Raw genomic sequence first — 52,785 nt, forward strand, 5'->3', positions numbered from 1 at the left:
TGATTGTAGAATCTTTAGGAAGCATTACCTTTAATTTTATCTAGCCATTCTTTAAGTGTTTTCTCAAAACCTTTAGGAAGCCATTTGACGAAGGTTAAAACCCTAACTCTTTTGCTAGGAATTTTCCTGTATGGCTTCCTGTTTTTTTGTAGCGTTTTGCGATTCTTTCTGGTGTGCCACTATCCACGACTAAACCTCCATTGTTTCCACCCTCTGGTCCAATATCTACGATAAAATCTGCATTTTTTATCATATCTAAATTATGCTCAATAACAATCACACTATTACCTAAATCTGTGAGATGATGTAATACGCGCACAAGTCTATCCACATCGGCAAAATGTAAGCCGGTGGTTGGCTCATCTAAGATATAGAGCGTTTTGCCTGTATCTTTGCGACTTAACTCTTTTGCTAGCTTGATTCTTTGCGCCTCTCCACCACTTAACGTAATAGCATTTTGTCCTAATGTGATGTAGCCTAACCCTACATCTTGTAAAGTTTTTAGCTTTTGATAAATTTTTGGAATCTTAGAGAAAAACTCACATGCTTCATCAACACTAAGTGTTAGCACTTCCGCGATATTTTTTCCTTTATAGGCAATCTCTAGCGTTTGTGTGTTATAACGTGTGCCATTGCAAGCATCGCATTTTACTAGAATATCTGGTAAGAAGTGCATTTCAATTTTAATCTCACCTTCCCCCATACATTTTTCACAACGTCCGCCTTTGACATTAAAACTAAAGCGACTGATTCCATAATTGCGAATTTGTGCTTCTTTGGTTTGCGCAAAGAGGTTTCTAATCTCGTCCATTGCTCCTGTATAGGTCGCTGGATTAGAACGCGGAGTTCGTCCTATTGGGCTTTGGTCAAGATAAATGACTTTATCAAGTTTTTCTAATCCTAAAATCTCTACACCATCAACCTTTTTTACCTTTTTGCTATTGTTTAAAAGTTCTTGAGCGACTGGGAGTAGAGTTTGCAGAATCAAAGAGCTTTTTCCACTACCGCTAACGCCTGTGATACAGACAAAATTACCCAAAGGAAGTTGCACATTTAGATTATGGATATTGTTGATATTTACATTGCAAATCTCAATCCATTCAATTTGCGCTCTTCGCATAAAGTATTCAATCTTTTTTTCACCATTTAAATATTGTGCGGTTTGGGTGTTGCTTTTTAGCAGTTGTGTAAGATTTCCGCTAAAAACAACTTCTCCTCCAAACTTCCCAGCACCCGGTCCAATATCTACGATAAAATCCGCGTGTTCAATGGTTTCTTTATCGTGTTCTACAACAATCACGGAATTTCCCTTTTGCTGCAAACTTCTTAGGGTTTTAATCAGCTTAAGTGTGTCGCGCTCGTGCAATCCGATACTAGGTTCATCTAGCACATACATTACACCTGTTAGCCCGCTACCAATCTGGCTTGCGATTCTAATGCGTTGGGATTCTCCCCCGCTAATGCTTCTTGCATCACGCCCTAAGCTTAAATATCCTAAACCCACATCATAAAGGAAGTATAGACGTTCGCAAATTTCTTTTAAAATGGGTTCTGCGATTCTTGTTTCTTGTGTGTTTAGGTGGGTGAAGTTGTTGGGATTTGCAAAAAATCCATAGCATTCTTCAATGGGCAAATCTAATAAAACCCCAATATTTTTATTAGAAACTTTAACAGCTAGACTTTGAGGAAGTAAGCGGTGTCCCTTGCATTCTTCACAAGTTTTTTCACTCATATAATCACTTAAATCTTTGTTATCTTTAAACATATCATGGGCAATAGAGATTACTCCAGCCCAAGCGCGTTTGAGTTTAGTATTTTTCCAATTTAGTTCAACTTCATTATTGCTTCCATAAAGGATTAATTTTTGTTTGTGCTCTTCTAAATCTTCAAAAGTTGCTTTTGGGTTGATTGCATTAGCGAGACAAAAAGCGCGAAAAAGCTCATTGTAGTAGCTTTTGTTAAAACCATAAATAATTTTGATTCCACCCTCGCTTAAGGGCAAGTTTTTATCAATAATTTTTTTGGTGTCAATTGTATAACGAATCCCTAAACCATCGCATTTTGGACAAGCTCCCTTTGGAGAGTTAAAAGAAAAACTAAGTGGCTCTAGCGGAGTGAAAGAAACTTTGCAATCAAAGCAAGCTAAATGCTCGCTATAATGCACTAAAGTCGGTTTTTCTTTCTCTCCATTTAGAATCTCAATTTCTACTTCCCCATAGGATTCTTTTAAGGCTTTTTCAATGGCTTGCGCGATTCTGTCTTTGTTATCTTCTTTGACAACAACGCGGTCAATCACGACTTTTATAGTGTGTTTTTTTGTTTTTGCAAGATTGACTTCTTCGTCTAAGCGCACAAGCACACCATTAATCTGTGCTCTTACATAACCTTTTTGGCGCAAAGATTCTAGCTTGTCTTGAAAGCTTCCTTTTTTCTCGCGGATTATTGGGGATAGGATTAAAATTTTGGAATCTTCTTTGATTTTTAACACTTCTGCAATAATATCGCTTGCGTGCATTTTAGAAATAGGCTTGCCACACAAATGGCAGTGCTGCACACCAATACGCGCAAAAAGCAAGCGAAAATAATCGTAAATTTCTGTGATTGTGCCAACTGTGGAGCGGGGATTCTTACTTGTTGTTTTTTGGTCAATCGCAATAGCCGGTGTTAAACCCTCAATCTTATCCACATCGGGTTTGCCGATTTTATCTAAAAATTGTCTTGCATAGCTTGAAAGCGATTCTATATATCTGCGTTGCCCTTCTGCATAAAGTGTATCAAAAGCAAGCGTGCTTTTGCCACTTCCGCTAAGCCCTGTCAAAACAACAAGTTTATTTTTAGGAATGCTTAGATTGATATTTTTGAGATTATTTTCTTTGGCATTTGTGATGATGATATGGTCAAGTGGAGAATCCAAAACAAGTCCTTTAGGTAAAATAAATCGTTAATTATAACAAAATAATTCTAGTAATACCTTGTTAATTAAAAGTTAGTAAAACTTGCGTTATAATTATTTAAATTTACTTTGGAGGAGATTTTATGTTACTTTTCACACCGGGTCCTACACCTGTCCCAGAATTTGTCCGCACGGCAATGAGTGAGCCCACAATTCACCACCGCACTCCAGAATTTGAAGAAATTTTTGCAAAAACACGTGCTTTGCTAAAAGAAGTCATAGGGCTTCCTGAAGTGCTAATGCTTGCTAGTTCTGGTAGCGGTGCTATGGAAGCTTGTGTAACTTCTCTATGTGCAAAAAAAGTTTTAACTATTAATAGCGGAAAGTTTGGAGAACGTTTTGGAAAGATTGCTAAGGCATTTAAGATTCCTAATGTTGAGATTAAGAATCCTTGGGATATACCGGCAAGTTTAGAACAAGTGATGGACGCACTTAAAGCAAATCCTGATATTGATGCTTTTTGTATTCAAGCGTGTGAGAGTGCTGGGGGGTTAAGACATTCTTATGAAGTGATTGCAAAAGCTATAAAAGAATATAATTCTGAAATTATGGTGATTGTAGATGCAATCACTGCAATGGGAGTAGAAAAACTTGATGTAAGATATGTTGATGCGCTTATTGGGGGTTCTCAAAAGGCATTTATGTTGCCACCTGGACTTAGTATTATTGGTCTTAGTCAAAAGGCAATAGAAAAGATTCAAGAACGCGATGTGGGCTTTTATTTTAATCTCAAAACAGAACTTAAAAATCAAGTGAAAAATACAACTGCTTGGACTGCGCCAACTACGATTATTATTGGACTTTGTGCATTTTTGGAAAAAGCAAAAGAGATTGGCTATGATACAATTTATCGCCAAACAAAGGCGCGTTCTTTAGCAAGCGATGCAGCAATGGAGGGGATTGGGCTAAAAATTTATCCAACAATTCCTGCTTTAAGTATGACTTGTGTGTGTCATAATGAGAGCGATAAGATTAGAAAAGTGTTAAAGGAATCTTTTAATGTCAATGTTGCTGGCGGGCAAGATGATTTAAAAGGAAAAATTTTTAGAATTAACCATATGGGAATGATTGATATTAGTGAGATTTCTTGGGTTGTGAATGCAGTAGAGTTAAGTTTGGATACGCTTGGAATCCATAAGTTTAATGGGCTAGCAAATCAAATTTTTATGGAACAATATTTTAAAATTTTAGAGCAGTGAGTTATGAAGATTTTAGTAACGGGAACAGCAGGGTTTATTGGGTCATTTCTCGCAAAACGATTATTAGAGCGTGGAGATGAAGTTGTTGGGCTTGATTGCATTAATGATTATTATGATGTGCGCATTAAATATGGACGTTTGCAAAATGCTGGAATCGCACAAAATGCAGTCGCTTATAATACATTAGTGCAAAGTGATAAAAGTCCAAATTATCGTTTTGTGCAGTTAAATTTGGAAGATAGAGAGAATCTTTTTAAGCTGTTTGAAAATGAAAAATTTGATAAAGTTTGTAACCTTGCTGCGCAAGCGGGTGTGCGTTATTCTCTTGTGAATCCTTATGCGTATGTGGAGAGCAATATCGTAGGATTTGTTAATATTTTAGAGGCGTGTAGGCATTATAATATTAAACATTTAGCTTATGCTTCTAGCTCATCAGTGTATGGATTAAATGAAAATATGCCTTTTAGCACAAGTGATAATGTAGATCACCCTATTAGCCTTTATGCTGCGAGTAAAAAAAGCAATGAGCTTATGGCGCATACATATTCTTATCTTTTTGGATTGCCAACAACAGGTTTGCGATTCTTTACTGTTTATGGTCCTTGGGGGCGTCCGGATATGGCGTTGTTTTTATTCACAAAAGCGATTTTAGAAGGCAAGCCTATTGATGTGTTTAATCATGGAGAAATGTTGAGAGATTTTACCTATGTCGATGATATTGTAGAAGGTGTTGTGCGCGTGATTGATAATAATGCAGAATCTAATCCACAATGGAGTGGTAAAGCACCTGACCCGCATAGCTCAAAAGCTCCGTATAAAATTTATAATATTGGCAATAACAACCCTGTGCGCTTAATGGATTTTATCGAAGCTATTGAAAAAGAGCTTGGCATAAAAGCGCAAAAAAATATGTTCCCTTTGCAACCCGGTGATGTTCCAGCGACTTATGCAAATGTTGATGACCTTATGCGCGAGTTAGATTATAAGCCAAATACAAGCATACAAGAGGGAATTAAAAATTTTGTTGCTTGGTATAAAGAGTTTTTTAAGGTGTAAAAAAGATTCCAACGCATAAAGCGTATGGAATCGTATTTGTTATTTTAAAAATTCTTCTAAAAGTGTGTGGTGTAGCACAGGTGCAAATTCTAAGATTTGGTAAGTGGCTGCATTATTTTTTGCATAAGGGTCATTTTTAAAAAAAGTCTCTGCAGATTCTTTAGAATCAAATTTTCCGATAATGATTCCGCCTACTTTTGGATTCTGTGGTCCGCTTGCTAGCAAATGTCCATTTGTGTAGCCTTTGCTTAAAAATGCGCGGTGTTCTGGCAAGATTTTTTCAATCTCGTTTAATGGTTTTGTATATGTTACTAACACGACAAATAAATTTTGCATAGTTTATCCTTTCTTGTATCTCTTTCTTACATTCCCTTTTTTGCTTCTTCTAAGCGTTCTTTTTCGGAGATGTTTTGCGCGAGATTGTCCCAGCGTAGTTTTGCTCCACCTAAAATATGAAAATGTAAATATGGAATCTCTTGTCCGCCATCAATGCCTACATTACTAATAAGACGATAGCCACTTTTGTCAAGCCCTAAAAGTCTAGCAACTTCTTGAATAAAATTTGTAAGCCCTACCATTTCTTGGGGGTTTAACTCTTGAAAATCTTTTGCAAATTTTTTAGGAATCACTAAAATATGGATAGGAGCTTTTGGTGCTATGTCGTGAAATGCTAAAAAATCATCATTTTCTAACACTTTATTGCAAGGAATCTCGCCTTTAATAATCTTCTCAAATACGCTCATTTTCTAACCTTTCTATTTGTTAAATTTATGGAATTTTACCGAAATATTAAGCAAAGTAAAAATATTTTTTTATACAATCTCATCATTACTTTATAAAAGCAGGAAGACAATGGAATCTATATTTTCTAAGATTGACAATGCGCAAAATACGACAGAATTAGAAGAAATCCGCATTTTAGTAATGGGAAAAAAAGGCAGTTTGACTGCGAAATTTGCAGAACTTAAAAATTGCGATGGAGAGGATAAAAAAAAGGCACTTGCAAAAGAATTAAATCTCTTAAAAATGCGCTTTGAAAAGGCTTTAGCAGATAAAAAAGAAGTGTTGAGTTTAAAAGAATTAGAAGCAAAATTAAATGCAGAAAAAATTGATGTTTCTCTTTTTAGCTCAAGTAATCTTAGAGGTGCAAACCACCCTATAATGCTGATGTTAGATAGGATTGTAGAGTATTTTATAGGAATGAATTTCTCGCTAAAAATGGGACCTTTGGTAGAAGATGATTTTCATAATTTCGAAGCATTAAATCTGCCAAAATATCATCCTGCAAGAGATATGCAAGATACTTTTTATTTTAAAGACGGAAAGCTATTGCGCACACACACTTCGCCTGTGCAAATCCGCACAATGGAATCCGAGCAACCCCCTATTCGCATGATTTGTCCGGGAAATGTGTTTAGATGTGATTATGATTTGACGCATACGCCGATGTTTCACCAAGTGGAAGGTTTAGTTGTCGAAAAAGGTAAAGATTCTGTGAGTTTTGCACATCTTAAGTTTATTTTAGAGGATTTTTTGAAATTTATGTTTGGAGATGTAAAGGTGCGATTCCGTTCTAGCTTTTTTCCTTTTACAGAGCCAAGTGCAGAAGTGGATATGAGTTGTATTTTTTGTAAAGGTTTGGGTTGCCGTGTATGCTCACACACTGGTTGGTTAGAAGTGCTTGGGTGTGGTGTTGTCGATGAAAATGTTTTTAAAGCAGTAGGTTATGAGAATGTTAGCGGCTATGCTTTTGGGCTTGGAGTAGAGCGTTTTGCAATGCTTACATATAGTGTGCCAGATTTAAGGGCATTTTTTGAGAGTGATTTAAGAATTTTGGAGCAATTTAAATGATTTTTACACGTAGTATTTTAAGCTATATTTTACCGCTAGAAAATATTACTAGCGAAATGATGTGTAACACTTTAAATAAAATTGGGCTAGAGGTGGAATCTTTTTGTAAGGTGGTTGCGCCAAAGAAAGTGGTTGTAGGAAAGATTTTAGAATGTCAAAAACATCCTAATGCAACAAAGCTAAATGTTACACAAGTGGCAATTGGAGGTGTAGAAGGTGCGTATGAGACGCGTCAAATTGTGTGTGGTGCTCCAAATGCAAGGGAAGGGATTTATGTAGCTGTTGCGTTAGAAGGAGCGAAGTTACCAGAGATTACTATTAAAAAAGCAGTATTAAGAGGGGTTGAGAGCTGTGGAATGCTTTGTTCTTCAACAGAGCTTGGATTCCCAAAAATCAATGATGGTATTATGGAGCTTGATGCTAGCATTGGCGAGCTAGTTATTGGTAAAGAGTTAAGTGAATATCAACTTTTTAATGATGAGATTTATGAGATTTCTATCACGCCAAATCGTGGAGATTGTATGAGTTTAATGGGGGTTGCTAGGGATTTGAGTGTTGCATTTGAACTAGAGCTTAAGCCATTAAATCCTCCAAAAGTTTCAGATAATGCACCCGGAATTGGGCGTGTGTTGCAGATTATGACAAGTAATAAGTATGATTCTTCTTTGTTATTTCAAGCAATGGAAACAAAACCTAGTGTATTGCCATTGTGTGTGAATGTTTTACTCGCACATAATGGAATCTTAGAAAACTCTTGGCTAAAAGATGCGCTTAGTTTTAGCACACTTTTTAGCGGAGTGATTTTAAATGCTTATCCACAAAGTTTTTGTCAGCTAGATGGACAAAAGATTGTTTTAACGCTTAAAAAAGATGAGAGCGGGCTTGAGAGTATTTATTATGAAAATAAAAAATTATCTATTATTGGTGTGAATCTTTGCACTTATGAGAGTAAAGAATCTTTTGGAAAAGAAAAAGAATTTATCGCGTTAGAGGCAAGTTATATTGCCCCAGAGATTATTGCACAAAAAGTAATGGAAGCAAAGGCAAAAGTGGATACAAAAGTCTTTCAACGCACTTCAAGAGGAAGTTCTCCTGATTTAAAAGTGGGATTATCGGTGCTTTGTGGGCTACTTTTGGGCGAAGAAGGGGTTTTATATACAGATGCACAAGAGCTTATTGGAATACAACCAAAGAATCCTGTTACTATTGATTTATCATTAATGGGAAGTATTATTGGAGTGAAGCTAGAAAAATTACAAGTTGTTAATATTTTAAAAGGGCTTGGCTTTAGAGTAGAAATTTCAAGTGATGAAAATTTTATTATTGCAGAACCGCCATTATTCCGTCATGATATTACAGGATTGCAAGATGTAGCAGAAGAGATTATCCGTTTTTATGGAATTGATAATGTGCCAAGTGAGCCATTGCATTTTGTGCAGCACAATCAAGGGGATAGTGCTTTAAACACATATCGTTTAAGACGTAATTTGGCACAAAAAGCTATTGGGGTTGGCTTTAATGAAACGGTGCATTTTGTTTTTGAAAATAGAGAGAAGTTGCAAGGTTATGGATTTGAAGTCTTAGAAGATGCATTAGATTTGTTGAATCCTATTACGCAAGATTTAAACACACTGCGCAGCACGCTTTTGCTTGGGCTTTTAAGAGCGTTAGAGCGGAATTTTAATAATGGATTTAGTGCTGTGAGTTTGTTTGAAATGGGTGCTGTGTATAACAAAAAGCGTGAGCAAGGCACAAATATGGCGTTTGTTCAAAGCGGTTTGCTAAGTGAGGAACGCTATCCTAACGCAAAAGGGATTGAGGGAAGTTTCTTTGGTTTTTGTGATAGGATTGCACGTATTATAGGGGAGTTTGATTTACAAGCATTTCAAAGTGCAATTCAGTTATTCCATAGTGGGCAATGCGCAAAGGTTATCCAAAATGGTAAAGAAGTTGGGATTATTGCGACATTGCACCCAAAGGTTGCAGAAGAATTTGGACTAGGCACAACATATCTTTGTGAGCTAAATATGGAAGCTTTACAAAAAAGGATTCCGCAAGTGAAGATGTATTCTAAATTCCAAAAAGCGCAAAGAGATTTAAGTGTGGTTTTAGATGAGAATATCCCTTATTACAAAGTTAGAGCTTGTATAGAATCTTTAAAACTGCCAAATATCGTAGGATTCTATCCATTAGATATTTATAAGGATTCCACTTTACAAGATAAGATTAGTTTAACAATGCGTTTTGCATTGCAATCAGATACTAAGACGCTTGAAGAAAAAGATATTAATGCGACAATGGAAGTTGTTTTAGAAGAGCTTAAAAAGACTTTCGGAGTAGAGCTACGATGAAATTAGAAGTTAGCAAGGCTCAAGCATTTAAACTTGATACAAGTAAAATTGCCGCAGATAAGTCAATCTCGCATCGTTGTGCAATGTTTGCATTGCTAAGTCATCAACCAAGTTTTGTGCGGAATTATTTAGAAGGTGAAGATACATTAGATACTTTAGAGATTGCTAAAAAACTAGGTTTGCAAGTCAAAAAACAAGATAACGGATTGCTTTTGACTCCGCCAGAGTGCATAAAAGAGCCAAATACAATTTTGTATTGTGGTAATGCAGGAACTGCAATTCGTTTATATCTAGGGCTTTTAAGTGCGCAGAATGGAATCTTTGTGCTAAGTGGCGATATGTATTTAAATAAACGTCCTATGAAACGTGTCGTAGATCCTTTAAGGAGTATAGGGGCAGAGATTTTAGGCAGAGAAGAAGGGAATTTTGCCCCTTTAGTTGTGGTAGGAAATCCGAAGTTAAAATCTTTTTGCTATACAAGTAAGATTGCAAGTGCGCAAGTCAAATCTGCAATGCTTTTAAGTGCATTATTTGCTGATAATAAAAGTGTGTATAAAGAGCCAGAGCTAAGCCGTGATCATAGTGAAAAAATATTGCTTGGCATGGGAGCGCAGATAGAATCTAATGTGCAAGAAAATGGTGCAGTAGAGATTGTGATTCAGCCTTTAAAGAGAAAATTAAAACCTTTGAATTTAGAGATTCCAGCTGACCCTTCAAGTGCCTTTTTCTTTGCTTTAGCGATTGCAATTACTCCAAATGCAAGTGGAATCTTGCGGAATGTATTGCTCAATAAAACGCGCATTGAAGCTTTTAGAATCCTAGAGAAAATGGGCGTAAATATTACATATAAAGAAACTTCTAAAACTTATGAAAGTATCGGAGATATTATAATTTCTGCTCCAAAGGAATTGCAAGCGGTAGAAGTTAGCGAAAAAATGTCGTGGTTAATTGATGAGATTCCAGCATTGGCAATCGCAATGGCGTGCGCAAAGGGAGTGAGTATCGTAAGAAATGCAGCAGAATTGCGCGTGAAGGAAACAGATAGGATTAAAGCAGTTGTGCAAAATCTTAAATTGTGCGGTATTGATGCGCAAGAGCTCGATGATGGATTAAAAATCAAAGGTGGAGAGTTTAAGAAAGCTTGCGTGGATAGCTTTGGCGACCATAGAATCGCAATGAGTTTTGCGATTGCTGGGTTAAAAAATGGAATGGAGATTGAAAATGCAGAATATATTAATGTTTCTTTTCCAAATTTCTTAGAGATTTTAAGCTCTATTACAATGGTTTGTCAAAAAGGATAGTTAGAAAGTGGAAGTAAAATTAGCGAAAAATTATGGATTTTGTTTTGGGGTTAAGCGCGCTATTGAGTTAGCAGAGAAAAAACTAAATGGAATCACATTAGGTCCATTGATTCATAATGCAAAAGAGATTAATCGTTTAAAAGAAAAATTTAATGTTGTGGTGAATGAAAATATTCAAGAGATTCCACAAAATGCTGAAGTGATTATCCGCACACATGGAATCCCAAAGCAAGATTTACAAAAACTCAAAGAAAAAACAAATAAGATTACAGATGCAACTTGTCCTTTTGTAACAAAACCACAAAAGATTTGTGAAGAAATGAGTGCTAAGGGTTATCAAATTATTATATTTGGCGATATAAAACATCCAGAAGTTAAGGGTGTAATGAGCTATTGTAGCAATAATCCTATTGTTGTGGAAGATTTAGAATCTTTAAAACAAGTAAAGGTGCATGATAAAGTTGCTCTTGTTTCCCAAACGACAAAAAATATTAATCTTTTTTTGGAGATTGCTAATTATTTAATTAGTCATTGTTCAGAATGCAGAGTGTTTAATACGATTTGTAATGCGACTTTCGATAATCAAGATTCTGCTAGGAATTTAGCAAAAGAAGTCGATGTAATGGTAATAGTTGGAGGGAAAAATTCGTCAAATACAAAACAACTTTATAATATCTCTAAAGAATATTGCAAGGATTGTTATTTGATTGAAGATTATTCGGAATTAGATTCTGTATGGTTTTTAGACAAAAAATTATGTGGAGTAACTGCTGGTGCTTCTACACCTAATTGGATTATAGACAAAGTTGTAAATGCAATCAAAAAGTATTAGTTTTATACTTTTAAAAGGCTAGTTTGACTAAAATTCCAAGATTTATTTTTTTAAAAGGGTGCAGATGGCTGTTGTAGGTATTAATACACAAGAATTAGAAAAGATTGTCATTGATGAAAATGAAGACTTTGCTTCAATGTTTGAACAATTTGAAAAAAAAGAAAGTGAGCGTATTTCTGAAGGAAATATTGTTGCAATTGAAAATAATCAAGTGATTATTGCAGTTCCCGGAGAAAAAAAAGAAGGGATTGTAGCACTTGATGAGATTTTAGATGCACAAGGGAATTTGTTGTTTAAAGTGGGGGATACCTTGCCAATCGTTATTACAGGCAGACGCAATGAACAACCAATTGTATCTTATAAAAAAGCAGTGCGTAGAGAAAAAGTGCGTCAATATATCCAAAGTTTAGGTAATGATTACAAAGATAAAGTTATTGAAGGTGTTGTGGTAAAACGCAACAAAGGTGGATATGTCGTTGAAAGTGGTGATATTGAATTTTTTATGCCAAAGTTTGCTGCAGCTTTTAAGGAAGGTAGCAAGGTTGAAGGTAAAAAAATCAAAGCTTGTATTATCAATGTAAAACCTGAAGAAGATAGTATCGTCATTTCACGCAAGCGTTTATTTGAGCTTGAAAACACAATAAAAAAAGATGCCGTAGATAATCTTTTAAAAGAAGAAGGTGTTTTAGAAGGCAAAGTTAAGAAAATTACAAGTTTTGGAATGTTTGTAGATGTTAATGGTGTAGAAGGTTTAGTGCATTATACAGAGATTAGTTATAAAGGTCCTGTTAATCCTTCAAAACTTTACAAAGAAGAAGATATTGTGCCTGTTAAAGTTTTGAGCTATGATAAAGATAAGAGACGTCTTGCATTATCGATTAAGGCAACAACTGAAGACCCTTGGAAAGAAGTAGAAAACGAGCTTGAAGTTGGAGATGCGATTAAGGTTGCTGTGAGCAATATTGAACCCTATGGTGTATTTGTGGATTTAGGGAATGATATTGAAGGATTCTTGCATATCTCTGAAATTTCTTGGAATAAAAATATTCAAAATCCAGAAGAGTTTTTGAAAGTTGGACAAGAAATTGATGTAGAGGTGATTGAGATTGATTCAAAAGGTCGCCGTTTAAGAGTATCTTTGAAGAAGCTTTTGGATAAGCCTTTTGATCAATTCGCTAAGAAGCATAAAGAAGGAGAAGTTTTAAAAGGCGTTGTTGCGACTCTAACAGATTTTGGTGCGTTTATTAAACTTGATGGAATTGATGGTTTGCTACATAATGAAGATGCGTATTGGAATAAAAATGAAAAATGCAAAGATTTGATGAAAATTGGCGAGAGTGTTGAGGTAAAAATTGCTAAGATTGATCGTCAAAAAGAGCGTATTTCTTTAACACGCAAAGGATTGATTGCATCTCCTGTCGATGAATTTGCAAAGAAATATTCTTTAGATGATGCGGTGGTTGGAACGGTTAGAGATATTAAAGATTTTGGTGTATTTATTAAGATTGATGATGCTATGGATGCGTTAATTCGCAATGAAGATTTAGTGCCTCTTAAAAAAGAGGAAATTAAAATTGGCGATAAGATTAATGGTGTTATTTCTCTAATTGATGCACAAAATAATAAAGTTCGTGTGTCTGTGCGCCGTTTAGAAAGACAAAAAGAAAAAACAAATCTAAAAAACTTTAATGATAATGCAAGTGATAAGATGACTTTAGGGGATATTATCAAAGACCAAATCTCTTAATGAGGGTTTAAGAATATGCAAACTAGGTTGTTAATTGGTGTTTTTTCAATCTTTACTTGCATATTGTTATTTGTTTTGATTCGTAATTATATCGGAGCGATGAATATTTATGAATTGCCAGAGATTAGTCCTTATGAGTTGGCAAAACCCAGTGATATGCAGTCGTATTCTTCTCCTCCGGATTGGATAAATCGCCTCTCTGGGCAAAGTGAGAGAGAGTTTATTTATCCTGCCTCTGAATTACAAGTAAAACTTTTGTATGCAAATAATATTAAAAAGAATACAAAAGAAGTTTTTAGAGTTTCTGTGGGTGTGATTAATGATTATCAATTTTTTTGTATTAACCAAGTCTTTGGAGCGCATAACATCGAATATTCTTATTATAAAATAGGCGAAAATATTTGGCTTGTTGTCGCTACGGAAGATGAAAATCATTTGCGCAATGTTTTAGAACAATTGAGGCATTATGCAATTGATTATACTTTATCTAAAACTTAAAATGGAGGCTTTTGATGTCAAAATATACAATTATTATTTGTGATCATATCCATCAAAGCGGTTTGGATTTACTTTCAAAAGATGCAGATGTAACAATGTTAAATTTGGCGGATTTGCCAAAAGATGCGTTGAAGAAAGAGTTGCATAAAGCAGATGTAGCAATTACAAGAAGTTCTACAGATGTGGATACTGGTTTTTTGGATTCTGCATCAAAGTTACGCGCTGTTGTGCGTGCGGGTGTTGGAGTTGATAATGTAGATATTGAGAGCTCTAGCAAAAAAGGTGTTGTAGTTATGAATGTGCCAACCGCTAACACTATTGCTGCAGTTGAATTAACTTGTGCGCATATTTTAAGCGCAATTCGCAATTTTCCTGATGCGAATACTCAACTTAAAATAGAGCGCAAATGGAAGCGTGAAGATTGGTATGGAACAGAATTAAAAGACAAAAAGCTTGGTATTATTGGATTTGGTAATATTGGAAGTAGGGTAGGAAAGCGTATGAAAGCCTTTGAAATGGAAGTGATTGCTTATGACCCTTATATCAATCCAGCAAAAGCCACAGATGCTGGAATCGCATATACAAGAAATTTTGATGATATTTTAAGCTGTGATATTATCACAATCCATACTCCAAAAAATAAAGAAACAATCAATATGATTGATGCTCCACAGATTGCAAAAATGAAAGATGGTGTGATTTTGATTAATTGCGCGCGCGGTGGATTATATAATGAAGATGCGTTGTATGCAGCTTTGGAATCTGGTAAGGTTAGATGGGCGGGAATTGATGTTTTTACAAAAGAACCCGGCACAAGTAATAAACTTTTGGATTTAAAGAATATTTATGTAACGCCACATATTGGTGCTAATACATTAGAATCTCAAGAGAAAATTGCAATTCAAGCTGCACAAGCAGCGTTAGAAGCTGCTCGTGGTTCAAGTTTTCCTAATGCGCTGAATTTGCCTATCAAAGAGAATGAATTACCTAGTTTTATGAAAGCATATTTGGAACTTGTGCAAAAAATGGCATTTTTTGCAATTCAAATTAATAAAGATGAAGTGCGCTCTATTACTCTTGAAGCAGAAGGAGAGATTAAAGAATATCTTTCTTCTCTTTCAACATTTGCGCTTGTTGGAATCCTAAATGCCACAGTTGGCGATAAAGTCAATTATGTTAATGCTCCATATGTAGCGCAAGAACGTGGAATTGAAGTAAAGCTAGAAGGTAAGGAATCGCAAGGGATTTATAAAAATCAAATTAAACTTACGCTACTGACCCAAAAAGGCACATTTAGTGTAAGTGGAACTGTCTTTAATGAAAACACTCCAAAAATTGTAAATATTAATAATTTTGCACTTGATATTGAACCAAAAGGCAAAATGATTCTTTTTAGAAATGATGATACTCCCGGTGTTATTGGATTTGTTGGGACGACTTTAGCAAAACATAATATTAATATTGCAGATTTTCGTCTTGGACGCTATGGAAAAGAAGCATTAGCTCTTATTATAGTTGATGATGCGGTTTCTCAAAGTGTGCTAGATGAGCTTTCAAGTTTAGAGGCTTGCATTTCTATTAAATACGCTGTTTTATAGCTGCCCACCTCTTTTTGCGGGGTGTATAAATTTCTTAATTCATAATGTTTGGATTCTCTAAATTTAGCAATTTTTTTAAGTAGGGACAAGCAAGTATTAATTAGGAATCATATTAAAACTCTCCTATGGAGAGTTTAGGATTTTTGTATTATTTAAACCAGTTTTTAATCTTGTCCATTAAGCCTTCATGGCAAGCAATCGGTTTGGAATCTTCATAGCCAAAAGATTGATGAAGTTGTGTTAAAAGTGTGCGTTGATTTTCATCTAGTTTTTCTGGGTAAATGATATTAACAACTGCAATAAAATTTCCTTTTTTGCCACTATTTACGCTTTTAACTCCTTCCCCATAAAATACAAATTGTTGTTTATCTTTTACGCCAATTGGAATTTTTAAATCAAGCTCTTTTGTAAGTGCTGGAATCTTAATATTTCCTCCTAGCATTACAAGTGTGAAAAATACAGGAACTTCTAAATAAATATCATTGTGATGGCGGATAAAATGTGCATCTTCTTTAGCGTAAATTTCCACATACAAATCTCCGCGTGTGCCATCTGGCATTTTGTTTCCATGTCCTTGCACGCGGATTTGATTATTGCTATTTACACCCTCTGGGATTTTAACCTCAAATTTTTCTTTTTCTTCGTGGAATCCTTTTCCTGAACATTTCTCACATTTTTCTGCAACGATTTGTCCGCTTCCATGACATTTAGAACAAGTTTGAGCAAAAGTCATAAAACCTTGTGAAAATGTTTCTCTACCGCTTCCTTTACAAGTGCTACAAGTAGTAATTTTGCCATCTTTTGCTCCGCTTCCTTTACAAGCAGAACAAGCATTTTTATAAAGGATTTCAATTTCTTTTTTGCAACCAAAAACAGCTTCTTCAAAACTTAATTCAACTTCTATTGCTAAATCACGTGGATATTTTTCATTTTTCCTTTGCCTCGAAGTTCCTCCAAATCCACCAAAACCGCCTCCAAATACAGAATTAAAGATGTCAAAAATACTGCCTTCCATATCACTAAAGCCAAAACCGCTAGATTCTAAGCCTTTTTTGCCATAGGTATCATAAATTTGTCGCTTCTCTTTATCGCTTAATACTTGATAAGCTTCATTGATTTTTTTGAACATTTCTTCAGCATCTTTATCATCAGGATTCCTATCTGGATGATATTTTAATGCCATTTTTCTATATGCTTTCTTGACTTCATCTCCACTTGCGGTGCGTTCAATTTCTAGCACTTCATAATAATCAAATTCTTCCAAAAATATACTCCTAAAAGATGAAAAATAAACTTAGCATTCTATCGCAATAAAGTTTTATAAGCGGTTAAATTTAATTTTTTACAAAATTGAGTTTATAAGTAGAATTTTTATAGATTCTTAATTTAAACTTATTTATAATTACTAATTATGATTTTATTTGGACGATGGAGCAATGAAGTCTTATCCTGAAAATTTTGCAAAACTTGTAGAATCGCTAGAAAAGATTCCTAGCGTTGGGAGAAAATCTGCAATGCGTTTAGCATATTTTTTGGCATTTGAAGATAAATTTAGTGCTTTGCAGGTTGCGCATAATATTGAATGCTGTGTCCATGAATTGTGTGTTTGTGAGGAATGTGGTGGGATTACAAATCAAGCTGTGTGTGAGATTTGTTTGGATTCTACGCGCAATAATGGAGAACTTTGTATTGTCGCAAATCCTAGAGAGATTTTTTTGTTAGAGGATAGTGGAGAGTTTTTTGGGAAGTATTTTGTGCTTGATAGTCTTGAAAAGTTAGATTTGGAGCAATTAGAGAGAAGTATCGCAAAAAATCAAATTAAAGAGATTATCTTTGCATTTAGTCCATCGCTTGGAAGTGATAGTGTAATGCTATATTTAGAGGACAAATTAGAACATTTTGGGCTGTGTTTTACAAAAATTGCACAAGGTGTTCCAACAGGGGTGAGCTTGGAAAATGTAGACCAGCTTTCTATCATCAGAGCTTTGCAGTCGCGTATTAAAATTTAGAGAAATACAATGTTAGAGATTATTAATAATTTAGATGTATATATTGTTGTTGTTGGTATGATTTTATTTGCAAGTGTGTATGCAAGCAAAATTTCAGAGAAAATTGGATTGCCTTTATTGCTAATTTTTTTAATTTTGGGAATGTTTTTAGGCAGTGAAGGAGTTGTAGGGATTGACTTTGATAATACTCTTTTAGCACAAGTTGTTGGAAGTATTGCGCTAATTTTTATTTTATATAGTGGAGGGCTTGATACATATTGGGAGCAAATTAAACCAGTAGTTGTTAGTGGGGTTATGCTAGCAACTCTTGGAGTTTTGGTTACAGCATTAGTTTTGGCGGGATTTTTCTATGCGATATGGAATGTAACATTTTTAGAAGCATTATTGTTAGGCTCTATTGTGTCTTCTACAGATGCAGCAGCAGTGTTTATGGTGCTTCGCTCTCAAAAAATTAAACTTAAAAATAATATTAAACCTCTCTTGGAATTAGAATCTGGAAGCAATGACCCTATGGCAATTTTTCTTACTATTACTGTATTGCAACTTATTGTAATGCAAGAAAGTTCAACTGCATTAGAATGGTTTGTGCAGCTTATGGGACAATTTGCTATTGGTGGGGCAATTGGAGTTTTGTGCGGATATGTATTTCCAAAGATTTGCGCAAAAGCTAACATTTCTCAACCGGGTCTTTATCCGCTAATTAGTGTCGCGTGGTTATTTATGATATTTGGATTTTCTGCATTACTTGGTGGGAATGGATATTTAAGTATTTATATTGCTGGAATTATGACAAATCGTTTTGCTTTTCCATATAAAGCACATATTATTGCATTTCATGATGCAATTGCATGGATGATGCAAATTACAGTATTTTTAGTGCTTGGATTGCTCGTGTTTCCTTCGCAATTGACTGAAGTTGCTTTGCAAGCATTAGCATTTGTATTTGTTCTAATGTTTATTGCACGTCCTTTAGGAGTGTTTTTTTCTCTTGCGAAAAGTCGCTATGGTAGCAAAGAAAAATTTTTTATTTCTTGGGTTGGATTGCGTGGGGCAGTGCCAATTATCTTAGCGACTTATCCTTTTGTTTATCATTTAGAGCAAGCACAATTTATTTTCAATGTAGTATTTTTTATGGTTTTTATTTCTGTGTTAGTGCAGGGAATGACATTGGGTTTTGCGGCAAAGGTCTTGGGGATTATAGAGAAAGAAAATGTAGAATCTACAGAAGATCAAAATTTTAAAGATTATCTTTAAAGATAAACTCGCTAGGAGCATTAGAGGTAAAATCATATCCAAGTAAAGCAATATGCCTTGCATGGAGCAAGATACGATTTGCAGGTTTAGCACCATAGAGTGTATCTCCAACAATAGGGTGTTTTAGATGCGCTAAATGCACACGAATTTGGTGGGTTTTGCCTGTTTTGATTTGTATATCAAGTTTTGTTTTTTTGCCAGAGATTTCAATGGGTGTGATATGTGTGATGGCTTTTTGCCCTTCTTGTGTTTTGCTAACACTAACTTTAGCACTGCGTCCCTTTTGGATTAGCAAAGGTGCTGTGATTTCACATTCTTCTTCTAAGATTCCTTCGACAATGGCTGTATAGTGCTTTGTAACTTTGAGTTGTTTAAAAGCTTCTTTTGCTTTTAGATGAAAGGGGCTATTGTCTTTAACGAGCAATAAGATTCCACTTGTTTCCTTATCAAGTCTGTGTAAAAGCACCCATTGTGGATAGTTTTTGGCAATTTCTTCGCTAGTTAAAAAAGCTGGTTTTTCAAGAGCTAGGATATTCTCATCTTGAAAAATTTTTTTAATGCTATGGATTTGTTGGATATTAAAATGTGTATTTGGAGAGAGCAATCCACGTGCGATTAGAATTTTTTTTCCATTTGCACTTACTAATCCCCTATCAATCAAATCTTTTGCGACACTATTAGAAATATTTTCTTGTAATGCTAAGAGTTTATAAGCTTTTTGTGCATCTTTTGGAATTTTTGTGTGTGTTTGGGTGGAATCTTTTTTAGAGTTTTGTTGTTTGGAATCCTTTTTAAGGGCTTTTTTGTGAGATTTGTTAGATTGCATTTAGGTCTCCTTTATACTTTTGATGATTTTAGAAATTTCAAGATTTTGAGTGATGTAAGTGTTTTCTAAAGGGTTTTGTAGAACATCTGCAAGCTTATCTATCTCACAAATTATGCAGTTTTTCACGCTTGCAAATAAAGCTTCTTGATTAAAAATATAAGGACCACTAATTAATTTTGTGTGAAAATAGGCAGGTTCGATAGGGTTGTGTCCGCCGATATTTGGCAAAAAACTTCCTCCTAGAATTACACCATAGGAAATTGCGTAGAGATTGTTGAGTTCCCCTAGTGTGTCTAGTAAAATAAAAGGAGTATTAAGGGAGTTTTGTATGCCTTGTGTCGATGTTTTTTGTAACAAAGGAAGATTATTGGCTTGCAAGATTGCATTTAAGTCGCGTTCAACTTCTAAGAATCTTTCTGGGTGGCGTGGAGCAAAGAGGAAATGTGGAAGATTTTGGATTTGTTTTTTAGCGAAAAAGGCTTTTAAAATATTGTTTAAAATCAAGACTTCTTCACTTTGATTGTTTTTGCTATGAGTGCTTGCAATCACCCATAAAGGAGCATTTGGAGCAGTATAGGATTGATGAACTTGTGGAATTTCAGCAAGTTTGAGATTGCCAAAGATTTGGATATTTTTTGCACCTAGAGATTCTAAACGGGTTTTGTCTATTGGGCTTTGGCAAAAAATTTTTTGGATAAAAGTAAAGAGTTTTGCATAAAAAAAACGGAATCGCAAATAACGCGGATAGGAACGCGTAGAAATTCTAGCGTTAATAAGCAGTGTTTTTGCTCCTTTTACATGTGCGCAAAATAAAGGCATTAGCCATAATTCTGCTTCTGTTAGCGTTAGGCTGATAATTTGTTTGCCCTTTAGCCAAAAAGGGATAAAGCTTTCAAAAGGTAAATAGGCAATCGTGCAATTTGGATAAAGTTTTTTTGCTAGATTAAAGCCTGTTTGTGTAGTGGTCGTTAATAAAATTTTGTGGTTTGCATCAAGGGAGCTTTGTAGAGAATTAATAATGCTTTGCATGGATTTAACTTCACCAAAAGAACAAGCGTGAATCCAAAAATATGCACCTTTTGGTAATGGCGTTGGGATAAAGAAACGCTTTTTTAAGGAAACTTTATATTTTTGTTTGAAACTTAAAAGAAAAAGAAAAGGTAGGGCGCAAAAATGCACCATACACATTAGAAAATAATAGGCATAAACCATACATAGTTTATTTATAATTAGTTTTCTGTTTGATTATACAGAATTCTTCCACAATGTGGGCAAGTGAGAATATCATCAGAGCGAATTACATCTGAATAAATCTTGTCATTTAAGCGTATAAAACAACCCCCGCAAGCTTGACGCGTAACAGGAACAACACTTGTGTTTTTAGCCCATTTACGGATTTTTTCGTAAAAGGAGATAATTTTTTGATCCATTTTGCCAACAAGTGCTTCTTTTTGCGTGAAGACTTCTTTTTGTGCGTCTTTGACTTTTTGCACTTCCACTTCTACTTTTTGTGCCACTTCTTTTTGAGTTTCTTTTAAAGTTTTGATTGTGTTTTCTAACTCTTTTAATGCTTCTTTTTTATTCTCTAAGATTCCATTTAATCGCGTAATTTCCTCATTAGCAAATGTAATTTGCTCTTTTGCAAGTTCTTCTTCAAGGCTTAAAGCTTTGCTTTCTTTTTCAGTTTTGATAAGTTTTGTTTTGTTTGCAATTTCTTCAAGTTTTAGAGATAAATCTTCTAAATGATTTTCATTTTTTTGGATTGAAAGTGAAATATCTCTTGAAGTAGCGTTTAACTCTTCTGCTGTATTGTTGAGTTTAGCTTCTTCGTCTTCTATTGCACTTAGTTCTTTTTTTGCTTCTTTTATGCGTGGTTCAAAAGAATCAATTTCTTTATCAAGATTTGCAATTTCTATTAATTGGCTTAAATGTTTATTCATTAAGGGGCTCCAAAGATTAAATTATTTAGACAAAATTAAAGGGATTTTGTGAATGCAAAATTATAGCCTTATAGCCATAATTTGTCAAAATTGGGGATAAAATTTCTCCAAAATAACACTCTAATTCATAATGCCCACAATCTATCATATTAATTCCAAGAGCTTGTGCCTCCATAGCTTCATGGTATTTGACATCACCTGTAATTAGGCAATCTATGTCGTTTAATTCTCTAATAAAACTTCCTCCACTGCCTGTGATAAGAGCAACACTTTGTGGAATCTTAAAATTAGATTGTGTGTATTTAAGCTTAGAAATTCTGAGCTTTTCTTTGACAAATTTTAATAATGCTTCTAAGGAATCTTCCCATGTAAAGCGTATTGCAAAATCCTCTTTTGTATAAGTTTGTATGCCTAGTTTTTTGTGTGCGACATAATCTCCAAAGTGCGTTTTGTCAAAGTTTGTGTGCATTGCAATGAGTTGAATATTTTTTTGGATTGCAAGCTTTAGAAGTTTAGCAGGATATTGTTCAAAATTTAGGCGTTTTAGGGGGGAGAAAATTAAAGGATGGTGTGTGATAAGCAAAGAATTAGATTCCATTTTTGTCAAGATTTCTAAGGTAACTTCAAGACTAAGATAGATGTGTTGGAATTCTGACTTTAAAGAACCTAGAATGAGTCCAGAATTATCCCATTTTTCTTGCAATTCAAAAGGGCTAATGGAATCTAAAATTTTTAAAAGCGCATCACTTGTTTGCATTAGGCTTTTACCTTATCTAGGCGTTCTTGTCGCGAAGATTCTTGTTCTTTATATAGGGTTGCGCAAGCTTTTGCAAGTTCGCGGATTTTTAAAATGTAATTTTGGCGTTCAGTTGCAGAAATTGCTTTTCTTGCATCTAAGACATTAAATAGGTGGCTTGCAAGCATCGCACAATCATAAGCAGGCAATGGCAAACCTGCTTCTAGGGCGTGATTCCCTTCCTGCTGCATTTTTGTGAAAAATTCAAATAACATAGAAGTATCTGCAATTTCAAAATTGTATTTTGAAAACTCATATTCCCCTTCTAAATGCACATCCGCGTAAGTATAATTTGCATTCCATTTAATATCAAACACATTTTCTACGCCTTGTAGATACATTGCAAGACGTTCTGTGCCATAGGTGATTTCCACAGCCACAGGGTCGCAAGGGATTCCGCCAACTTGTTGAAAATAAGTAAATTGTGTAACTTCCATTCCATCAAGCCACACTTCCCAGCCAAGACCCCATGCTCCTAATGTTGGCGATTCCCAGTTATCTTCTATGAAGCGCACATCATGTTCTTTTAGATTTAAGCCTAAATATTCTAAGCTTTTTAAATAAAGCTCTTGAATATTATTGGGGCTAGGCTTGATTAGCACTTGAAATTGATAATAACTTCCTAGTCTATTTGGATTTTCTCCATAGCGTCCATCTGTGGGGCGGCGCGATGGAGCAACATAAGCAACACTCCAAGGTTTAGTATCTAAACTTCTTAAAAGTGTGGCAGGGTGAAATGTCCCAGCTCCTGCTGGAATATCATAAGGTTGAATGATTAGACAGCCTTGTTTATGCCAAAATTCTTGAAGCCTCAAAAGTAAATCAGAAAAATAAAGCATAATCTATTCCTTTATAACCATTGCAAAATACTATCAAATAATTCTTCTTTCTGAATCACTTTTTTGTGGATTTCTTCTTGATTAAATAACGCAGTAATTTGCTCTGGAATCAGAGTTCTATAGGTTTGTGCAATAGTTTCTAGGGCTTCTTTATCGCTTAAATCACCAAGGTCAAGAGCTTTTGCTAATGTTGGGGCGAATTTTGTCCATTCTGCTGTTGAGCATAGCACGCATTTTGCATTAGGATATTTAGCTTGAATCGTTTCGTAGGCTTTGATTCCGCATGCTGTGTGTGGGTCGATAATATAGCCTTTTTTTGCATATGCTTTAATTGTTTTAAGGCAGAAATCATCATTGCAACTTGTTGCACTAAAATAATTTTGCACCCAAATTAACTCCTCTTTACTTAATGTGTATTTTCCAGTGCTCTCTAGAGATTCCATAAATTCTCTTGTGCGATAGGAATCAAAAAGTGCAAAGAGCATTCTCTCAATATTAGAGCTTTTTAAAATATCCATTGCAGGAGAGTAAGTTTTTTGTAGAGTTTTATGAGAAATATCATACACGCCTGTGTCGATAAATTCTGTCAAAATATTGTTTGCATTAGAGGCAATCCAAATGCGTTCAATTGGGAATCCCATAAGTTTTGCATAAAACGCACCTAGTGCATTACCAAAATTTCCGCTAGGAACTATTGTATGCACTTTTTCTCCATTGATTTTATGAATTTGCAAACTTGCATAAATATGATAGATAATTTGGAATGCAATTCTGCCAAAATTTACACTATTTGCAGCACTTAATGAGGTATTCTTAGATCTTAGTATCGCGTTAAATTTTGAATCTTTTAGCATTGCTTTAAGAGCATTTTGCGCGTCATCAAAATTTCCATGAATTCCAAAAACAGCAATATTATCAGCATTAACAGTCGTCATTTGTAGGCGTTGCACATCACTTGTTGCATTGTGAGGATAAATGCAAACAACTTTGATGTTTGGTTTGTTTGCAAAGCTTTGGAGTGTGGCTGGTCCTGTATCTCCGCTTGTTGCAACTAAAATTAAATAATTATGCGCATTTCTATTATTGTGTAGAAATCCACTAAAAAGCACACCAAAAGGTTGAAGAGCCATATCTTTAAAAGCTCGTGTTGGACCACAATAAAGTTTTTGGACACTTAAATAAGGCGTCATTAGATACATTGGTGCTGGACAAGTTTTGTCATCAAAATTTTCATATAATGACAAAGCCTCATGAAGTAACTCCCTTGGAATATTTAAGCCTAACTTATTTAAAATGATTCTTGTTAGCTCTTCATAACTTAGTTCAGAAAATTCTTTAATCTCATCTTCGCTAAATTTTGGAAGTTTTTTTAGAGTATATAATCCACCATAAGAAGCACTTGGGCTAAGAACAGCATTTTCAAAAGTAATACCTGAATCTTCTCCCCCACGAGTTCCAATAAAATATTGAGTTTGCACCGCAAATCCTTTCAAAATAGAGATTTGCGTATTGTATCTTAATGTAGCCTAAATAAGCCTTTAAAAAGGCCAAACAGATTCAATAAGTTTTGTTCCCCAACCTTTTTCTGTGCTTCTTTTGAGTTCTCCTTGTGTATCATACATAATTTTAGCATCAGCAATAAAGCGTGATTCTATTGTATTGTCTCGTGCAATATCATTAGGACGCACAACTCCACTTAAGTGAATAATTTGTTTTTCTCCATTAATAAGAATTTCCCGACTTCCTTCAATGAAATAATTGCCATTTTGCAAGATTTTGATGATACGTGCTGCAATGGTAGTAGAAAATGCCTCTTGACGATTTTGTGAGCCTGTGCCTTGAAAGGTTGAGGTATTTTGTCCAGTAGTGATTCCAAATGCTGTAAGATTGTTGAGTTTATTTGTAAGGTTACCAATACTTTGGCTTGGTCCTCCAAATGTGATTCCCGGTCCTGTTAGTGTTGCATTTGATGTTTCATTAAGGTTTTTATTTGCACTTGAAGTTGCTTGTGCAGTTTGGTTGATAATTACTGTTACTAAATCATTAAGCTGCATTGCTCGACGGTCAGAGAATAAGAGATTATCACCTTTTCCAAAAATACTTCCGGGATTTCCAAAATTATCTTCTTCTTCTTTGGGAGGCAATTCCTCTACATAAGCGGGCGGGCGAAATGAAATTTTTGGTTCTGTGGTTGCGCAAGCACTTAAAAAACTTGCAGTGATAAAACCTGAAATTACTAAAAACAAGGTGTTGAGAGATTTAAGTTGATGTTGCATTGCATTTCCTTATGCTAGGCTTTAAGCCTGAATTTATATGGAGTAAAAGCAAAGAGTATTCCAAAAATGAAATAGCAAAAGAAAATTTGATTAAAAAATTAGATTGAATAACGCTTCTTTTTAATGCAAATGTATTATCTGCACAATCATTAATTTCTGAAATTTCTTTTTAAAAAAGTTACTTTAAGTGATAAATTTTCAGAATTAATCTTGTTAATAAAGCAATATTAAATAAAAGGAAAAGTAAAATTAACTTAGGTTTATTGGGTTTTGGTCTAAATGTGTTTTTCTACAGAATCACAAAATCAACAAAGGAATCAAATGGAAAATTTTTTACATCCGGATAAAGGGTTTAAAATCAATAAAGAAGGCTTGCAAAAAGCAAGTGTTATCTTTATATTTGTGCTTGTCATTATTGTAATGGTTGCTTTTGCAGAAGAAGTTACGAATCCGATTTTATTAGGATTTGCAGCAATTGTTGGCGGATATATGGCTCTTAATATTGGAGCAAATGATGTTGCAAACAATATGGGACCAGCGGTAGGCTCTAAAGCTTTGACAATGACAGGAGCGATTATTATTGCAGCAATATGTGAGATTTTAGGGGCATTGATTGCTGGTGGAGAAGTAGTAAGCACCGTGGGTTCTGGAATCGTTTCTGTAGATGCGATTGGCGACCAAAAGCAGTTTGTTACTTTAATGCTTGCCGCATTAATTTCTGGTGCGATTTGGTTAAACATTGCCACCGTGATTGGCGCACCTGTTTCTACAACCCACGCTATTGTTGGTGGGATTCTAGGTTCTGGAATCGCAGCAGGTGGATTTGGAGTAGCAAATTGGAGTAAGCTAGGCGGAATTGTTGGAAGTTGGGTGATTTCTCCTGTTATGGGTGGAATCATCGCAGCAGTTTTATTATTTTTTATCAAGCATACAATTACCTATAAAAAGAACAAAAAAATGTCCGCAGAACATATTGTGCCTTATTTGATAGCTTTTATGACTTGGGCATTTAGTTTGTATCTGATTAATAAAGGTTTGCGACATATTATCACATTAGATAGCAAAATTGCTTTTGGACTTAGTGTAGTAATCGCTGTCGTTGTGCTTTTTATTGTGAAACCTATTATTAGAAAAACTTTAGAAAAAATGGAAAATAAAAAAGAAGAAATCAACAAACTTTTTACGCTTCCATTAATTTTTGCTGTGGCACTTTTGAGTTTCGCACATGGTGCAAATGATGTTGCAAATGCTGTGGGACCTTTGGCTGCAATTAATAATTCTTTAAAAATTGCATTTGAGTTTGGTAATATGAGTGTGCCTTTTTGGGTTATGCTTATTGGTGGGCTTGGAATCTCTATTGGGCTTGCGCTTTTTGGACCTAGACTTATCCGCACGGTAGGAAGTGAGATTACAGAGTTAGACCAAATGCGTGCTTATTGTATTGCGATGAGTGCTGCTCTAACAGTGCTAATAGCAAGTGAGCTAGGAATGCCTGTAAGCTCTACGCATATTGCGATTGGTGCGATATTTGGTATAGGGTTTTTGCGTGAGCATCTTAAGCGGCAATATAAAGAAATGGAATTTAAGATTTTGGAATCTCGCAAGGGCGAGGATAGCGAAAAGGTCAAAGAATTTTTAGATAAATTTCGTAATGCTTCTGTTCGCAGAAAAAGAGCGATTTTAAACAGCATTGATAGAAAGGAATCCAAAAAGAAAATTAAAAATATTGATATTCCGGAATTGAAGAAAAAAGAACAAAAAAGACTTAAAGAAGCTTATCAAGAAGAATTAGTTAAACGTTCTGCTATTAATAAAATTATCGCTGCATGGGTAATCACCGTGCCAGCATCGGCGATTTTTAGTGCGATTTGTTATTTTGTATTGGTTGCTATTGGAATGTAATGCAGGTTGATTTTGACTTGGATTTTAAACGCCCTTTATATATTATTGGTGATGTGCATGGTTGTTATAAGACTTTGTGCGCACTTATAGAGAATCTTCCCCAGAAGGAAAAGTCGCAGATGATTTTTGTAGGGGATTTAGTAGATAGAGGAACAGAATCTTGTGAAGTAGTTGAATTTGTAATTTTTGGAAAATATCCTTGTGTTTTAGGGAATCACGAAATTTTAATGATGGAGTTTTATAATTCTGCCTCTGTGGAACGTGAGGGTGTTTGGATAGAAAATGGAGGAAGAGAAACTATCCAAAGTTATGCAAAAGATGGAAAAATTAAGCATTTAAAAAAACATTTAGAATATTTTGAAAATCTTCCTTTGTATTTAGAAATGGAATATCCAGATGAATCTGGGAAGAATCTTTTTATTTCACATGGATTTGGATTGCCTTTGTATGGCAAAAAAATAAGTGAAGAGTATTGTTGGAATCGCTTAAAGCATTATGGGAAATCCTATAAAAGAAATGATGTAGATATTTTTAATGTTTTTGGACATGATGTGCAAAAAGAAGGCGTTTTGATAACAGAAAATTTTGCTGCAATTGATACAGGTTGCGTGTATTATAGTAGGCTTCCAAATGCTACATTAAGCGCGTTGGAGTGGCCTAGCAAGAGAGTGATTTCACAAAAATATTGTGGCTAATCTAGCGTAAAATCTGCTGAAGCATTGCTAGAGTGATAGACTCTCGTGCCATGATTTTTAGCAAAATAGAGCATGAGTAGTTTTTGAAGTGTGGGTTCAGTGCTGGGGGCAAACCATGCGTTGTTGCTAATTGCGATAAGATTGCTTGGGGAATTTACATAAAATTCATCTCTTGTGGCTTCATAGCAAATAGCAATTTGGAATCTTTGGTTTTTGATATATGCAAAATTAGGTGCTTTAAAATCTTGCGTCATAAAATCATCTGCCCCTTGAAAAAAAGTTTTGTTAATCCATTTTGTAAGAGGTGCTGGGAGTGGAATCTTCTCTCCAAAAGGAACTAAAATCAGTTTATTAAAAACTTGCATTTCACCATTTTGGAACAAATACGCGCTGTTGAAAAAATTTGTATTTTCTTGTGTGGAATCTTGATAAATTGCCCCAGTTAAAATTGCGATTCCATTGCTTTGTTGTTTTAATTCTTCTAAAAGTTGCGATTGTAAGTTTAAGCTTAGTGGAAATGCGGTTTCAGGGAGAATAATTACATCATAACCTTCATTTTTAGCTTGTGTAATTGCATTAAAGTTTTGTAGGATAATTGGGTGGATTTGGTCGGTTTTCCAGCGTAAATTTTGTGGAATCTCAAAGCGCGTTGTTTTTATTTTTAAAGGAATATTGTTTGGGTCTGTTTTAATTGCTGTATTTGATGGAAGTAAAATACAAAAAGCAATCAGCCAAATTAGGCTTGTTTTGTAAAATTTTTTAGCAAGTAGTGCAATTAGTATTACAATGCTACAAAGGAGTAAAAAAAGTATAAATTTAGAAGGAAAAAAATAACTTTTAACAAGGATAGATTCCATAATAAACCAGTTAAAACCAAAAGGGTGGATAAAGCTAGAAAGCGTTAAAGCAAATAAGCGATAAAAAGGATTAGAAAAAAAGCAAAAGAGATAAAACAGCACTCCATACACAATAAAAAATACAATCCAAACCAATGGAATTAGATAAGTAAAATCATAGAATCTTAAACTAAAACCCACCCAATAAAACCATAAGATTCCTAAAATTCCACCACAAATAAATGCCCCAAAACGAGAGAGTTTAAAAAATAAAAAGAATCCTAAAATTGCGCAGATTGTGGAGTAGATTGGGAAGTTTTTTTCCTCAAGAAAATGTTCTAAATAAATAAATGCACTTAAAAATAAAGCACAAAGGATTCCAGCTAAAGCTGCATAAGTTTTGTTTGTGAGTGTTTCATAATGCAAAAGGGATTCTAAAATTCCTTCTTTTTGTTGAGGTTTTAAGTTGTTTTTGGCACTCACGCGAAATTTCCAAAACTTAAAGAAACTTCTAATTCCATTTTGCGTAAATGTGCAATGACTTTTTGCAATTCATCAATATCTTTAGCTTTAACGCGAATTTCATTGCCTTGAATTTGTGTGCTAACTTTAAATTTTTCATTTTTAATTGCGGCGTTAATGGCTTTTGCGCTTTTATCATCTAGGGTATCATTAAGTTTGTATGTGATTTTTGTGTTGCCGCCGCTTGCGGATTCTTCTTTGATTTCTTTTAAAACTTTTAAAGAAAGGTTGCGTTTAATGAGTTTGGAATCCAAAATATCTTTAATAGATTTTGCTTTATTGGAACTTGTTGCCAAAATACTTAATGTTTTGTCTTTTTCGTTGAAATTTAGCTCTTTTGCCTTATCATCTTTAAAATCAAAGCGATTATCAATTTCTTTTTTTGCCTGCTCTAAGGCATTTTTAAATTCTTGAATATCTACCTTTGCAGAAATATCAAAACTATGTTCTTTTGCTGCCATTTTTATCCTTTTTGTAAAGAGTCTTTAAAATATGTGTAAATTTATTGTAGCATAATTTTTTTTTATGCTAGTTTTGTGTAGAATAAGCCTTTTATTATTTAAATTTTTGCTAGGGTGTGTAATGGAGTTTAGCTGGTTTGATATTGTTGTTGGGGTTTTGATTTTTTTTCTTGCGATTCGTGGTGCGATTAATGGATTTATTAGGGAGTTTTTTGGATTAGCAGGAATTGTCGGTGGTGTGTATGTTGCTTCTGTGTATGCAGATAGTGTTGGTGGGTGGATTAGCGCAAATGTCTATGCGTTTAAAAATCCTTCCGCGATAACCCTTATTGGATTTTTAGTTATACTTGTTGTAGTTTGGGTTGGTGCATTGCTTATTGCAGAAGTGTTACAAAAACTAGCAAAATTAAGTGTATTAGGAGTTGTCAATCGTTTATTGGGTTTTGTATTTGGAGGATTAAAAGTATTTATGATTTTTGCAATTATCATTGCGGCTCTTACAAATATTCAGTTTGCAAAAAGTTTTATTGAGAGTAAAACACAAAATAGCTATCTTTATCCTATGTTAAAAAGCACAGGAGAAGCAATCATTAAACTTGATTTTGTGCAAGAAGCAAAACCGGTATTAGAAAATTTAGAAAAGATGTAGATAGGGATTGCCATGTTTGAAAACGATATGTATGTAGCAGGAAGAATTACAAAAGCCAATACATTACGTGAAATGGGGATTAATCCTTATTGCAATGGAATCATAAAAGAGATTAGCACACAAGATTTTTTGACAACCTATGCAAATGTGCAAGATTTAGAAGAAAAGAAAGATATAAGCAAAAGTGCGCAAGTCGCTGGAAGAATCAAATTTATCCGCCTAATGGGAAAGGCAGCTTTTATTAAGATTGAAGATTATAGCGGCATATTGCAGGTGTATTTATCTAAAAATGAACTAAATGAGAATTTTGAAATTTTTAAAAAATATATTGAAGTGGGTGATATTGTTATGGCAAAGGGCTTTCCTTTTGTTACCAAAACAGGAGAATTAAGCCTGCATGCTTTAGATTTTAAGATTCTAACAAAAGCAATTTCTCCACTACCTGAAAAATATCATGGTTTAGTGGATATTGAGTTGCGCTATCGCCAAAGATATTTAGATTTGATTATGAATAAAGAAGTGCGTGATAGTTTTATTTTACGCTCACGCATTGTATCTTGTGTGCGCAAATTTTTTGAATCTAAAGGTTTTTTAGAAGTTGAAACTCCAATGATGCACCCAATCCCCGGAGGAGCAAATGCAAAACCTTTTATAACTTATCATAACGCGCTAAATGTGGAGCGTTATCTTAGAATCGCACCAGAGCTTTATCTAAAACGTTTAATTGTTGGTGGATTTGAAGCTGTATTTGAGATTAATCGTAATTTTAGAAACGAAGGAATGGACCATTCCCATAATCCAGAATTTACGATGATTGAGTTTTATTGGGCATATAAAGATTATAAGGATTTAATCGCAATTACAAAAGAACTTTTTTATGATTTGCTAGAAACATTAAATTTGCCAAAACAGCTAGAATTTAATGGCAATTCCATTGATTTTAGTGCGTTTAAAGAGATTACTTATGTTGATGCGTTAGTGGAGATTGGTGGAATCCCTAAAGAAGTTGTAATAAATGAAAATGCGCTGTATGAGTATCTTCTAAGCCATAATGTGAAGTTGGAATCTAAAATGGAGCTAGGTAAATTACAAAGTGAAGCTTTTGATGCTTTTGTGGAAGAAAAATTAATCAATCCAACTTTTATCACAGATTTTCCAATTGCTATTAGTCCTTTAGCAAGACGCAATGACGTAAATCCAGAAATTGCAGATAGATTTGAATTGTTTATTGGCGGAAGTGAGATTGCTAATGGATTTAGTGAATTAAATGATCCTTTAGACCAATTAGAGCGGTTTAAAGCGCAAGTTGCGGCAAAAGAAGCAGGTGATGAGGAAGCACAATATATGGATGAAGATTATGTTACTGCGCTTTCTTATGGAATGCCACCAACTGCTGGAGAAGGGATAGGAATTGATAGACTTGTCATGCTTTTAACAGGCAATACTAGCATTAAAGATGTGATTTTATTTCCCGCTTTGAAGTTACAGAAAAAAGAAATTAATGAAAAGGATAAAAGATGAGTTGTATTTTAGAGCAGACTGATTCAAGAATTTTAGAATTAATTAACCAAGAATTGGAGCGTCAGAATACACATTTAGAAATGATTGCTAGTGAAAATTTCACTTTTCCTAGTGTAATGGAAGCTATGGGAAGTGTTTTGACAAATAAATATGCCGAAGGTTATCCTTATAAACGCTATTATGGAGGTTGTGAATTTGTAGATAAGATTGAAGAGATTGCTATTGAACGCGCAAAAGAGCTTTTTGGCTGTGCTTTTGCAAATGTGCAACCCCACGCTGGAAGTCAAGCAAATGCGGCAGTATATTCTGCGCTTTTAAAGCCTCATGATAAGATTTTGGGAATGGATTTAAGCCATGGAGGGCATTTAACACATGGTGCAAAGGTAAGTATTACTGGACAGATGTATCAAAGTTTCTTTTATGGCGTGGAGCTTGATGGGAAAATTAATTATGACAAAGTTGCAGAGATTGCAAAAATTGTGAAGCCAAACTTAATAGTTTGCGGATTTAGTGCATATTCTAGGGTGTTAGATTTTGCTAGATTTCGAGAAATTGCTGATAGTGTTGGGGCGATTTTGATGGCAGATATTGCACATGTTGCTGGACTTGTTGTCGCAGGAGAATATGCAAATCCATTCCCATACGCAGATGTCGTAACAACAACAACACACAAGACATTAAGAGGTCCAAGAGGTGGATTAATCTTAACAAACAATGAGGAATATGCAAAGAAAATTGATAAGGCTGTGTTTCCGGGTATGCAAGGAGGTCCGCTTATGCATGTGATTGCTGGTAAAGCTGTTGGTTTTGGAGAGAATCTAAAGCCATCTTGGAAAGAATATGCAAAGCAAGTAAAGGTTAATGCAAAGATTCTAGCAAGTGTGTTAATGCAAAGAGGTTATAAAATTGTAAGCGATGGAACAGATAATCATTTGGTCTTGTTGTCTTTACTTGATAGAGAATTTAGCGGAAAAGATGCAGATTTAGCATTAGGAAATGCAGGAATTACGGTAAATAAAAATACTGTTCCGGGCGAAACTAGAAGCCCATTTGTTACAAGCGGTGTAAGGATTGGGTCTCCAGCACTTACAGCTAGAGGATTTAAAGAAAAAGAGTTTGATATTGTAGCACATAGAATTGCTGATATTTTAGATGATATTCAAAATACACAAAAACAAGAGAAAATAAAAATGGAATTAAAGGAACTTGCGCTACAATTTCCAGTGTATGATAAAGCAATTTTCTAGTAAGGAGTGATGCAGTGGTAACTGATATGGATTTAAAATTGATTAAAATGATCACATCGCACTATTGGATTAAAGAGCGTGGATTAGGAACAAAGACCCAACATAATGGAAGAATATTTTATGATAAGTTTAAAAGAGTAGATGAGCCTATTACTAGAAATTTATTGCAAAGCCATTTTAAAAAAGAGATTACTATTGCTCACTCGCTAATTAATGCGCATGATAAGGTAGAAAATATTGTCTTTGATTATAATGGATTTAATGCAGAACGTTTTTGGCATCGTGCGCAACTCTTATTAAGAGAAGAAGGGTTTATTAACTTTACTGCTTATCACACAAAAACTTCTGGACATTTGCATTTGTATGTGCATAAGGGACACACAACTTTTCAGGAAGCTTGTCAGTTAGCAAAAATGTTAGGAGCAAAGCTTTCACAAAAAATGCCAACAGAGTGGAAAATGTTTCCATCATTGGATATTCCAAGAAGTTTTAATATTTTAGCGATTCCATATGATGTTTATCAAAAAGAGCGTGGTGCATCTTGGTCGAGACATATGTAAAGGAGAGAAAATGACAGAATTAGAGCCAAATAAAAAAGAGCAAAGAGAATTAGAGCTTGATGATTTGTTGATTAGCAATAATGATGATGCTGATGAACTAAAGAGCGGGGGCGGCAAGAAAATAGTATTATTAAGTGCAATTGGTGTGCTTTTGTTTGCGGTTGTGATTTTGGTGGTGTATATGTTACAGGGTGATTCTAAGGAAAAAGAAATACAAATGGAAGCACAAAAGCCCTTAGAGCGTGTAGAGCAACAAGCAAATCTGCAACAAAATGCGCAAACTAACGATTTTAGACAAGAGCCAATCCAAGAAAACACAAATAGTGATGATCAATTCCAAAGAATTATTGAACAAATTAAAGCTGAACAAGCAAAACAAGGTGCGCAAAATTTACCAAGTGCTCCAGAATCTAAAACCGATACAAGGGTTACTCAACCTTCCCAGCCTATTGAGCCAAGTAAGCCGCAAACAACTAAGCCACAGGTTTCAAGGGTGGAACATCCAAGACAAAATCCTGCAGATTCTTTTAAAGATGTAAAAGTCAATGAGTCTGCGCTTGAAGGTCGTGAAGCAACAAAAGGTTTTTATGTGCAAGTGGGTTCTTTTAGTAAATTTGCTCCAAATAAACAATTGCTAGGACTCATTGAATCAAATCAATTTAGCTATCGTATGCAAAAATCAGGAGATAATAATCGTTTGCTTATCGGTCCTTTTGCTTCAAAACAAGAAGCGCAAAGCAGACTTAGTGAAATTCGTGAAAAAATCAATAAAGATGCCTTTATTAAAGAGATTAAATAATTTTTATTTCATAGCATAGAGTGATGAAAGGCATTATTTTAGCAGGTGGGAGTGGGACTAGGCTCTATCCCACAACACTAGGAATCTCAAAACAACTTTTACCTATTTATGATAAGCCGATGATTTATTATCCGCTTTCTGTGCTTATGCTTGCTAAGATTCGGGAAGTTTTGATTATTTCTACTCCTAAAGATACTCCAAGATTTCAAGAAATTTTTGGTGATGGAAGTTGGCTTGGAATGGATATTCAATATTGCGTCCAAGAATCTCCAGATGGTTTGGCGCAAGGGCTAATTTTGGCAGAAAATTTTATCAAGGGTGATGATATTGCTTTGATTTTGGGAGATAATATTTTCTATGGTCAAGGGTTTTCGCAAATGCTTTTAGAGGCAAAGGAATCTGCTAAAAAAGGAATCGCAACAATTTTTTCTTATCGCGTGAAAGATTCTAGGGCATTTGGTGTCGCCGAGCTTGATAAGGTGGGAAATGTCCTAAGCATAGAGGAAAAACCCCAAAATCCTAAAAGCAATTATGCGGTTACAGGATTGTATTTTTATGATAATAATGCGATTTCTATTGCAAAATCTCTTAAGCCTTCTGTGCGCGGAGAATTAGAAATTACTGATGTAAATCTTGCCTATCTTAAGGCAAAACAGCTCAAATCCCAAATCTTAGGGCGAGGCTTTGCATGGCTTGATACAGGAACGCACGATAGCCTTATTGACGCAGCGACTTTTGTGCAAACTATTGAGTTACGACAAGGCTACAAAGTAGCTTGTTTAGAAGAAATTGCTTATTACAATGGTTGGATTGATGAAGAGTTGCTTTTAAAGCGTGCAGAGAGTTTAAATAAAAGTGGTTATGGGCGATATTTAAAAAACATTGTAGAAATAGGTTTTCATAATGATTAAAAGTCTTTTAATCACAGGTGGGGCGGGTTTTATCGGCAGTAATTTTATTTTGTATTTTTTGTCAAAATACCCGCAATACAGAATCATAAATGTGGATTTACTCACTTATGCGGGGGATTTAGAGAATCTTAAAGGTGTGGAAAACTACCCTAATTATACCTTTGTGCAAGGGAATATTTGCGATGAAGCTTTTATAAGGGAGATTTTTTTAAAGTATAATATTGAAGGCGTGATACATTTTGCCGCAGAATCCCATGTGGATAATTCTATTAATAATCCTTCTGCGTTTGTGCAAACTAATGTCAATGGGACTTTTAATCTCTTGCATAATGCGTATTTAAGCTGGTTTGAATCCCCAAATCAACCCAAAAAAGGCAAAGAGCATTGCAGATTCCACCATATTAGCACTGATGAGGTGTTTGGCTCATTGGGCGAGAGAGAGTATTTTAGTGAATCCACTCCCTATGCGCCAAACTCCCCTTATTCTGCTTCTAAAGCAAGTAGTGATATGCTGACTAGGAGCTATCATCATACTTATGGATTGCAAACTTTTATCACAAATTGTTCGAATAACTATGGACCAAAGCAACACGATGAAAAGCTTATCCCTACGATTATCCGCAATGCTTTGCAAGGCAAAGAGATTCCTATTTATGGCGATGGCAAAAATATCCGCGATTGGCTTTTTGTAGAGGATCATTGCATTGCGATTGATAAAGTCTTTCATTCTTCTTATTTTGGGGAAACTTTTAACATCGGTGGAAATTGCGAAAGAGAGAATCTAAGTATTGCTAAAACTATTTGTGCGATTTTGGATACCCTAAAGCCAAAAGCAAATGGGCAATCCTACGCCACACAAATTGCCTTTGTGCAAGATAGAGCTGGGCATGATAGACGCTATGCGGTGGATTCTAGTAAAATAGAAAGTCTTTTGGGTTGGAAACCGCTTGAGAGTTTTGAAAGTGGAATCCAAAAAACTTTGCAATGGTATGTGGAAAAGTATAAGGAGAAATCTAATGCGAAATAAGATTGTTAAATGGACAAATCTATTTCTTAGATTTAGAATTTTTTGGTTTGCTAAAATATTATCAAATGTGCGTTTAAAGGGTGGAGATTTTCATATTGTTTCTCCTACTTTGTTCTTATGTTATGAAGGCGGACAAATAAGAATCGGGCAAGACGTGCATTTGGGATATTTTCCATCTCCTTATTTTTTTAGTGGATATAATCATTTTCAGATTAGGGGGGGGGTAGTTACAATACATGCTAATACATATATTAATAACAATTTCACTCTGGTTGCTTCCTATTCTAATATTACTATCGGGCAACGTTGTATGATAGGTCCGAAATTTACGGCGATGAGCAGTGATGGGCATGGATTGTCTATTAAATATAGGAATCATCATATTGACAAAATCAAATGTGCAGATATTGTTATTGGTGATGATTGTTTTATTGGTTCTAATGTAACAATATTAAAAGGAGTGCATTTAGGAAGCGGGTGTGTTGTAGGTGCTGGAAGTGTGGTTACTCGCTCATTTCCTGCTAATAGTTTGATTGGAGGGAATCCTGCAAGGTTGATTAGAGAAATCAATCAAGAGGAATAGAAAAATGGATTATAAACTCATAGATTTTAACTTTTTTAACGATAAAGATTCTGTTTTGGTAGCATTGCAAAACAATGTAAATTGCCCTTTTGAGATTAAAAGGGTATTTTATATTTTTGATGTGCCAAGTATTGCTACAAGGGGGAATCACGCAAATAAAGATTCTGCATTTTTGATGATTGCGCTTAAAGGAAGTTGCAAGGTGAAGATTGATGATGCAAAAACTTCGCAGATTATTACGCTTGATAGCCCAAAACAAGGGCTTTATCTAGGTAAAATGTTATGGAAGCAAATGTATGATTTTTCTAAAGATTGTGTATTGCTTGTTCTAAGTGATTGTTATTATAATAAACAAGAATATATTAATGATTATAATGAGTTCTGCCTACTCGTGCGGGGGGGGGGGATAATTGTAGATATTTGCACCTTAAAGGTGGCATAGATGAATTATAAAATTTTGACTATGCACGCCTTTAGTGATGAGAGGGGAAAACTTGTCGCGTTAGAATCGCGTAAAAATGTGCCTTTTGATATTAAACGCGTGTATTATATTTTTGATGCTTCACCAGAGTTTGATAGAGGTGGGCACGCGCATACAAACTTAGAGCAGATTATGATTTGTCTAGCAGGTTCTTGTGAAATCCTCTTAGACAATGGTAAAATAAAAGAAAAAGTGATTCTTGATTCCCCTGAAGTAGGCTTATATATCGGTAAAAATATGTGGCGTGTGATGAAAAATTTTTCTTATGATTGTAGGCTTGTGGTTTTAGCAAGTGATTTTTACGATGAAAATGAGTATATTAGGGATTATGGAGAATTTATAGGATTAGTTAAGGAAGGTATAGGTGAAAAAAGCAATGATACATCCTCTCTCTGATGTGCAAAGCACACAGATTGGAAAAAATACAAGAATCTGGCAATTTTGCGTGGTTTTGCCTAATGCGATTATCGGGGAAAATTGCAATATCTGTTCGCATTGTTTTATAGAAAATGATGTGCGAATTGGCAATAATGTAACCATCAAAAGTGGTGTGCAAATTTGGGATAAAATCATTATCGAAGATGATGTGTTTATTGGTCCAAATGTTAGCTTCTGTAATGACAAATACCCGCGTTCTAAAGTTTATCCACAAGAATTTTTAACCACCACCATTAAAAAAGGTGCAAGTATCGGGGCAAATGCTACGATTTTGCCCGGCGTGGTTATCGGTGAGGGTGCGATGATTGGTGCTGGAGCTGTAGTAAGCAAAGATGTCCCGCCCTATACAAAAATGATTTGCAAATCCCAAATTATCCTAAGTGATTGCAATGAGCAATCCTGCGGGGGGGGGGGGCAAATTTAGCTTTCTTAGCTTTTGGATTTTTGTCGCAAAGCTTAGAATCTCGCTTCAATATTATCTTGCCACACGGCAAGGTAAATCGCTTAAAAACTGTGGAGATTAGGCAATGCGCTTAGAATCTCCTAGCAAATCCAAAATCAAACTTTGCATAGCGGGCAAAAATAGCATTGCTGTAAATGCTCTAAAATACGCACTTACACTTTTTGCAAATAATGAAATTTGTGTGATTCCAAACCACAACGATAATGGTGAAGATTCTTGGCAACCCTCACTTTATAAATTTGCCAACCAATCAAATGTAAAAATCGCTACTTTACAAGAGGTGCAGCAAATCCCTAATGTGCTTTTTCTCTCACTAGAGTTTGATAAGCTTATAAAAGTTGAGCGATTTGCAAGCAAACGATTATACAATATCCATTTTTCTGCATTGCCCAAATATAAGGGTGTTTTTACCTCTATCACGCCGATTCTCAATGGTGAGAGTGAAAGCGGGGTAACTTTGCATACGATTAATAATGGCATTGATACAGGCGAGATTATCGCTCAAAGAATCTTTAAAATAGGATTGCAAGATAGTGCTAGGGATTTGTATTTTAGGTATTTAGAAGAAGGGTTTGCGTTGTTTAAAGAGAAATTTAATGTGCTATTAAATGGGGAGTTTAGCACTTATAAACAATCTCCTTTGCAAAGTAGCTATTTTGCACGCACAGATATTGATGTGGCAAATATTATGATAAATCTGAAAAAAACAAGCTTTGAGATTCACAACCAACTGCGTGCTTTTATTTTCAAAGAATATCAACTCCCTACAATTCGCGGAGTGGCAATCTCTCAAAGCATTTTAAGTGAGGAATATATCGGGAGAAATGTTTTTAAAGATAAGGGAGATTGTTTTATCTTATCGGGTATTGATGGGTTTAAGGTGGTGGCATATAAGGAAGAATCTGCTTCTTTTTATGCTATTCCTGCAAATAATGCTGTCTCTGCGGGGGGGGGGGGGCAAATTTAGTAGCAGAATATCTGCGTATCTTTTTACTTCATTTACGATTCCAAAAGTCTTTATGGCAACTAGGAAAAGTAGAATTTATCCGCAAATCTTTTTACAAAACTTCTCAAAAAATACAAAAATTTACAAGGTTGCTTCATGAGAAATTTGCATAATTTTTCAAAAATAGAGGGCAGGTATATTAATTTGCGTGAAGCTGAAATTAGTGATTCTGCTTTTATATTAGACTTACGAACTAATGAAAAAAAATCAAAATTTATTCACAAAACAGATGGTGATTTACAAAAGCAGATTGCTTATATGGAGCGTTATAAAAGCTTAGATAATGAGTGGTATTTTGTCATAGAAGATAAGCAAGGCAAACCAATAGGATTAAATAGCATTTATCCGACTTATAATACATTTGTTATAGAAAATAACTTAGCTTTTTATGAGTTTGGGCGTTGGATTATGCAAGATGGAGTGAATTTTTTGCAGTCTTTAGAATCAGATTTTTTAGTCAAAAAAACATTTTATGAGAGTTTGAATTTAGATGATAAAAATGTCTTTACGCTTTATCCCGCAAATACTCAAGTATTGGATTTTCATTTAAAAGCTGGTGCTGTGGATATAGGATTTGATGAGAAAGAAAAGTTAAAAGTTTTAATGCTTACAAGAGAAGCATACGAGCAATCTAAGAAAAAAGTGTTTTCACTTTTAAATCGTTAAAGGAGTAATTTATGCAACAAAACATTAAACAAAAGGTTTGTGAGATTTTAGGGGATATTTTAGAGGTAGAAGTCAATGAAAATACGCAAGTTTCAAGGCAAAATTGCGAAAAATGGACTTCTCTTGCGCATATTGATATTGTTATGAGCATTGAAGAGGAGTTTAATATCATGTTTTCTGAACAGGATTTGCCAAAAATAGATTCTCAAGATTTGTTAGTCAATAAAATATGGGAATTGATAAGATGAATTTAGAGTTGCCAATTCACCACATCGGAGTGGCTACTCATAAAATTTCAGATGAATTGTTTTATTATAAAGCACTTGGCTTTGTATGTGAAGATGAGTTTGTAGATAAAACACAAGGAGTTAGGGGACTTTTTTTGGTTTCTTCTAATATCCAAATGCCCCAATATAGATTAGAGTTATTAGAAAATTTAGAAGCAAATGGTCCTTTGGATAATTATCTACAAAATCATACAAAAATGTATCATATAGCTTATGAAACACAAAGTATTGAAAAAAGCGTAGAGAATCTTTTTGCAAGTTTGGATTACCAGAATAAATTAAATCTTGAAATAGATAAATCATATATGTTGCGGGGGGGGGGAGAAAAGCTATGATTATTCAGTCGGCTAAGAAAGCAAGTTATTTTTCTAGGGTATGTTTTGTTATGTTAAGAAATCATTTATTAGTGGAGTTTGTCGAAAAATGATAGATATATTTGCGAATAATTTAACAAGAAGGCAACTAATAGAATTGTCAAAAGAAAATATTAATGGGAAAACAATCTGTGTTAATGTGCATAGGAATCACGCATTTGAGCCGATTCAAAGTATTATTAAACCATTTTTAAATTTTTCTCATTTAAATGTGGTTTTTAATATAGGAAGTTATGATGATAGCTTTATGTTTGAAAATCATCAAAGTTGTGATTTGGAGCTTTTGTGGATTGACTTAGACAATTATAGGCAAAATAATGCGTTAGAGCATATTTTTGAGCGTGTGGAGTATTTAAGAAGCATTTCAAAATCCCCGATTCTGATAATTTTTTTAGATATTTATAAAAGTCAATTACTTAAAAATTTGGATTCTATAAAAAGTAAATTTCAAAGTATTTTAGATTGTGCAATTTTTTTCATCTCTGAAATGATTGGGGAAATGGGTTTGGATTCTATTTTAGATGAGGCAAAATCGCAAATCACAGGAATGCGATTAAGTAACATAGCTTGTATTAGCGTGGCGCAAATTTTAGGTTTATCTTTAATTCCTTCTATGATATTGCCGACACTTAAAGCAATAGTATTAGATTTAGACAATACGCTATATGGTGGGATATTAGGAGAAGATGGCGAAAATGCGTTGGTTTATGATGACAAATATATGTTACTTCATAAAGAGATATTGAAATACAAAGCACAAGGTTTTTTGTTGGCAATTGCTTCTAAAAATTATGAAGAAGATGTAAAAAATCTTTTTAAAAGAAGGCAAGATTTTGGTTTAAAATGGGAAGATTTTGATGTCAAAAAGGTCAGCTGGAATCCCAAAAGACAAAGCATTCAAGAGATAGCAAAAGCTCTTAATATTGGATTAGATTCCATATTGTTTATTGATGATAACCCTGCTGAAATTGAAAATGTTAGGGATTTAGGCGTTAAAGTAATATTAGCCAAATCCCCTATAGAAACTTTACAAATTCTTAGATTATTTCCACAGATGTTAAAGCTCACAAGTAGCAAAGAAGATTTGTTGCGTTCCAAAGACATTCAAGCAAACTTTGTAAGACAGGAATTATCAAATTTATCTCCCGAATCTTATTTTAAGAAACTAGAAATTCAATTAGAATTTAGAGTAAATGCTATGGATACACTCCCTAGAGTAACGGAGCTTCTTAATAAAACAAATCAATTTATTGCAAACTACACACGCCCTACACAAGAAGTAGTAAGAGATTGGTTTGCTGATGAGGATATATGTATCATCACGATTGCAATGAAAGATAAATTGAGTGATAGTGGGATTATAGGAATCTTTATTGGATTTAAAGATGAGAAAAATTTACATATAATAGATTTATGTGTTAGTTGTAGAGCATTAGGAAGAAAATTAGAAAAAATTATGTTTTTTAAAGCTTGTGGATTAGCACAAAATGCTTTAAACATAAATGGAAAAATAATAATTTCTTATCAAAAAGGAGAGAGGAATTTACCTTTCTTAGATTTTTTAAATACCTTACATACTGAAATGTTGGAATCAGATTTAGCATGTGTTGAATTTGAAAACATAGAAGAATGTGGATTAAATATTAACATAAGGAGATGATATGTGTTTAGAAAAAAGACGATTGGAAAACATTGCGCAAGACTATAGCAACCCGCTACAAGCAAAAGAGGTTTCAGCGTATGAAATTAGTTATTGTTTTGATATATTCAAAAGATTTTATCAAGGCGGAAGTATTTTAGAGATGGGTCCTGCAGAAGGTGTTATGACAAGACGCTTGATTAAATATGCGGATTATCTTGAAATTGTGGAGGGTTCAGATTATTTTTCAAATGCGCTTAAAAAAGAATTTCCTAATTTGTCGGTTAATTGTTGTTTGTTTGAAGAGTTTAAGCCTACTAGAAAATATGATGCAATAGTAATGGGGCATGTTTTAGAACATGTGGAATCACCTGTTGAAATATTAAAACTAGCTAAAACTTGGCTAAAAACAGATACTTCCGGGATAATTTTTGCAGCAGTTCCAAATTCCCACTCTATCCATCGTCAAGCAGCTGTAAAAATGGGGCTTTTAGATAGTGAAAAATCTATGAGTGAGGCAGATGTATTTCATGGGCATAGAAGAGTTTATAATTTGGAAGAGTTTTTGCAAGAATTTGTAAATGCTGGTTTAAAGGTAGTGGCAAGCGGTGGATATTGGCTGAAGCCATTATCTAATCAACAAATAAAAGAACAATGGAATAAAGAGATGATTGAAGCTTTTATGCAGTTAGGAGAACAATATCCAGAAATAGCTGGAGATATTTATGTGGCAGCTTCTTTATAAGCAAAGAATAAAATAAATTTTATAGGAGTGTAAATATGAAAAAGATTGTTATTTTTGGAGTGGGGACGGTTGCAGAATCTATTTATAAAAATATTGACTTTTCTAGGGTTGAGATTTTGGGGTTTGTGAATCCTTATACCTTTAGAGTAGATACGATTAAGGAATTTAAGGGCTATCCTGTTTATGCAATTGAAACAATTAAAGACTTAGAATATGATTATTTGTTAATTGCTAGTGGAAATGTCAGTAGTGTGAAAAATAAAATAAAAGAAGTGGGGTTGGATTCCAAAAAAGCCATAGCATTTATTATTGATAATGACAATGATGTATTCTTTGGTGATTTAATGCAAAAAATTAACCAAGAATATGCAGAGTTTTTAAATGATGATGTTTTAAGTGAAATATTTCTTAATTATGAAAGAAATTATATATTCCCTGTAACTATGCAACATTCATCTTGCAAAAAAATGAAAGAATCTAAAGATTTTGTAAGATATAAGCAATTAGAGCTTATTGCAGAGAGCATTTATGCGCATAATGTAGAAGGTTCGGTAGCAGAATGTGGAGTTTATAAGGGAGAGTTTAGCAGGAAAATTAATGCTTTTTTCCCAGATAGAAATCTTTATTTGTTTGATACATTTGAAGGTTTTGATATTAAAAGTATTGCAAATGAGATTGATACACATGAAGGGAATATAGAATCCATGCAAGTTAGGTTTATGGATACTAATGTAGATTATGTTCTTAATAGAATGCCATTTAAAGAACAATGTATTGTAAAAAAAGGTTTTTTCCCAGAAACTTTTGATTTGGATTCTAGTGAGAAGTTTGCCTTTGTAAGTTTGGATATGGATTTGTATCAACCTATTTTAGATGGTTTGAGAGTTTTTTATCCGCGATTAAGTCAAGGTGGCTTTATCATGGTGCATGATTATAAAAATGCAGGATATCCAAGATGCAAAGAAGCGGTTGATTTATTTTGTAAAGAAAATGGAGTAACAGTTGTGCCTTTGACGGATTTCTTTGGTTCTGCATTGCTCGTGAAATAATTTTAAACCAAATTTTGGTAATAAATCTTTTTCGTAGATTCTTGTAAAGATTGGTAGAATAGTTTATACTTCTGCTTTTGTTAAAGGAGATGATGAATGCCAAAAATTTCAGTGTTAGCACCGAGTTTTAACCATGAAAAATATGTAGGAAGATTTATAGAATCTACTCTTAATCAGACTTTTAAGGATTTTGAAGTGCTGATTGTAGATGATTGTAGCAGTGATAACACAGTTAAAGAGATTTTAAAATATAAAGATAAACGTATTAAACTTATTAAACATGTTTTTAATCGCGGTGTAAATGCTGCTTTGAATACTGCTTTTAAGCATTCTAAATCTGATATTTTGCTTTTTTGCGCAGGTGATGATTCCTTTGAACTAGGCGCATTAGAAGCAGTTTATAATGCACACAAAAGTGATGATTTTTCAGCTTTATATGCGCCTTTGATTCCAGTAGATGAGAATAATAATGTGATTGAAGCACTAATGAATGGCTATGTAAATATGCAAAATAGAAGCAAAAAAGAGTTTATTTACTATACTTTTTTAAATTGGAATTGTTTTGTTTCTCCGGGTATGTCTTTTAAGCGCAAATATGCTAACCAAATTATGCCTTTGCCTGTAAGTATGGTGAGTTTTCAAGATTATCAAATGCACATTAGGCTGATGAAACTAGGAGAAGCAAAAGTTTTAAATAAGAGAATCGTGCGCTATAAAGTCCCTATGCAAAATGGGTCGCAGCTTAGCTCTCCAAGCCAAGTAACAGGTATGCGAGAAGTTTTAGAAGCACACGCACTTTTAGATGAGTTTTTAGGCTTTGATGATATTCCGCTTTTAGAAGAAGCTTTTGCTAAAGAGATAGAATACACAGGTGTAAAACCCTACAAAGAAACCTTGCAGTTTTTTTGGGGAGCTATGGCATTATGCTCGCCACACCAAATTCGCAAAATTTGGGGATACCACAAAATTATGCAATTTTATAATCAAAAAGGAGGGCAAGAGATTCTTTATGAGAAATATCAATTTACTTTTGCAAATTTATTGCGTTTGGCACAATTTTGTATTACACAAGGAAATTAATAGTGGTTAAGTTTTTAGATTTACAAAAAATAAATGCACGATTTCAAGATTCTTTTGAATCTGTTTTTAAAGAAGTGTGTGCAAGTGGCTGGTATTTACAAGGCAAGCAAAATGCAGAGTTTGAAAAAGAATTTGCAGAGTATTGTGGCACTAAGTATTGTGTGGGTTGTGCAAATGGGTTAGATGCGTTGCGTTTAATCATAAAAGCTTATGGTTTTGGAAAAGGCGATGAGATTATTGTCCCAGCAAATACTTATATTGCAAGTATTTTAGCAATTACTGATAATGCTTGCACTCCTGTGCTTGTAGAGCCGAGCTTAGAAACTTATAATATTGATGTTGAGCGCATAGAATCGCATATTACGTCAAAAACAAAAGCAATTTTGGTTGTGCATTTATATGGGCGTGTGGTGGAAATGGAGAAAATTTGGGCATTAGCAAAGAAGTATAATCTAAAAGTGATTGAGGATTCTGCACAAGCACACGGAGCGATTTATCAAGGAAAAAGAGCTGGTAGTTTAGGTGATGTTAGCGGATTCTCCTTTTATCCGGGTAAAAATCTTGGTGCGCTTGGTGATGCTGGAGCAATTACAACAAATGATAAAGCATTAGCAGATAAAATCCGCGCTTTAGCTAATTATGGTTCGTTTAAAAAATACGAAAATCTTTATCAAGGGTTAAATTCAAGACTTGATGAAATCCAAGCTGGAATTTTGCGTGTGAAGTTAAAATCTTTAGATGAAGATAATCAAAAACGCAAAAGAATCGCAAATATTTATTTGGATAGGATTAAACATTCAGAGATTATTTTGCCACGTGCAGGCGATGAAGATTCTAATGTATGGCATGTTTTTGTTATAAGAACTAAAGAACGTGATAAGCTACAAGAGTATTTAAAACAAAATGGAATCCAAACACTTATCCACTATCCGATTCCACCCCATAAACAGCCTGCTTATCAAGAATGGAATACACTAGAATTCCCTCAAACGCAAAAAATTCATAATGAAGTCTTATCGCTTCCCATAAGTCAAGTAATGGAAGATAAAGAGATTTTCAAAGTGATAGAAACATTAAATACATTTTGCAGAATCTAAAACTTTTATTAGAAAATAAAACTATCTAAAATTATATTTTGCTCTTGACAAACACTAAGTGTTATGCTTTATAATATTTTTTTATTTTATTTAAGGAGCAAAAAATGCAAAATCAACACAACAAAACTCGCAGAGAATTTCTTAAGACTTCTGCAAAAATTGCCGGTGGAGCGGCTGCTTTGGGATTTGGCGCAAATGCGTTGTTTGCACAAAATGCAAACACAACTACACAAAGCGAAATTTTAGGATTAAAAGAAGCACTAAGTGGTAAAGAGATTCCAAGTATTGGCTATGCCGCACATTCTAAAGAATGGAAATTTAAGCCTTTTAAGTTTTCGCGCCACCCAATGGGCGCAAACGATGTGCTGCTTGAGATTCTGTATGCTGGAATCTGCCATAGCGACTTGCATGCAGTGAGTGGTGATCATCATGTGCCGATTTATCCCATTGTGCCCGGGCATGAGATTCTTGGCAAAGTCGTTGCAGTGGGCAAGTCTGTGAGCAAATTTAAAGTCGGCGATTACGCAGGTGTGGGCTGTATGGTAAATAGTTGTGGTAAATGTGAAGCGTGCAAGGCAAGTAAAGAGCAATATTGCACAAATGGCAAAACCGTCTTTACATACAACAGCAAAGATGTCTTTCATAATGACGCAAACACCTATGGTGGCTACTCTAACAACATTGTTTTGAGCGAAAAATTTGCGATTAAAGTCCCTAAAAATGCAGAGCTTGAAAAAGTCGCACCGCTGCTTTGTGCAGGGGTTACAACTTATTCGCCAATTATGTTTTCCAAAGTTAAAAAGGGTGATAAAGTCGCTGTAGCAGGCGTTGGAGGTTTAGGGCATATGGCGTTGCAATATATGGTAAAACTTGGCGCGGAGGTTACTTGCTTTGATATTGTGGAGAAAAAGGATGCTGTGCTTGCACTTGGTGCAAAAGAATTTGTGAATGTCAAAAGTAAGCGTTTTAACGAGTTTGCAAACACTTTTAATTTTATTATTAGCACAATTCCTTATCATTATGATGTGAATGTCTATCACAAAATGCTAAAATTTGGCGGTGAAATGGCGATTGTTGGCTTGCCTGCAAGCAAAGATAAGCCAAAGCTTGATTTTGATGATTTTGTTTGGCAGTTTCAAAACAAGAGAATCTATCCAAGCGTGATTGGTGGAATCAAAGAAACGCAAGAAATGCTAGATTTTAGCGTGAAAAACAAGATTTATCCCAAAGTGCAAATTATTCCTATTAACAAGCTTGATGAAGCTTATGAGATTGTCGCAGCAGGCAAAGCAGACTTTCGCTTTGTGATTGATATGAGTAGTCTAAAAGCATAGATTCTAAGGAGAAACAATGAGAACAACTTCAATTAAACTTTTGGGTGCAACCCTTATTTTTGTCTTCATAGGAGGATATAGCATAGCACAATTAAGTTTGACAGAAAATCTTAGTTTTGCAGATAGTTTTGAAGTTATTAGCTCACAATCTTATAAAAATAGTATTCACTACACAAGTGTAATGCGTGGAAGTATTATAGAGGATATGTTTATAGATAAAGATGTAATAAACGCACTGCAACAAGGGAAAAATTTGCCAAATGGAACGCTTATTGTGATGGAAGAATACCATAATCAAAGTGGGCAAAGAGGGCAAATCAATCGTTATATTACAATGCAAAAAGTCAATAACGATTGGGAGTTTGAAGCATTTAATGCTGATAAAAGTCGCAATTATACTGAAAATACGCAAAGGTGTTATGATTGCCACAAAAACTCTATTAGTGGTGAAGATATTGTTTTTACACTTGATAAAATCAAAGCTTTTAAGCTTAAATGAGGTGTAGATTCTAAGAAGTAATAATGCACAAAGTATTGCGCAATGCTATATTAATTTTTGTAAGGACACTAAATGAAATCCACACTTTATAGAATCCTAAGCCTAAAAGAGGGTGAGTTTAGGCTTTTACTTTTTGCATTTGGCTTTATTTTATGCTCTTTAGCTCTTATGCGATTTTGCGTCCAATGCGTGATGCTTTGGGACTAGAAGGCGGCAAAGATGAGCTCAAATGGCTCTTTTTGGCTACTTTTATTGTTTGCATTTTTGCTTCTGTTTTGCTGATGTGGCTAAGTGGCAAGATTAAGCGAAGATTCTATGCGGATTGTGTGTTTATCTTTTTTGGACTTAATCTTTTGGTGTTTTATATCTTAATGCAATCTTTTGAGCCTCATACACAGCATTTCATCTGGCTTTCGCGTGTGTTTTATGTTTGGATTAGCGTTTTTAACCTTTTTGCATTTTCTAGTGCGTGGAGCTTGCTTGCCGATGTGTTTAGCAAAGAAGCAAGCAATCGCCTTTTTGGAATCATCACTGCAGGAGCGAGCTTAGGAAGTATTGCTGGAGCAAGTAGCGTTGGGTTTTTGGTCGCTCATTTAGGAGTAGCAAACCTTGTTTTTCTCTCCATTGCTCTATTATTTTGTGGCATTTTGCTTAAAAACCTCATTTTGCGTGAGCTCAAAACTTTTGAAACTCAAGAACGCTTAAGTAGATTTGATAAAGTCATTGGCTCAAAGAATCCTTTTGTGGGATTCAAACTCATCATAGCTTCAAAATATCTTTTGGCACTTTGTGGGTTTATTCTTTTGCTTACAAGTGTTTCTACTTTTCTTTATATGGAGCAAGCAAGAATCGTGCGCGAACTTTTCCCCACGCGTGAAGCAAGAATCGCCGCTTTTGCAAATATTGATTTAATCGTGCAACTTAGCGCATTGTTTATTCAAATCTTCCTCACTGCAAAAATTGCACGCTTTTTTGGAATCACAAGTCTTTTAAGCACACTTGGCTTTGTGATTGCATTGGGCTTTGTCGTTCTTGCCTTTACACACCCTGCATTTTTGCCTTTGGTTGTTGTGATGAGTATGCGACGTGTGGGTGAATATGCGCTGGTTAAACCCGGACGTGAAATGCTCTTTGTGCCACTAGATGCAGATTCTAAATACAAAGTCAAAAACTTCCTTGATACAGTCGTTTATCGTGGTGGAGACGCACTCTCTGCACAACTTGAAAGTGTGCTTGCAAATATCGGGATTCTTTGTGTATTGCTTGTTGGCGCTGGGATTTCGTTTGTTTGGGGATTGCTTGGTGTGTTTTTGGGCAGGGGGTATGAAAAGGGAAAATAACAGAAGTTTAAGGAAAAGGAAAATTAATGTTCTCAAAGTTTTTTATCAATCGCCCTGCATTTTCAGCAGGTCATTTCTATCATTATCGTAATTGCTGAGCTTTTGTGTCTTTTTAATCTTCCAATTGAACAATATCCAAAACTTGTTCCAACACAAATTGTTGTGAGTGCAAACTATCCGGGTGCAAGTGCTGAAACAATTTCAACCAATGTTGCAAGCATTTTAGAAAATAGCATTAATGGTGTTGAAGATATGATTTATATTCGGACTTCTACCACAAGCAGCGGAACAATGAACCTAAGCGTGTTTTTTAACAATAATGCAGACCCAGATATGGCAGTTGTAAATGTTAATAATCGCGTGCAAGCGGTGCTAAGTCAGCTCCCTAGCGAAGTACAAAGGCTTGGAATCACAGTGCGCAAAAATTCTACTGCAGTAGTTGGGCTCTATCATCTTTATTCCGAAAACCCAAATTATTCACAGCTCTATCTTGCAAACTATGCAATCCTCAATGTCATTGATGAACTCAAACGAATTAACGGAATTGGCGATGTTGATTTGTGGGGACGTTCGGATTATGCAATGCGCATTTGGCTCTTGCCCGATAAACTTGCGAGTTTAAATATCGCCCCCTTGGAAGTGATCGACAAAATCCAACAACAAAACTCACAATTTGCACCCGGAAAAATTGGCACAGAACCCATTGCGCAAAGTGAATTTGCCTATACAATTGTTACACAAGGATTATTTTCAACGCCTGAAGAATTTGAGAGAATTATTATCCGTGCAAATCCTGATGGTTCAGTTTTGCGACTTCAAGATGTTGCAAGAGTTGAACTTGGTGCGCAAGAATATCTAACATCATATTTTTATAACTCCACGCCTTCCATACCCATTCGAATCACTCTGCAACCCGGAGCAAATATTCTTGAAGTTGCTAATAGTGTCCAAAAAACAATGGACCAACTTGCACAAAAATTTCCTGAGGGTGTCAAATATTCTAACCCATTTCGCCCCACAGAATTTATTGTGCAATCCATGAAAGAAGTACTCAAAACTTTTATTGAAGCAATTGTTTTAGTTGTTTTAATTATCTATGTATTTCTAGGGAATTGGCGCGCAACAATTATTCCATGCATTGCAATTCCGGTATCACTTATTGGCACTTTTGTCGGGCTTTATCTCTTTGGCTTTACCATCAATCTTTTAACACTCTTTGGGCTGATTCTTGCAATTGGAATCGTAGTTGATGACGCGATTATTGTGATTGAAAATGTCGAACGCATTATGCACCAAGAACATTTGAGCGCAAAAGAAGCAACGATTAAATCCATGCAAGAAATCACCACTCCTGTGATTGCGATTGTTTTGGTTTTAAGCGCAGTATTTATCCCTGTTGCATTTATGGGAGGATTTAGCGGGGAGATTTACCGCCAATTTGCAATTACAATTGTAATTTCTGTCGTAATCTCTGGCTGTGTTGCACTCACCCTCACACCAAGCCTTTGTGCAATGTATTTGAAAAAACACGATTCCAAACCTTTTTATCTTATTGCCAAATTTGATGATTTTTTTGAAAAACTCACTTTAAAATTTTCGCTCCAAGTTGCAAAAGTCCTCAAAAGAGGTTTGTTATTTCTTTGTTTGCTTGTGGTTATGCTTCTTGCGACCCATGACTTATTCAAACGCACACCCACTTCGCTTGTCCCCGCAGAAGATATGGGAATCGTAAATATCCATACTATTTTGCCCGAAGGTGCTTCGCTTTCGCGCACTACACAAGTGCAAAAGGATTTGATAAACATTTTGGAGCAAAATCCACTTGTTGCCGAGATGACAACCATTTCTGGATTTAGTCAATTATCACAAGGTTTTAAAAGCAATGGTGGTGCAGGATTTCATCGGCTCATTGATTGGAGTGAGCGCAAAGATAGCAACAAGAGCGACCGAGCATTTATCCAAGACATTTCCAAACAACTTCAAGATTACCCAGATGCACGCTTTATTGCCAACCAAGCTCCGACAATTATCGGGGCTTGATTCTAGTGGTGTTAATATCTATATCCAAAGCAAAGAAGGTGCAAGCCTCACTGAACTTAAAAAATACACTGATTTAATCGTGCAAGCTGCACTCAAGCGCAAAGAGATTCGCAACGCTTTTACAAGCATTGCAGTAGATATTCCTCAAATTGCTGTGCATTTAGATAGAGAAAAAGCTGCGGCTTTAAATGTCAATATTTTTGATGTTTTTCGGACAATGCAAGTAACTTTTGGAAACTATTATATTAATAATTTTGAGCTTTTTAACCACACTTTCCGCGTAATTGCTCAAAGCGAACAAGACTTTCGCCAATCTCCAGAGGATTTGAGATATGTCTTTGTCAAATCTGAAGATGGCAATTTTATCCCTCTAAGCTCACTTCTAAACTTTGAATATACCATAGGCGCAGAGATTGTTAATCGCTTCAATCTTTTCCTCGCTGCACAAATTATTGGCTATCCAAACGAAGGCTATTCAAGCGGTGATACAATTAAAGCGATTGAAGAAATTGCAGCAGAAATTTTGCCACAAGGCTATGATATTGGCTATTTTGGCTCAACTTATCAAGAAAAAGTTAGCCAAAATAGTGGCGCGACAGCTTTTATCTTTGGGCTTGTTTTTGTATTTTTGATTTTGGTTGCTCAATATGAACGTTGGCTTATGCCGCTTTGTGTCCTTAGTGCAGTCCCTTTTGCGCTTTTTGGTGCGATTCTTGCGACCTTTTTGCGTGGATTGGAAAATGATATTTATTTCCAAGTTGGGCTACTTGTTTTGATTGCATTAGCGGCAAAAAATGCGATTTTAATCGTTGAATTTGCAATGCAGCTTCGTGAGCATAAGCAACAAAGCATTGTTGATGCAGCAATTGGCGCAGCAAAATTGCGATTCCGTCCTATTGTGATGACTTCACTTGCATTTAGTATGGGTGTTTTACCGCTTGCAATCAGTAGTGGTGCAGGAGCCCTTAGCCGCCATTCTATTGCCACAGGCGTTCTTGGAGGTATGCTTGCTGCAACATTTTTGGCAGTTTTCTTTATCCCACTATTTTATGTATATTTAGCAAGATTGAGCGAATGGATACAAAGCAAACGAAGCAACTATTAAAAAGGTAACAATGCAACCAAAACTTAAAAATACATTTTCACAAAGAAGCACACCCACAAAAACGACAAATCGCGATATATTCACGCGCGATTTAGCAGGTGAG

Annotated in this window: 50 protein-coding genes and 1 pseudogene; 38 read left to right on the forward strand and 13 right to left on the reverse strand. The window is 34.9% G+C overall.

Features of this window, described 5'->3' with window-relative positions:
- Positions 1-94: 94 nt before the first annotated feature.
- Positions 95-2,914: an excinuclease ABC subunit UvrA gene (gene uvrA, locus LS70_RS08340; RefSeq protein ID WP_034289605.1), complete on the reverse strand. Its 2,820-nt coding sequence runs from the start codon at positions 2,912-2,914 to the stop codon at positions 95-97.
- 122 nt (positions 2,915-3,036) lie between these two features.
- Between uvrA and LS70_RS08345 the strand changes: the two genes are divergently transcribed.
- Both LS70_RS08345 and LS70_RS08350 read left to right on the forward strand, forming a co-directional pair.
- Positions 3,037-4,152, forward strand: coding sequence for a pyridoxal-phosphate-dependent aminotransferase family protein (locus LS70_RS08345; protein ID WP_034289608.1), 1,116 nt, complete (start codon positions 3,037-3,039; stop codon positions 4,150-4,152).
- Between the two features lie 3 nt (positions 4,153-4,155).
- Positions 4,156-5,208 carry an NAD-dependent epimerase gene (locus tag LS70_RS08350; protein WP_034289610.1) on the forward strand — a complete coding sequence of 351 codons (1,053 nt, stop codon included), beginning with the start codon at positions 4,156-4,158 and terminating at the stop codon, positions 5,206-5,208.
- A gap of 39 nt (positions 5,209-5,247) precedes the next feature.
- Here the strand turns inward: LS70_RS08350 and LS70_RS08355 are convergent, their stop codons facing one another.
- The gene (locus LS70_RS08355; RefSeq protein WP_034289612.1) at positions 5,248-5,544 is read right to left on the reverse strand and encodes a YciI family protein; all 297 of its coding nucleotides are present in this window, start codon (positions 5,542-5,544) and stop codon (positions 5,248-5,250) included.
- A gap of 26 nt (positions 5,545-5,570) precedes the next feature.
- A complete protein-coding gene (locus LS70_RS08360) occupies positions 5,571-5,951 on the reverse strand; it encodes a histidine triad nucleotide-binding protein (protein ID WP_034289615.1) in 381 nt (126 codons plus the stop codon).
- Positions 5,952-6,060: 109 nt separating this feature from the next.
- Here LS70_RS08360 and pheS point away from each other — a divergent pair, with 109 nt between their 5' ends.
- From pheS to serA, 7 genes are all read left to right on the forward strand, one after another.
- On the forward strand, positions 6,061-7,059 hold the full coding sequence (gene pheS, locus LS70_RS08365) for a phenylalanine--tRNA ligase subunit alpha (protein ID WP_034289617.1): 999 nt from the start codon (positions 6,061-6,063) through the stop codon (positions 7,057-7,059).
- Positions 7,056-9,410 (forward strand): phenylalanine--tRNA ligase subunit beta, encoded by a 2,355-nt coding sequence (pheT, locus tag LS70_RS08370; RefSeq protein WP_138109418.1) that lies wholly within the window; start codon positions 7,056-7,058, stop codon positions 9,408-9,410. The genes pheS and pheT overlap by 4 nt, the downstream gene beginning before the upstream one ends.
- Positions 9,407-10,711, forward strand: coding sequence for a 3-phosphoshikimate 1-carboxyvinyltransferase (gene aroA / locus LS70_RS08375; protein ID WP_034289619.1), 1,305 nt, complete (start codon positions 9,407-9,409; stop codon positions 10,709-10,711). The genes pheT and aroA overlap by 4 nt, the downstream gene beginning before the upstream one ends.
- A 7-nt stretch (positions 10,712-10,718) precedes the next feature.
- A complete protein-coding gene (locus LS70_RS08380) occupies positions 10,719-11,543 on the forward strand; it encodes a 4-hydroxy-3-methylbut-2-enyl diphosphate reductase (RefSeq protein WP_034289622.1) in 825 nt (274 codons plus the stop codon).
- 64 nt (positions 11,544-11,607) lie between these two features.
- Positions 11,608-13,290 (forward strand): 30S ribosomal protein S1, encoded by a 1,683-nt coding sequence (locus LS70_RS08385; RefSeq protein ID WP_052083385.1) that lies wholly within the window; start codon positions 11,608-11,610, stop codon positions 13,288-13,290.
- A gap of 15 nt (positions 13,291-13,305) precedes the next feature.
- Positions 13,306-13,788 carry a hypothetical protein gene (locus tag LS70_RS08390; RefSeq protein ID WP_034289625.1) on the forward strand — a complete coding sequence of 161 codons (483 nt, stop codon included), beginning with the start codon at positions 13,306-13,308 and terminating at the stop codon, positions 13,786-13,788.
- A 14-nt stretch (positions 13,789-13,802) separates the two neighbouring features.
- Complete coding sequence (gene serA, locus LS70_RS08395; protein ID WP_034289629.1) at positions 13,803-15,386, forward strand: phosphoglycerate dehydrogenase; 1,584 nt, start codon at positions 13,803-13,805, stop codon at positions 15,384-15,386.
- A 148-nt stretch (positions 15,387-15,534) separates the two neighbouring features.
- On the opposite strand, the gene dnaJ is transcribed toward serA, so the two are convergent.
- The gene (gene dnaJ / locus LS70_RS08400) at positions 15,535-16,650 is read right to left on the reverse strand and encodes a molecular chaperone DnaJ (protein WP_034289632.1); all 1,116 of its coding nucleotides are present in this window, start codon (positions 16,648-16,650) and stop codon (positions 15,535-15,537) included.
- A 172-nt stretch (positions 16,651-16,822) separates the two neighbouring features.
- On the opposite strand from dnaJ, the gene recR reads away from it, so the two are divergent.
- Both recR and LS70_RS08410 read left to right on the forward strand, forming a co-directional pair.
- A complete protein-coding gene (gene recR, locus LS70_RS08405) occupies positions 16,823-17,395 on the forward strand; it encodes a recombination mediator RecR (protein ID WP_034289635.1) in 573 nt (190 codons plus the stop codon).
- Positions 17,396-17,404: 9 nt separating this feature from the next.
- On the forward strand, positions 17,405-18,649 hold the full coding sequence (locus LS70_RS08410) for a potassium/proton antiporter (RefSeq protein WP_034289638.1): 1,245 nt from the start codon (positions 17,405-17,407) through the stop codon (positions 18,647-18,649).
- Here the strand turns inward: LS70_RS08410 and LS70_RS08415 are convergent.
- The 7 genes from LS70_RS08415 to flgH are packed head-to-tail and all read right to left on the reverse strand — an operon-like array spanning position 18,633 to position 25,326.
- Positions 18,633-19,475 (reverse strand): RluA family pseudouridine synthase, encoded by an 843-nt coding sequence (locus tag LS70_RS08415; RefSeq protein ID WP_081949764.1) that lies wholly within the window; start codon positions 19,473-19,475, stop codon positions 18,633-18,635. The two genes, LS70_RS08410 and LS70_RS08415, sit on opposite strands and share 17 nt — an antisense overlap.
- On the reverse strand, positions 19,476-20,687 hold the full coding sequence (gene waaA, locus LS70_RS08420) for a lipid IV(A) 3-deoxy-D-manno-octulosonic acid transferase (protein ID WP_034289641.1): 1,212 nt from the start codon (positions 20,685-20,687) through the stop codon (positions 19,476-19,478).
- Between the two features lie 17 nt (positions 20,688-20,704).
- Positions 20,705-21,415 (reverse strand): zinc ribbon domain-containing protein, encoded by a 711-nt coding sequence (locus LS70_RS08425; protein WP_034289644.1) that lies wholly within the window; start codon positions 21,413-21,415, stop codon positions 20,705-20,707.
- A 25-nt stretch (positions 21,416-21,440) separates the two neighbouring features.
- On the reverse strand, positions 21,441-22,172 hold the full coding sequence (locus LS70_RS08430; protein ID WP_034289647.1) for a Nif3-like dinuclear metal center hexameric protein: 732 nt from the start codon (positions 22,170-22,172) through the stop codon (positions 21,441-21,443).
- On the reverse strand, positions 22,172-23,050 hold the full coding sequence (gene glyQ, locus LS70_RS08435; RefSeq protein WP_034289650.1) for a glycine--tRNA ligase subunit alpha: 879 nt from the start codon (positions 23,048-23,050) through the stop codon (positions 22,172-22,174). The genes LS70_RS08430 and glyQ overlap by 1 nt, the downstream gene beginning before the upstream one ends.
- Positions 23,051-23,061: 11 nt before the next feature.
- Positions 23,062-24,528, reverse strand: a complete 1,467-nt coding sequence (gene thrC, locus LS70_RS08440) for a threonine synthase (RefSeq protein WP_034289653.1) — start codon at positions 24,526-24,528, stop codon at positions 23,062-23,064.
- Between the two features lie 60 nt (positions 24,529-24,588).
- A complete protein-coding gene (gene flgH / locus LS70_RS08445; protein WP_034289656.1) occupies positions 24,589-25,326 on the reverse strand; it encodes a flagellar basal body L-ring protein FlgH in 738 nt (245 codons plus the stop codon).
- A 321-nt stretch (positions 25,327-25,647) separates the two neighbouring features.
- Between flgH and LS70_RS08450 the strand changes: the two genes are divergently transcribed.
- Both LS70_RS08450 and LS70_RS08455 read left to right on the forward strand, forming a co-directional pair.
- Positions 25,648-27,228, forward strand: coding sequence for an inorganic phosphate transporter (locus LS70_RS08450; RefSeq protein WP_034289659.1), 1,581 nt, complete (start codon positions 25,648-25,650; stop codon positions 27,226-27,228).
- Positions 27,228-27,923 carry a metallophosphoesterase family protein gene (locus LS70_RS08455; RefSeq protein ID WP_034289662.1) on the forward strand — a complete coding sequence of 232 codons (696 nt, stop codon included), beginning with the start codon at positions 27,228-27,230 and terminating at the stop codon, positions 27,921-27,923. Before LS70_RS08450 ends, LS70_RS08455 begins: the two co-directional genes overlap by 1 nt.
- Here LS70_RS08455 and lnt read toward each other — a convergent pair.
- Both lnt and LS70_RS08465 read right to left on the reverse strand, forming a co-directional pair.
- On the reverse strand, positions 27,920-29,242 hold the full coding sequence (lnt, locus tag LS70_RS08460) for an apolipoprotein N-acyltransferase (protein ID WP_236096465.1): 1,323 nt from the start codon (positions 29,240-29,242) through the stop codon (positions 27,920-27,922). The genes LS70_RS08455 and lnt overlap by 4 nt on opposite strands.
- Positions 29,239-29,742 carry a YajQ family cyclic di-GMP-binding protein gene (locus LS70_RS08465; protein ID WP_034289665.1) on the reverse strand — a complete coding sequence of 168 codons (504 nt, stop codon included), beginning with the start codon at positions 29,740-29,742 and terminating at the stop codon, positions 29,239-29,241. Before LS70_RS08465 ends, lnt begins: the two co-directional genes overlap by 4 nt.
- Positions 29,743-29,863: 121 nt before the next feature.
- Between LS70_RS08465 and LS70_RS08470 the strand changes: the two genes are divergently transcribed.
- The 25 genes and pseudogenes from LS70_RS08470 to LS70_RS08585 all read left to right on the forward strand — a co-directional run bounded on the left by LS70_RS08470 (position 29,864) and on the right by LS70_RS08585 (position 52,682).
- The gene (locus LS70_RS08470) at positions 29,864-30,391 is read left to right on the forward strand and encodes a CvpA family protein (protein WP_034289668.1); all 528 of its coding nucleotides are present in this window, start codon (positions 29,864-29,866) and stop codon (positions 30,389-30,391) included.
- 12 nt (positions 30,392-30,403) lie between these two features.
- Positions 30,404-31,912 carry a lysine--tRNA ligase gene (gene lysS, locus LS70_RS08475; RefSeq protein WP_034289671.1) on the forward strand — a complete coding sequence of 503 codons (1,509 nt, stop codon included), beginning with the start codon at positions 30,404-30,406 and terminating at the stop codon, positions 31,910-31,912.
- The gene (locus tag LS70_RS08480) at positions 31,909-33,159 is read left to right on the forward strand and encodes a serine hydroxymethyltransferase (RefSeq protein WP_034289674.1); all 1,251 of its coding nucleotides are present in this window, start codon (positions 31,909-31,911) and stop codon (positions 33,157-33,159) included. The genes lysS and LS70_RS08480 overlap by 4 nt, the downstream gene beginning before the upstream one ends.
- Positions 33,160-33,173: 14 nt before the next feature.
- A complete protein-coding gene (locus tag LS70_RS08485; protein ID WP_081949767.1) occupies positions 33,174-33,719 on the forward strand; it encodes a DUF1882 domain-containing protein in 546 nt (181 codons plus the stop codon).
- 10 nt (positions 33,720-33,729) lie between these two features.
- Positions 33,730-34,518, forward strand: a complete 789-nt coding sequence (locus LS70_RS08490) for an SPOR domain-containing protein (RefSeq protein ID WP_236096466.1) — start codon at positions 33,730-33,732, stop codon at positions 34,516-34,518.
- A gap of 23 nt (positions 34,519-34,541) precedes the next feature.
- Entirely contained in the window at positions 34,542-35,429 is an 888-nt protein-coding gene (gene rfbA, locus LS70_RS08495) for a glucose-1-phosphate thymidylyltransferase RfbA (protein ID WP_034289680.1), read from the forward strand.
- Complete coding sequence (rfbB, locus tag LS70_RS08500) at positions 35,425-36,456, forward strand: dTDP-glucose 4,6-dehydratase (protein ID WP_201273984.1); 1,032 nt, start codon at positions 35,425-35,427, stop codon at positions 36,454-36,456. The genes rfbA and rfbB overlap by 5 nt, the downstream gene beginning before the upstream one ends.
- Positions 36,446-37,039, forward strand: a complete 594-nt coding sequence (locus LS70_RS08505) for an acyltransferase (protein ID WP_034289686.1) — start codon at positions 36,446-36,448, stop codon at positions 37,037-37,039. The genes rfbB and LS70_RS08505 overlap by 11 nt, the downstream gene beginning before the upstream one ends.
- A gap of 4 nt (positions 37,040-37,043) precedes the next feature.
- Entirely contained in the window at positions 37,044-37,481 is a 438-nt protein-coding gene (locus LS70_RS08510) for a sugar 3,4-ketoisomerase (protein ID WP_034289689.1), read from the forward strand.
- Positions 37,482-37,916 (forward strand): sugar 3,4-ketoisomerase, encoded by a 435-nt coding sequence (locus LS70_RS08515; protein ID WP_052083388.1) that lies wholly within the window; start codon positions 37,482-37,484, stop codon positions 37,914-37,916.
- Entirely contained in the window at positions 37,897-38,382 is a 486-nt protein-coding gene (locus LS70_RS08520) for an acyltransferase (protein ID WP_138109421.1), read from the forward strand. Before LS70_RS08515 ends, LS70_RS08520 begins: the two co-directional genes overlap by 20 nt.
- 103 nt (positions 38,383-38,485) lie before the next feature.
- Positions 38,486-39,388, forward strand: a complete 903-nt coding sequence (locus LS70_RS08525; RefSeq protein WP_138109419.1) for a formyltransferase family protein — start codon at positions 38,486-38,488, stop codon at positions 39,386-39,388.
- Positions 39,389-39,523: 135 nt separating this feature from the next.
- The gene (locus LS70_RS08530) at positions 39,524-40,093 is read left to right on the forward strand and encodes a GNAT family N-acetyltransferase (RefSeq protein ID WP_034287722.1); all 570 of its coding nucleotides are present in this window, start codon (positions 39,524-39,526) and stop codon (positions 40,091-40,093) included.
- 23 nt (positions 40,094-40,116) lie between these two features.
- Positions 40,117-40,341 (forward strand): acyl carrier protein, encoded by a 225-nt coding sequence (locus tag LS70_RS08535; RefSeq protein ID WP_034289071.1) that lies wholly within the window; start codon positions 40,117-40,119, stop codon positions 40,339-40,341.
- A complete protein-coding gene (locus LS70_RS08540) occupies positions 40,338-40,715 on the forward strand; it encodes a VOC family protein (protein WP_138109422.1) in 378 nt (125 codons plus the stop codon). The genes LS70_RS08535 and LS70_RS08540 overlap by 4 nt, the downstream gene beginning before the upstream one ends.
- A 91-nt stretch (positions 40,716-40,806) precedes the next feature.
- Positions 40,807-42,414: an HAD-IIIC family phosphatase gene (locus LS70_RS08545; RefSeq protein ID WP_034289066.1), complete on the forward strand. Its 1,608-nt coding sequence runs from the start codon at positions 40,807-40,809 to the stop codon at positions 42,412-42,414.
- Position 42,415: 1 nt separating this feature from the next.
- The gene (locus tag LS70_RS08550) at positions 42,416-43,138 is read left to right on the forward strand and encodes a class I SAM-dependent methyltransferase (RefSeq protein WP_034287719.1); all 723 of its coding nucleotides are present in this window, start codon (positions 42,416-42,418) and stop codon (positions 43,136-43,138) included.
- Positions 43,139-43,173: 35 nt separating this feature from the next.
- The gene (locus tag LS70_RS08555; protein WP_052083306.1) at positions 43,174-44,187 is read left to right on the forward strand and encodes a TylF/MycF/NovP-related O-methyltransferase; all 1,014 of its coding nucleotides are present in this window, start codon (positions 43,174-43,176) and stop codon (positions 44,185-44,187) included.
- A 96-nt stretch (positions 44,188-44,283) separates the two neighbouring features.
- A complete protein-coding gene (locus tag LS70_RS08560) occupies positions 44,284-45,267 on the forward strand; it encodes a glycosyltransferase family 2 protein (RefSeq protein ID WP_052083305.1) in 984 nt (327 codons plus the stop codon).
- 2 nt (positions 45,268-45,269) lie between these two features.
- Positions 45,270-46,364 (forward strand): DegT/DnrJ/EryC1/StrS family aminotransferase, encoded by a 1,095-nt coding sequence (locus LS70_RS08565; RefSeq protein WP_034287715.1) that lies wholly within the window; start codon positions 45,270-45,272, stop codon positions 46,362-46,364.
- 104 nt (positions 46,365-46,468) lie between these two features.
- Positions 46,469-47,698: an NAD(P)-dependent alcohol dehydrogenase gene (locus tag LS70_RS08570; RefSeq protein WP_081949681.1), complete on the forward strand. Its 1,230-nt coding sequence runs from the start codon at positions 46,469-46,471 to the stop codon at positions 47,696-47,698.
- A 16-nt stretch (positions 47,699-47,714) separates the two neighbouring features.
- Positions 47,715-48,197, forward strand: coding sequence for a cytochrome P460 family protein (locus tag LS70_RS08575; RefSeq protein WP_034287711.1), 483 nt, complete (start codon positions 47,715-47,717; stop codon positions 48,195-48,197).
- Positions 48,198-48,269: 72 nt separating this feature from the next.
- Positions 48,270-48,404 (forward strand): hypothetical protein, encoded by a 135-nt coding sequence (locus LS70_RS10335; protein ID WP_268902949.1) that lies wholly within the window; start codon positions 48,270-48,272, stop codon positions 48,402-48,404.
- A complete protein-coding gene (locus tag LS70_RS08580) occupies positions 48,350-49,537 on the forward strand; it encodes an NTP/NDP exchange transporter (protein ID WP_081949679.1) in 1,188 nt (395 codons plus the stop codon). The genes LS70_RS10335 and LS70_RS08580 overlap by 55 nt, the downstream gene beginning before the upstream one ends.
- 102 nt (positions 49,538-49,639) lie before the next feature.
- A pseudogene (locus LS70_RS08585) lies at positions 49,640-52,682 on the forward strand (efflux RND transporter permease subunit).
- Positions 52,683-52,785 lie beyond the last annotated feature (103 nt).

Source organism: Helicobacter sp. MIT 11-5569, from assembly GCF_000765695.2.
Taxonomy (GTDB): Bacteria; Campylobacterota; Campylobacteria; order Campylobacterales; family Helicobacteraceae; genus Helicobacter_D.

What these genes read in the sequence shown, in the direction of transcription:
- LS70_RS08345 (WP_034289608.1), top strand. Translation starts at nt 3,037, where the DNA reads ATGTTACTTTTCACACCGGGTCCTACACCTGTCCCAGAATTTGTCCGC.
- LS70_RS08350 (WP_034289610.1), top strand. Translation starts at nt 4,156, where the DNA reads ATGAAGATTTTAGTAACGGGAACAGCAGGGTTTATTGGGTCATTTCTC.
- LS70_RS08355 (WP_034289612.1), bottom strand. Translation starts at nt 5,544, where the DNA reads ATGCAAAATTTATTTGTCGTGTTAGTAACATATACAAAACCATTAAAC.
- LS70_RS08360 (WP_034289615.1), bottom strand. Translation starts at nt 5,951, where the DNA reads ATGAGCGTATTTGAGAAGATTATTAAAGGCGAGATTCCTTGCAATAAA.
- pheS (WP_034289617.1), top strand. Translation starts at nt 6,061, where the DNA reads ATGGAATCTATATTTTCTAAGATTGACAATGCGCAAAATACGACAGAA.
- pheT (WP_138109418.1), top strand. Translation starts at nt 7,056, where the DNA reads ATGATTTTTACACGTAGTATTTTAAGCTATATTTTACCGCTAGAAAAT.
- aroA (WP_034289619.1), top strand. Translation starts at nt 9,407, where the DNA reads ATGAAATTAGAAGTTAGCAAGGCTCAAGCATTTAAACTTGATACAAGT.
- LS70_RS08385 (WP_052083385.1), top strand. Translation starts at nt 11,608, where the DNA reads ATGGCTGTTGTAGGTATTAATACACAAGAATTAGAAAAGATTGTCATT.
- LS70_RS08390 (WP_034289625.1), top strand. Translation starts at nt 13,306, where the DNA reads ATGCAAACTAGGTTGTTAATTGGTGTTTTTTCAATCTTTACTTGCATA.
- serA (WP_034289629.1), top strand. Translation starts at nt 13,803, where the DNA reads ATGTCAAAATATACAATTATTATTTGTGATCATATCCATCAAAGCGGT.
- recR (WP_034289635.1), top strand. Translation starts at nt 16,823, where the DNA reads ATGAAGTCTTATCCTGAAAATTTTGCAAAACTTGTAGAATCGCTAGAA.
- LS70_RS08410 (WP_034289638.1), top strand. Translation starts at nt 17,405, where the DNA reads ATGTTAGAGATTATTAATAATTTAGATGTATATATTGTTGTTGTTGGT.
- LS70_RS08415 (WP_081949764.1), bottom strand. Translation starts at nt 19,475, where the DNA reads ATGCAATCTAACAAATCTCACAAAAAAGCCCTTAAAAAGGATTCCAAA.
- waaA (WP_034289641.1), bottom strand. Translation starts at nt 20,687, where the DNA reads ATGGTTTATGCCTATTATTTTCTAATGTGTATGGTGCATTTTTGCGCC.
- LS70_RS08425 (WP_034289644.1), bottom strand. Translation starts at nt 21,415, where the DNA reads ATGAATAAACATTTAAGCCAATTAATAGAAATTGCAAATCTTGATAAA.
- LS70_RS08430 (WP_034289647.1), bottom strand. Translation starts at nt 22,172, where the DNA reads ATGCAAACAAGTGATGCGCTTTTAAAAATTTTAGATTCCATTAGCCCT.
- glyQ (WP_034289650.1), bottom strand. Translation starts at nt 23,050, where the DNA reads ATGCTTTATTTTTCTGATTTACTTTTGAGGCTTCAAGAATTTTGGCAT.
- flgH (WP_034289656.1), bottom strand. Translation starts at nt 25,326, where the DNA reads ATGCAACATCAACTTAAATCTCTCAACACCTTGTTTTTAGTAATTTCA.
- LS70_RS08450 (WP_034289659.1), top strand. Translation starts at nt 25,648, where the DNA reads ATGGAAAATTTTTTACATCCGGATAAAGGGTTTAAAATCAATAAAGAA.
- LS70_RS08455 (WP_034289662.1), top strand. Translation starts at nt 27,228, where the DNA reads ATGCAGGTTGATTTTGACTTGGATTTTAAACGCCCTTTATATATTATT.
- LS70_RS08465 (WP_034289665.1), bottom strand. Translation starts at nt 29,742, where the DNA reads ATGGCAGCAAAAGAACATAGTTTTGATATTTCTGCAAAGGTAGATATT.
- LS70_RS08470 (WP_034289668.1), top strand. Translation starts at nt 29,864, where the DNA reads ATGGAGTTTAGCTGGTTTGATATTGTTGTTGGGGTTTTGATTTTTTTT.
- lysS (WP_034289671.1), top strand. Translation starts at nt 30,404, where the DNA reads ATGTTTGAAAACGATATGTATGTAGCAGGAAGAATTACAAAAGCCAAT.
- LS70_RS08480 (WP_034289674.1), top strand. Translation starts at nt 31,909, where the DNA reads ATGAGTTGTATTTTAGAGCAGACTGATTCAAGAATTTTAGAATTAATT.
- LS70_RS08490 (WP_236096466.1), top strand. Translation starts at nt 33,730, where the DNA reads ATGACAGAATTAGAGCCAAATAAAAAAGAGCAAAGAGAATTAGAGCTT.
- rfbA (WP_034289680.1), top strand. Translation starts at nt 34,542, where the DNA reads ATGAAAGGCATTATTTTAGCAGGTGGGAGTGGGACTAGGCTCTATCCC.
- LS70_RS08505 (WP_034289686.1), top strand. Translation starts at nt 36,446, where the DNA reads ATGCGAAATAAGATTGTTAAATGGACAAATCTATTTCTTAGATTTAGA.
- LS70_RS08510 (WP_034289689.1), top strand. Translation starts at nt 37,044, where the DNA reads ATGGATTATAAACTCATAGATTTTAACTTTTTTAACGATAAAGATTCT.
- LS70_RS08515 (WP_052083388.1), top strand. Translation starts at nt 37,482, where the DNA reads ATGAATTATAAAATTTTGACTATGCACGCCTTTAGTGATGAGAGGGGA.
- LS70_RS08520 (WP_138109421.1), top strand. Translation starts at nt 37,897, where the DNA reads ATGATACATCCTCTCTCTGATGTGCAAAGCACACAGATTGGAAAAAAT.
- LS70_RS08525 (WP_138109419.1), top strand. Translation starts at nt 38,486, where the DNA reads ATGCGCTTAGAATCTCCTAGCAAATCCAAAATCAAACTTTGCATAGCG.
- LS70_RS08530 (WP_034287722.1), top strand. Translation starts at nt 39,524, where the DNA reads ATGAGAAATTTGCATAATTTTTCAAAAATAGAGGGCAGGTATATTAAT.
- LS70_RS08540 (WP_138109422.1), top strand. Translation starts at nt 40,338, where the DNA reads ATGAATTTAGAGTTGCCAATTCACCACATCGGAGTGGCTACTCATAAA.
- LS70_RS08550 (WP_034287719.1), top strand. Translation starts at nt 42,416, where the DNA reads ATGTGTTTAGAAAAAAGACGATTGGAAAACATTGCGCAAGACTATAGC.
- LS70_RS08555 (WP_052083306.1), top strand. Translation starts at nt 43,174, where the DNA reads ATGAAAAAGATTGTTATTTTTGGAGTGGGGACGGTTGCAGAATCTATT.
- LS70_RS08560 (WP_052083305.1), top strand. Translation starts at nt 44,284, where the DNA reads ATGCCAAAAATTTCAGTGTTAGCACCGAGTTTTAACCATGAAAAATAT.
- LS70_RS08570 (WP_081949681.1), top strand. Translation starts at nt 46,469, where the DNA reads ATGCAAAATCAACACAACAAAACTCGCAGAGAATTTCTTAAGACTTCT.
- LS70_RS08575 (WP_034287711.1), top strand. Translation starts at nt 47,715, where the DNA reads ATGAGAACAACTTCAATTAAACTTTTGGGTGCAACCCTTATTTTTGTC.
- LS70_RS10335 (WP_268902949.1), top strand. Translation starts at nt 48,270, where the DNA reads ATGAAATCCACACTTTATAGAATCCTAAGCCTAAAAGAGGGTGAGTTT.
- LS70_RS08580 (WP_081949679.1), top strand. Translation starts at nt 48,350, where the DNA reads ATGCTCTTTAGCTCTTATGCGATTTTGCGTCCAATGCGTGATGCTTTG.